A 54313-nucleotide genomic window follows, 5' to 3' on the forward strand; every position below is an offset into this window, starting at 1 on the left:
AGGCAGTTGAGGCAGTTGAGGCAGTATCAGAATTCATTAAAAGAAAAGCCGGGACAAGCCCGGCTTTTTCTTTATCACTCAGCAGCTGCTTCAGCAGCGGCCGGGCGGTCTACCAGCTCAATATAAGCCATAGGGGCGTTGTCGCCTGCACGGAAACCGCATTTCAGAATGCGAGTATAACCGCCGGCGCGCTCCAGGTAGCGCGGGCCCAGTTCATTGAACAGCTTAGCCACGATCGCGTTATCGCGAGTGCGGGCAAATGCCAGACGACGATTAGCAACGCTATCAGTCTTGGCAAGGGTGATCAGCGGTTCAACTACACGACGCAGCTCTTTTGCCTTAGGCAGAGTCGTCTTGATGATCTCATGACGAACCAGGGAGCTGGCCATGTTGCGGAACATAGCCTGACGATGGCTGCTGTTCCGGTTCAGTTGACGACCACTCAAACGATGGCGCATGACCTTATCCTTCTAACTAAATCTGTGAAACCCGTAATCTGGATTACTCGTCAGCGATGCTGGCGGGCGGCCAGTTCTCAAGGCGCATGCCAAGAGACAGACCACGGGAGGCCAACACGTCCTTGATCTCAGTCAGGGACTTCTTACCGAGGTTAGGAGTCTTAAGCAACTCAACTTCGGTACGCTGTACCAGATCACCAATATAGTGGATAGCTTCTGCCTTCAGACAGTTCGCAGAACGAACTGTCAGCTCCAAATCATCGACAGGACGTAGCAGAATCGGATCAAACTCGGGTTTCTCTTCTTTCTTCTCGGGCACGCTGACATCGCGCAGATCCACGAAGGCTTCCAGTTGCTCGGCCAAGATAGTGGCAGAACGACGGATGGCTTCTTCAGGATCCAGGGTACCATTGGTCTCCATGTCGATGACCAGCTTGTCCAAGTCGGTACGCTGTTCCACACGCGCTGCCTCAACATTGTAGGCAATACGAACGATGGGGCTGAACGCGGAGTCCAGCAACAGGCGACCAATAGGACGCTCTTCGTCATCGTTGTGAACACGAGCAGAAGCAGGCACATAACCACGACCGCGCTGAACTTTCAGGCGCATGCTGATTTCAGCATTGGCACCAGTCAGATGGCAGATTACGTGCTCCGGGTTTACGATCTCGACTTCATCACCGTGAGTGATATCACCAGCGGTAACGGGGCCTGTTCCAGACTTGGTCAGGGACAGAGTTACCTCGTCCTTGCCTTCCAGCTTCACAGCGATACCTTTCAGGTTGAGCAGGATTTCAAGAATGTCTTCCTGTACACCTTCTTTGCTGCTGTACTCATGCAGTACCCCGTCAATTTCGACTTCAGTAACTGCACAACCGGGCATAGATGACAGCAAAATACGACGCAGGGCGTTGCCCAGCGTGTGACCAAAGCCACGCTCGAGTGGCTCAAGAGTCACTTTCGCATGAGTCGGGCTAACTTGCTCGATGTCAACTAGCCGCGGTTTAAGAAAATCTGTTACAGAACCCAGCATTGTGTCCTCTCTTTAGAAGCTAGCTTTACTTGGAGTAAAGCTCGACGATCAGCTGTTCGTTAATGTCGGCAGACAGGTCGGAACGCTCTGGCAGACGCTTGAAAGCACCTTCCATTTTAGCGGCGTCAACCTCTACCCAAGTCGGCTTCTCACGCTGACCAGCAACTTCCAGGGAAGCTTTGATTCGCGCTTGCTTCTTAGCCTTCTCACGAACGCAGATCACGTCCTCAGGGGAAACCTGGAAAGAAGGAATGTTCACAACGCGACCGTTTACCATGATGGCCTTGTGGCTCACCAGCTGACGAGATTCAGCACGGGTAGCGCCGAAGCCCATACGGTAAACAACGTTGTCCAAACGACCTTCCAGCAGCTGCAACAGGTTTTCACCGGTGTTACCCTTTTGACGGGCAGCGTCGCGGTAGTAGTTGCGGAACTGTTTTTCCAATACGCCGTAGATACGACGAACTTTTTGTTTCTCGCGCAGCTGAACACCGTAGTCGGACAGACGCGCTTTACGCGCACCGTGCTGACCAGGGGCGGTGTCAATCTTGCACTTAGAATCAATCGCACGAACACCTGACTTCAGGAAGAGGTCGGTGCCCTCACGACGGCTAAGCTTAAGCTTAGGACCGATATATCTTGCCATCTTCTTTCTCCAACAATCCTAGACCAAGTAGCTACAGCGTTATACGCGGCGCTTCTTGGGAGGACGACAACCGTTGTGCGGGATCGGAGTCACATCAGTAATGTTAGTGATGCGGAAACCAGCCGCGTTCAGGGCGCGGATGGAAGACTCACGACCGGGACCCGGACCTTTGACCATGACTTCCAGGTTCTTGACGCCATATTCTTTGGCCATCTCACCAGCGCGCTCGGCAGCTACCTGAGCAGCGAACGGGGTGGACTTACGAGAACCACGGAAACCGGAACCACCAGAAGTAGCCCAAGACAGAGCATTGCCCTGACGGTCAGTAATGGTCACGATTGTGTTGTTGAAAGATGCATGAACGTGCGCAATACCGTCGCTCACTTGCTTTTTAACGCGCTTGCGAGCACGAGTCGGAGTTTTAGCCATTTTCTACCTTCCCGTTACTTCTTGATAGCCTTGCGCGGACCCTTACGGGTACGAGCGTTGGTCTTGGTACGTTGACCACGAACAGGCAGGCTACGACGGTGACGCAAACCACGGTAGCAACCCAGATCCATCAATCGCTTGATGTTCATGGAAATCTGACGACGCAGGTCACCTTCAACGGTGAATTTACCTACTTGTTCACGCAGACTCTCGATCTGAGCTTCGTCCAGGTCTTTAATTTTCACATTCTCAGCGATACCGGCTGCGGCACAGATGGCCTTGGAGCGGGTACGACCGACGCCATAAATAGCAGTCAAAGCGATGACTGCATGCTTATGGTCAGGAATGTTAATGCCAGCGATACGGGCCACTATTCACTCCTACATATAGTAGATTACGACCACCACAAAGCCCGTGAGCGGATACGTGGCGGTCAACCAATACACAACAAAAGTTGGCTGGCTATATTAGCCAGCACAACTATTTGTTGCAAGTACTAACCGTAAAAAATTAGCCTTGGCGCTGTTTATGCTTTGGCTCGCTGCAAATCACACGCACCACACCGTGACGCTTGATGATTTTGCAGTTACGGCAGATTGCCTTAACGGAAGCACGAACTTTCATTGCTTAACTCCGTAACTACGCCGACCTTTAGCGGCCGTAGCCCTTCAGGTTGGCCTTCCTCAGGACGTCGCCATATTGATGAGACATCATATGGGTTTGTACCTGAGCCATGAAGTCCATGATAACTACCACGATAATCAGCAGCGAGGTGCCACCGAAGTAGAACTGTACGTTCCAGGCAGTCATCAAGAACTGGGGTACCAGACAGATAAAGGTTATATAGAGCGCACCTGCCAATGTCAGGCGAGTCATAACCTTATCGATGTAACGTGCTGTCTGCTCGCCCGGGCGAATCCCCGGGATAAAGGCTCCACTCTTCTTCAGATTATCTGCTGTCTCGCGGGGGTTGAACACCAGCGCGGTATAGAAGAAGCAGAAGAAGATAATGGCTGCTGCATACAGCATCTCGTAAAGCGGTTGACCCGGCTGCAGGACCATAGAGACCTGTTGCAGGATATCAGCTACTTTACCCTCACCCTGACCAAACCAAGAGGTAATGGTCCCTGGGAAGAGGATGATACTGGATGCGAAAATCGCAGGAATCACACCAGCCATATTAACTTTCAACGGCAGATGTGTGCTTTGCGCGGCAAATACCTGGCGGCCTTGTTGACGCTTGGCATAGTTAACGACGATACGACGCTGACCACGCTCCACGAACACCACAAAGTAAGTCACTGCGAAAACAATCAAGCCCAGCAACAACAACAGCAGGATGTGCAATTCCCCTTGACGTGCCTGTTCGGCCGTAGCGCCAATGGCATGCGGCAGACCAGCAACGATACCTGTGAAAATAATCAACGAGATACCATTACCAATCCCACGCTCGGTAATCTGCTCACCCAACCACATCAAAAACATGGTACCGGTGACCAGACTCACAACCGCTGTGAAATAGAAGCCCAAACCCGGATTAGTCACGAGTCCATGCATCATATTCGGCAGACCGGTTGCAATACCAATGGCCTGGAAAGTTCCCAAAACCAGCGTGCCCCAACGGGTATATTGGCTAATCTTGCGACGGCCGGATTCACCTTCTTTCTTGAGTTCAGCAAGAGCGGGGTGAACCACTGTCAGCAGCTGGATAATGATCGATGCCGAAATGTACGGCATGATCCCCAACGCAAGAATAGAAGCACGCGAGAGTGCACCACCACTGAACATGTTGAACATCTCAATGATGGTGCCCTTCTGTTGCTGGAACAACTCGGCCAGTACGGCGGCGTCAATACCAGGAATCGGCACATAAGAGCCTGCACGGAAAACGATAATCGCCCCGAGAACGAAGAGCAGACGGCTCTTCAGTTCACTCAGACCACCCTGTGCTTTAACATCCAATCCTGGTTTCTTAGCCATTGTACTGATTATTCCTCGATTTTACCGCCAGCGGCCTCGATGGCTGCGCGTGCACCTTTGGTGACGGACAGACCACGAACGGTCACAGCACGGTCAATGTTGCCTGACAGAACAACTTTAGCGAACACGATGTTCTTAGTAACAACACCGGCTTGCTTCAGAGTGCTCAGGTCGACCACATCACCTTCTACCAGGGCGATTTCGTTCAGACGCACTTCGGCAGAAACCAAAGATTTGCGAGAGAAGAAACCGAACTTCGGCAGACGGATTTTCAAAGGCATCTGGCCACCTTCGAAACCGTTGCGAACTTTGCCGCCACCGGAACGAGAGGTTTGGCCTTTAACACCACGACCACCAGTCTTGCCCAGGCCGGAGCCGATACCACGACCACGACGTTGTTTTTCAGGCTTGGAACCAGCGGCCGGAGACAGAGTGTTCAGACGCATGCTTAGCCCTCCACCTTAACCATGTAATAAACCTGGTTGATCATGCCGCGTACGCAAGGAGTATCTTCCAGCTCAACGGTGTGACCAATGCGACGCAGACCCAGACCACGCAGAGTCGCCTTGTGCTTTGGCAGACGGCCGATAGAGCTGCGAGTTTGAGTTACTTTTACAGTGTTAGCCATGTCGCATTACCCCAGAATTTCTTCAACGCGCAGACCACGCTTGGCAGCGATCTGTTCCGGTGATTGACCGTGAACCAGAGCGTCTACAGTTGCGCGAACAACGTTGATTGGGTTGGTGGAACCGTAGGTCTTGGCCAGCACGTTGTGGATACCGGCAACTTCCAGAACAGCACGCATAGCGCCGCCTGCAATGATACCAGTACCTTGGGAGGCCGGCTTCATGAACACGGTGGAGCCAGAGTGAACACCACGCACCGGGTGGTGCAGAGTGCCGTTGTTCAGCTCAACCTTGTTCAGGTTACGCTTAGCCTGTTCCATTGCTTTTTGAATAGCAGCCGGAACTTCACGGGCTTTACCGTAACCGTAACCTACACGGCCGTTACCATCACCCACCACGGTCAACGCGGTGAAGGACATGATACGACCACCTTTAACAGTTTTCGAAACACGGTTTACTGCAATGAGCTTTTCTTGCAGTTCGCCGGCTTGAGATTCGACTTTAGCCATCTTCGACTCCTAGCTTAGAACTGAAGACCAGCGTCACGTGCGGCAGCTGCCAGGGCAGCGATGCGACCGTGATACTTGAAACCGGAACGATCGAAAGATACGTTCTGAACGCCTTTGGCAATAGCACGCTCAGCGATAGCCTTACCTACAGCGGTAGCAGCATCTGCGTTACCGGTGTATTTCAGAGCTTCACTGATGGCTTTCTCTACTGTGGAAGCAGAGGCCAGAACTTCGGAACCGTTGGCTGCAATAACCTGCGCATAGATATGACGCGGGGTACGGTGAACAACCAGACGGGTAGCTCCCAGTTCCTGCATCTTTTTCCGAGCACGAGTAGCACGACGGAGACGAGCTGCTTTCTTGTCCATAGTGTTACCTTACTTCTTCTTAGCTTCTTTAGTACGCACTTGCTCGTTGGCATAGCGTACACCCTTGCCCTTGTAGGGCTCCGGAGCGCGGTAAGCACGGATATCGGCGGCGACTTGGCCAACCAGCTGCTTGTCGACGCCACGCAGAACGATTTCTGTAGCAGTCGGGCACTCAGCGGTCACACCAGCCGGCAGCGCATGCTCTACCGGGTGAGAGAAGCCCAGAGCCAGCGCAACAGCATTGCCCTTGATGGAGGCTTTATAACCTACACCAACCAGCTGCAGCTTGCGCTCGAAGCCTTGGGTAACACCGATTACCATGTTGTTGACCAATGCACGGGCAGTACCGGCCTGAGCGTCAGCACCAGCGATGCTGCCGCGCGGGGCGAACTTCAGTACATTGTCTTCTTTGGTCACTTCTACACCGGCGTGAATAGAGCGAACCAGAGAACCTTTACCACCTTTGATGGTCAGTTCCTGGCCGTTCAGAGTCACCTCTACGCCAGCAGGAATAGTGACGGGTGCCTTAGCAACACGAGACATTTCCTACCTCCTATTAAGCGACGTAGCAGATGATCTCACCGCCCATGCTTGCTTTGCGAGCAGCACGGTCAGTCATCACACCTTTAGACGTGGACACGATAGCAACACCGAGACCGCCCATAACTTTCGGCAGATCAGTAGTGCGCTTGTAAATACGCAGGCCTGGACGGCTTACGCGTTGGATCAGTTCTACAACTGGCTTGCCCTGGAAATATTTCAGTTCAATTTCCAGTTCCGGCTTCACGTCACCAGCTACGGAGTAGCCAGCGATGTAACCTTCTTCTTTCAGCACTTTGGCGATAGCCACTTTCAGCTTGGAAGAAGGCATGGAAACCGCAACTTTGCTCGCCGCCTGACCGTTACGGATGCGGGTCAGCATATCCGCGATCGGATCTTGCATGCTCATAAGTCTAACTCCCGAGATTCGTTACCAAGAAGCCTTCTTCAGGCCCGGAATTTCGCCCTTCATGGCATGCTCACGCACCTTGATGCGAGACAGGCCAAACTTGCGCAGGAAACCGTGCGGACGACCAGTAATATTGCAACGGTTACGCTGGCGGGACGGACTGGAATCACGGGGCAGCTGTTGCAGTTGCAGTACAGCATCCCAACGCGCTTCTTCAGAAGCGTTCATGTCAACGATGATAGCTTTCAGCTCGGCACGCTTGGTCGCGTACTTGGCTACCAGCTTGGCACGCTTTGCTTCGCGCGCTTTCATGGATGTTTTAGCCATAACCCTAACCTTACTTGCGGAATGGGAAGTTAAAGGCAGCCAGCAGAGCACGGCCTTCTTCATCGGTATTCGCGGAAGTGGTGATGGTGATATCCAGACCACGGACGCGATCGACTTTGTCATAGTCGATTTCCGGGAAGATGATCTGCTCACGCACGCCCATGGAGTAGTTACCACGACCATCGAACGCTTTAGCGTTCAGGCCACGGAAGTCACGGATACGCGGTACGGAGATGCAGATCAGCCGTTCCAGGAACTCCCACATACGCTCGCCACGCAGGGTTACTTTACAACCTATCGGGTAGCCTTCACGAATCTTGAAGCCCGCAACAGATTTGCGAGCTTTGGTGATCAGCGGCTTCTGACCGGAAATGGCAGCCATATCGGCAGCAGCATTTTCCAGCAATTTCTTGTCAGAGATCGCTTCACCAACACCCATGTTCAGGGTGATTTTCTCGATCCGAGGGACTTGCATGATAGTCTTGTAACCGAACTGCTTGGACAGTTCATTTACTACATCGGATTTGTAGTAATCATGCAGTTTCGCCATCGTTAAACTCCAATTACTTCACAAGTTCGCCGGTGGATTTGAAGAAACGGACTTTTTTGCCGTCTTCAATCCGGAAACCAACGCGGTCAGCTTTGCCAGTGGCAGAGTTGAACAGCGCTACGTTTGATACATCGATGGGGGCTTCTTTGGTGACGATACCGCCAGCCTGACCCAGTGCGGGTACCGGCTTCTGGTGTTTCTTCACCTGGTTGATGCCTTCCACGATTACCTTACCTTTTGCAATCAGGACTTGAGTGACTTTGCCACGCTTGCCCTTGTCTTTGCCGGTAAGAACAATCACTTCGTCTTCGCGACGGATTTTAGCTGCCATCGTTCGACTCCTTACAGTACTTCGGGTGCCAGGGACACAATCTTCATGAACTTCTCATTACGCAGTTCACGGGTCACCGGGCCAAAAATACGAGTACCGATTGGCTGTTGGTTGTTGTTAAGCAACACAGCCGCATTGTTGTCGAAACGGATGACAGAGCCGTCCGGACGACGAACGCCTTTACGGGTGCGTACGACCACCGCGTTATACACATCACCTTTCTTCACTTTACCGCGAGGAATGGCTTCCTTGATGGAAACCTTGATGATGTCGCCGATGCCGGCGTAACGGCGGTGCGAGCCACCCAGAACCTTAATACACATTACACTGCGAGCGCCGGAGTTGTCGGCAACACCCAGCATACTTTGCATCTGGATCATCTTAGTGCTCCGCTTTGTTTACTTCTTATCCCTAATGGGATCTGGCTGCCTTCAAAAGGCGCGAAACTATAACACAGGATTTTCAGAAAAGGTAGCCTAAAAAACAAACGGCCCCTGAAAGGGGCCGCTTGGACTACAAAGTACCGATTAGGCCTTTTCTACAACGGCAACCAGGGTCCAGGACTTGGTCTTGGACAGCGGGCGGCATTCGCGGATTTCCACGAGGTCGCCAGCTTTGCACTCGTTGTTTTCGTCATGCACGTGCAGCTTGGTAGTGCGCTTGATGATCTTACCGTAGATCGGGTGCTTTACCTTGCGCTCGATAGCAACAGTGATGGACTTGTCCATCTTGTCGCTGATTACACGACCTTGCAGAGTACGGATCTTGTCAGTCATTACGCACCTGCCTTCTCAGTCAGTACAGTCTTGATACGTGCGACGTCACGACGCACTTGTTTCAGAGTGTGAGTCTGAGCCAGCTGGCCGGTGGACGCTTGCATGCGCATGTTGAATTGCTCACGCAGCAGGCCCAGCAGCTCCTGGTTCAGTTCTTCGACGCTCTTTTGACGCAGATCTTGGGCTTTCATCACATCACCGTCTTAATTACGAAAGTGGTCTGAACAGACAGCTTAGCTGCGGCCAGGGCAAACGCTTCACGCGCCAGAGCCTCAGGTACACCGTCCATCTCGTACAGAACCTTGCCAGGCTGGATCGGGCAAACCCAGTATTCCACGTTACCCTTACCTTTACCCATACGAACTTCGAGGGGCTTTTCGGTGATGGGCTTGTCCGGGAACACACGGATCCAGATCTTACCTTGACGCTTAACGTGACGGGTCATGGCACGACGGGCTGCTTCGATTTGACGAGCAGTCAGTTGACCACGGGATGTCGCCTTCAGGCCAAAGGTACCGAAGGATACTTCGTTACCAGAGGTGGCCAGACCGCGGTTACGACCCTTGTGGGTCTTGCGGAATTTAGTACGCTTAGGTTGCAACATTTACCGAATCTCCTTACTTAGCAGCGCGGCGCTTGTTGTCACGCTTGGGCTTTGCAGGAGCTTGCTCTTGAGCAGCGGCAGCGTTAACAGCAGCCAGACCGCCCAGAACTTCGCCCTTGAAGATCCAAACTTTAACGCCGATCACACCGTAAGTGGTGTGGGCTTCAGAAGTTGCGTAGTCGATGTCGGCACGCAGGGTGTGCAACGGCACACGACCTTCACGGTACCATTCGGTACGCGCGATTTCAGCGCCGCCCAGACGACCGGAAACTTCCACTTTGATGCCCTTGGCACCCAGGCGCATTGCGTTCTGTACGGCGCGCTTCATAGCACGACGGAACATTACACGACGCTCCAGCTGGGAAGTGATGCTGTCGGCAACGAGTTTGCCATCCAGCTCCGGCTTGCGGACTTCGGAAATGTTGATCTGAGCAGGCACGCCAGCAATAGTGGCTACAGCTTTGCGCAGCTTCTCAACGTCTTCGCCTTTCTTACCGATGACAACACCCGGACGAGCGGTGTGAATGGTCACACGGATGCTCTTGGCCGGACGCTCAATGGTGATCTTGGACAAGGACGCGTTTTTCAGTTCCTTGGTCAGGAACTGGCGTACTTGAAAATCGCTGTACAGGTTGTCAGCGAAGTCTTTGGTGTTCGCGAACCAGGTAGAATTCCAAGGCTTGGTAATACCCAGGCGAATGCCATTAGGATGTACTTTCTGACCCATTGCTTATCTCCCAGCCTTAGCGTCGGATACCACTACAGTGATGTGAGCGGTACGCTTGAGGATACGATCCGCACGACCTTTGGCACGCGGACGGATGCGCTTCATGGAGGGACCTTCGTCGACCATGATAGTAGCAACACGCAGCGCGTCGATATCGGCGCCTTCGTTGTGCTCAGCGTTTGCAATGGCAGATTCCAGCACTTTCTTAACCAGCACTGCAGCCTTTTTCGGGCTGAAGGTCAGGATATTCAGAGCCTTGTCTACGGACAGACCACGTACTTGATCGGCTACCAGACGAGCTTTCTGGGCAGAAGTACGGGCATAACGGTGTTTAGCGATAGCTTCCATCATTTATCCCTTAGCGCTTCTTAGCCTTCTTATCAGCAGCATGGCCGCGATAAGTACGAGTCGGTGCGAATTCACCCAGTTTGTGACCGATCATTTCTTCGGTAACGAAAACCGGAACGTGCTGACGACCATTATGGACAGCGATGGTCAAACCGATCATGTTCGGGATGATCATTGAACGACGGGACCAGGTTTTAACCGGCTTTTTATCCCCGCTTTCCACCGCTTTCTCTACCTTCTTCAGCAAGTGCAGGTCAATAAATGGACCCTTCTTGAGAGAACGTGGCATGGTGATTCCTCTATGTTAACAATTACTTGTTACGACGACGTACGATGTACTTGTCGGTACGCTTGTTCTTACGGGTCTTGAAGCCTTTAGCCTTCTGGCCCCATGGGGACACAGGCTGCATGCCCTTGTTACGACCCTCACCACCACCGTGCGGGTGGTCAACCGGGTTCATCGCCATACCGCGAACGGTCGGACGAATACCACGCCAGCGGTTTGCACCGGCTTTACCCAGTTGACGCAACATGTGCTCGGAGTTACCGACTTCACCGATGGTAGCGCGGCACTCGGCCAGAACTTTACGTACTTCGCCGGAACGCAGACGCAGAGTTACATAGTTACCTTCACGAGCCAGGATCTGGATGAAAGTACCAGCGGAACGAGCCAGCTGGGCACCTTTACCAGGCTTCATCTCTACAGCGTGAACGGTAGAACCAACCGGGATGTTGCGCATCGGCAGGGCGTTACCTACCTTGATGGCTGCATCAGCACCAGAAGCGATCGCGTCACCAGCTTTCAGGCCTTTCGGAGCCAGGATGTAACGACGCTCACCGTCTGCATACAACACCAGAGCGATGTTAGCGGTACGGTTCGGATCGTATTCCAGGCGCTCTACTTTAGCCGGGATACCGTCTTTGTCGCGCTTGAAGTCGACGATACGGTAGTGCTGCTTGTGACCACCACCGATATGACGGGTAGTGATACGGCCGTTGTTGTTACGACCACCGGACTTGCTTTTGCTGTCCAGCAGAGCGGCGAAGGGCTTGCCCTTGTACAGCTCTTGATTGACGATCTTGACGACGTGGCGGCGGCCCGGAGAAGTAGGCTTGCACTTAACGATTGCCATTTTTGAGAACTCCTCTTACTCGGCTGCGCCCATGAAGTCGATGTCCTGACCAGCTTTCAGGGTCACATAAGCCTTTTTCCAATCGGAACGACGGCCTACGCGTGCACCTGCGCGCTTGGTCTTACCCTTCATGTTCAGGGTACGGACGGTCTCAACTTCGACCTCGAACAGTTTCGCAACTGCAGCTTTGACTTCCGCCTTGGTAGCATCAACAGCAACTTTGAACACGATAGTGTTCTGCTTTTCTGCAACCATGGTGCTCTTTTCAGAGATGTGCGGAGCCTTCAGAACTTTCAGCAGACGCTCTTCACGGATCATGCCAGCATCTCCTCGATTTGCTTAACTGCATCAGCAGTCATCAGAACCTTGTCGAAAGCGATCAGGCTGACCGGGTCGATACCGGCAACGTCACGCACGTCAACTTTGTACAGGTTGCGAGCAGCCAGGAACAGGTTCTCATCGACTTCAGCAGTCACGATCAGAACGTCAGTCAGTTCCATTTCTTTCAGCTTGGCGATCAGTTCTTTGGTCTTCGGAGCTTCGATGCCGAACTTCTCAACAACGATCAGGCGCTCTTGACGTACCAGCTCGGACAGAATGCTACGGATAGCGCCGCGGTACATCTTCTTGTTTACTTTCTGGCTGTGATCTTGCGGCTTAGCAGCAAAAGTCACACCACCGGAACGCCAGATGGGCGAACGGATGGAGCCAGCACGGGCACGACCAGTACCCTTCTGACGCCACGGCTTTTTGCCGCCACCAGACACTTCAGAGCGAGTCAGCTGCGCACGAGTACCCTGACGGGCACCAGCGGCATATGCAACGACGACCTGGTGAACCAGAGCTTCGTTGAATTCGCGCCCGAAGGTAGTCTCGGAAACTTCAAGAGCGCTCTTGGCGTCTTTCATTACCAATTCCATTACTATCTCCTCAGACGTTACGCTTTGACGGCAGGTTTGACGATCACGTTGCCGTTGGTTGCACCCGGTACTGCACCTTTGATGAGCAGCAGGTTGCGTTCAGCGTCAACACGAACCAGTTCCAGGTTCTGAGTCGTTACACGCTCAGCACCCATGTGACCAGCCATCTTTTTGCCCTTGAATACACGACCCGGAGTCTGGTTCTGACCGATAGAACCCGGAACGCGGTGAGACAAGGAGTTACCGTGGGTCATATCCTGGGTGCGGAAGTTGTGGCGCTTAACAGTACCAGCAAAGCCCTTACCTTTGGATGTGCCGGTAACGTCTACCAGCTTAACGTCAGCGAGAAGATCTACTTTCAGCTCGCTACCAACAGTGAAAGTTTCACCGTTGTTCAGGCGGAATTCCCACAGACCGCGACCGGCTTCTACACCAGCTTTGGCGAAGTGGCCAGCTTCCGGCTTGGTCACACGGCTGGCTTTCTTGGCGCCAGTGGTAACCTGAATAGCGTTGTAGCCGTCGGTTTCTACAGATTTGACCTGAGTTACACGGTTAGCTTCAACTTCGATAACAGTCACCGGGATAGAAACGCCATCTTCAGTGAAGATGCGAGTCATACCCACTTTGCGACCTACAAGACCGATTGTCATTGTTATCAACCTCTTTCCGTAATTAACCCAGGCTGATCTGGACGTCTACACCAGCTGCCAGATCCAGACGCATCAGGGCGTCTACGGTCTTGTCAGTCGGCTCAACGATGTCTACCAGACGCTTGTGAGTGCGGATCTCGTACTGATCACGCGCATCTTTGTTGACGTGCGGGGAGATCAGGACGGTGAAGCGCTCTTTGCGAGTCGGCAGCGGAATAGGACCGCGAACCTGCGCGCCAGTGCGCTTAGCAGTTTCAACGATTTCCGCAGTGGATTGATCAATCAGGCGATGATCAAAAGCCTTCAGGCGGATACGGATTCTTTGGTTCTGCATTGACAGAGCTCCAATAGATAAAAGAACATAAATCAACACCGCCCGACCGAGATTTCTCCCGCCAGAGGTGTGATTTTTCACGTTTCCCCCCATATCGGGAGGACTGTATGGCTGGCTCCTGTAAACAGGAAACTCAGCAGCAGACATATCGTCTGGCTTACCTCTTGGGTAAGCGGAGGGGATTATACGGATTTTTCAAATTTGCGCAAGGGAGAGCGAACAGATTATGCGCAGTTTTATGTGACAGATGGATCTCGTCTGCGGCAACACACTCTGCTGCCAATACCCAGGTAACGACAATGTTACAAGCAGACTGGTAGACTGTGTGCTTGCCTCTGTCAGTGGAACGACATCCCATGCTCAAAGATCAAAAGAAAGCCTATCAGTATGGCCTTTGCGCCGTTGCCCTCTGGTCGACGGTCGCCACAGCCTTCAAGATCTCCCTCGCCTATTTCGAACCTGTGCAACTGTTGCTTGTGGCCGCCTTCACCTCGACTCTCACGCTGACAGCCGTCGTCGCCAAACAGGGCAAACTGCCGCTGCTGGGGAGCTACATCAAGGCCCGCCCTATCTACTACCTGACTCTGGGCGTACTGAATCCCTTTCTCTATTACCTGTTGCTGTTCAAAGCCTATGATCTGCTGCCTGCCCAGCAGGCACAGACCCTCAACTACACTTGGGCCATTACCCTCAGTCTGCTGGCCGTCCCCTTCCTCGGCCAGAAGCTGCGTCGGCGTGATTGCGTCGCTATCGTGCTGGGGTATTTTGGCGCGCTGGTGATCGCCACCAGAGGGGATGTATTCGGCCTCCAGTTCGACAGCCCCCTCGGCGTGACGCTGGCGCTGGTCTCGACCCTCATCTGGGCCAGCTACTGGATCCTCAACACCCGCAATCAGGGCGATCCCATTGTCAGCCTGTTGCTCGGCTTTATGATCAGCCTGCCTTTTATCGTCGTGGCGACCTGGTTGCTCTCCGATTTTGCCATGACCGCCTGGCAGGGATGGGCTGGTGCCATCTATGTGGGACTGTTCGAAATGGGCTTCGGTTTCGTGCTCTGGCTGATGGCGCTGCGCCATGCCACCAACACGGCCCCCATCAGCAACCTCATCTTCATCTCTCCGTTTGCCTCGCTGGTGCTGCTCAATCTGCTGATCGGCGAAGCCATCCATCCGGCCACCCCCATCGGGTTGGCGCTCATCGTTGCCGCCCTGCTGATCCAGCAGCTCAAGTACGGCAAACGCTATCGAGCATCAGTCGAAACCAAGAGCTGACAATGCAGAAGGGCGTATCCACGGATACGCCCTTCTCTCAATCCATCCACTCCTGTGGCTGATGTTTCGGCAGCCGCATCTCGACCAGCAGGCCGCCGAGATCCGAACTTCCCAACCGGATAGTGCCATGGTGCTGGGCGACTATCTTGGCCACGATAGCCAACCCCAAGCCACTACCACCGACGGTCCGCGCCACATTACCCTGAGTAAACGGCTTGAGCACTCGGGAGTAGTCCTGCTCCGGAATCCCGGGGCCATCATCGGAGAGGCGCAGGCGCACCCAGTGCCCATCGTCCTTGAGCTCGGCATGCAAGCGGCTCGCCCCGTAACGCTGCGAGTTGCTTGAGAGGTTGTTCAACACTCGCCGGATACTGACCGGATTGCAGGCCACCCGCACCGCCTCTTGCGGCAGCGCCAGATCGACCTCCAGCCCCTGCTCCGAGTAGATCAGCAAGGTATCGTGCACCAGCTGGGTCAGGTCGATCGGCTCCAGATCCTGACCTTCATCCGGGCGGATGTAATCGATGAACTGATCGATGATGGCATTGGACTCATCGATGTCGGCGTTGATGCTCTCCTTGAGGTACTCGTCACCGGAGGACATCATCTCGGTGGCCAGCCGGATGCGGGTCAGCGGGGTACGCAGATCGTGGGAGACCCCCGCCATCATCAGGTTACGCTCTTCGATCAGGCTCTTGATGGAGTGGGACATATGGTTGAAGGTGCGGGTCAGCCGCCGCACCTCCCTTGAGCCCAGCTCCCCCAGCGCCTCGGGGAAATGGCCCCTGGAAACAGCAACGGCACCAGCCTCGAGATCCTCGAGCGGGCGCACCAGCTGCCGGGCAAAGCGCCAGGCCGCAAACAGAGTGATCACCAGCAGCACGCTCAGATAGATGATGAGGGGTTCGATATCGTCATCTTCAATCTCGGTCAGCGGGATCCGCACCCAGATTTTGCTGGCCTGCGGCGGCTGGATCCAGATGATGTAATGATCCTGGATCTCGACCCGCACCTTGGCCGGGCCACCCAGTTCGCGGCTGATGTTCTCCTCCAGATAGGGGTACGGCTTGGCATCGTTGAAGCCATGCTGCACCGCCTCGCTCTGGGTATAGATGTCGGTACCGGTCGTCACATAGACCAGCGCCTCGGCATCTTCACTCAGCGCCAGTTGTTCTGTGTTGACCGGAAAGATCAGCTTGACCTGATTGGCCAGCAAGTGACTGATCTGCTTGACGGTTGGCGCCAGCAGATAGTTGTAGAAGGTGACGTAGGAGACTGCTTGATAGACCACCAGAACGGCAGCCAGAAACCAGAGCATGCGCGAGAACATGCTGCCGACCTTTTTCATGCACCGTCACCATCTGGCACGAACACATACCCCAGACCCCAAACGGTCTGCAGGTAGCGGGGCTGGGCCGGATCCTGTTCCAGCAGGCGGCGCAGGCGAGAGACCTGCACGTCGATGCTGCGCTCGGTGGCGGTGTATTCACGGCCACGGGCCAGATTCATCAGCTTGTCGCGGGAGAGCGGCTCGCGCGGATGGCTGACCAGCACCTTGAGCACCGCAAATTCACCGCTGGTGAGCGCCATCGGCTCGCCATCCCGACTCAGCTCGCGGGTCGCGAGATTGAGTTGAAAAGCTCCGAAGTTGACCACCTTCTCTGCAGCCGAGGGAGCCCCCGGCAACTCGACGGTATGACGGCGCAGCACGGCACGGATCCGCGCCAACAGTTCGCGGGGGTTGAACGGCTTGGGCAGATAGTCATCGGCCCCCATCTCGAGCCCGACGATGCGATCGACTTCATCCCCCTTGGCAGTGAGCATCAGCACCGGGATCTGATTGCCCGCTTCCCGCAGACGGCGGCAGATGGAGAGTCCATCTTCCCCCGGCAACATCAGGTCGAGCACCATCAGACTGAAGTTTTCACGAGTCAGCAAGCGATCGGCCTGCTCGCCATTGGCCACGCCGCGTACTACGAATCCCTGCTCGGTGAGATAGCGTTCCAACAGGGAACGTAATTTCAGGTCATCGTCCACAACCAGGACCTTGTATTGCTGCTGACTCATTGCTTTGCCTCTTCATTCTTTAGCTGCCCCCAATACTAGGGGGGGATATAGCGGGAGCAAAGCACAAATATGTTACCGGTTATTACCCGTCCCGAGAGCGTGACGGCCATCAAGCCACTGCGCTGGCCAGCTACTCCCTGAATGGCGCCAGCCGAGCCATCACGATTTCCCTCGACAGCAAGAGGACAAAAGCTAATATTCCCGAGCAGTTAGCGATGAATACCCCTCTTTGACAGGTCCGCATCACCATGAAGACAAAGCTGATCACCCGCGAAGGCTACAACAAGCTGAAAGAAGAGCTCGATTTCCTCTGGCGCCAGGAGCGCCCCGAGGTCACCAAGAAGGTGGCATGGGCCGCCAGTCTGGGGGATCGCAGCGAAAATGCCGACTACCAGTACAACAAGAAGCGGCTGCGGGAGATCGATCGGCGGGTGCGTTACCTGCGCAAGTGCCTCGAAGAGCTGGGGATCGTCGACTATGCCCCCGCGCAGGAGGGCAAGGTCTTCTTCGGCGCCTGGGTCGAGGTGGAAAACGATGAGGGCGAGACCAAGCGCTTTCGCATCGTCGGCTATGACGAGATCTTCGAGCGCAAGGATTACATCTCCATCGACTCCCCCATGGCCCGCGCCCTGCTCAAGAAAGAGGTCGGTGATGAGGCCATCGTCCGTACGCCAGTTGGTGACGTCTGCTGGTATATCAACGAGATCAGCTACCCCAAATAGCCGGACTGCTGGCGCGCTGCTTGCCACAGCCACATCCTGAGTCACAGGTGCAACGGCAAGATAGGCGCCCTCCCCTGCGGCTTTATCAGTCTGACGGGTGCAGACCCCGGCGCAGGGTGGCATCCCGCAACACGACCCCATATAGTGCTCACACTTGGCGCCTGATGGCGCGGACTCGACCACAGAGGCCCTCAACAACATCATGATGCAAACCATAGAGAGACAGATTGCCGGTGAGCTCCATGCTCGCCCCGAGCAGGTGCAGGCCGCAGTGCGCCTGCTGGATGAAGGCTCGACCGTGCCCTTTATCGCCCGTTACCGTAAAGAGGTGACCGGCGGTCTGGACGACAGCCAACTACGTACCCTGGAGAGCCGCCTCGGCTATCTGCGTGAACTGGAAGATCGCCGTCAGGTGATCATTCGCTCCATCGAAGAGCAGGGCAAACTGACCCCCGAGCTGATGCGCGAATTGAATGGCGCCGACAGCAAGACCCGGCTGGAAGATCTCTACCTCCCCTACAAGCCCAAGCGCCGCACCAAGGGGCAGATGGCGATCGAAGCCGGGTTGGAGCCGCTTGCCAACCTGCTGCTCAGCGACCCGATGCAGGATCCCGAGCAAGCTGCAGCCACCTTCCTCAATCCCGAACAGGGCATTGCCGACAGCAAGGCAGCCCTCGACGGCGCCCGCTATATCCTGATGGAGCGCTTCGCCGAGCAGGCCGACCTGCTGGAGAAGCTGCGCGACTACCTGTGGCAAAATGCCACCCTGCGCGCCCGCGTGGTGGCAGGCAAGGAGCAGGAAGGGGCCAAGTTCAAGGATTACTTCGAACACGACGAACCACTGCACAAGGCCCCCTCCCACCGGGTGCTGGCCATGCTGCGCGGCCGCAATGAAGGGATCCTCAATCTGGCGCTGGTCACCGGTGACGATGAGAGTGCCAGCCCCTGCGAAGGGATCATTGCCCACCACCTCAAGCTCAATCTGCAGAACCGCCCGGCCGACAAATGGCTGCAAGGGGTGGTGAGCTGGACCTGGAAGATCAAGTTGTCGCTTCAGATGGAGACCGAGCTGATCGGCCGTATCCGCGAGTCGGCAGAGGAGGAGGCGATCAAGGTGTTCGCCATGAACCTCAAGGATCTGCTGATGGCGGCCCCGGCCGGCATGCGCTGCACCATGGGGCTGGATCCGGGCATCCGCACCGGGGTCAAGGTTGCCGTGGTGGATGCCACCGGCAAGCTGGTCGATCACGCCACCATCTATCCGTTCGAACCGAAACGCCAGATTGATCAGAGCCTCAAGACCCTGAGCGAGCTGTGCCAGAAACACAAGGTCGAGCTCATCAGCATCGGCAACGGCACCGCCTCGCGAGAGACCGACCGGCTGGTCAGCGACCTGTTCGAGCGCTACCCCGCCGCTAAGGCGCAGAAGATAGTGGTGAGCGAAGCAGGGGCTTCGGTCTACTCCGCCTCCGAACTCGCCTCCCAGGAGTTCCCGGATCTCGACGTCTCGATCCGTGGCGCCGTCTCCATCGCCCGCCGCCTGCAAGACCCGTTGGCCGAACTGGTCAAAATCGATCCCAAGAGTATCGGGGTCGGCCAGTATCAGCATGACGTCGGCCAGAGCCAGCTGGCCCGCCGGCTGGATGCCGTGGTCGAGGATTGCGTGAACGCGGTCGGGGTCGATGTGAACACAGCCTCGGTCGCCCTGCTCAACCGGGTTTCCGGCCTCTCCCAGACGCTGGCCCAGAACATCGTCGCCTATCGGGATGAGCACGGCGCCTTCAAGAGCCGTCAGCAATTGCTGAAAGTGAGCCGACTCGGCCCCAAAGCCTTCGAACAGTGTGCTGGCTTCCTGCGCATTCGCGGCGGCAGCAATCCCCTCGACAGCTCGGCGGTACATCCGGAATCCTATCCGGTGGTGGAGCGGATCCTCGCCAAGCTGGAGCAGACCGTGGAGAGCCTGCTCGGCAACAGCAGCCTGCTGCGCAGCCTGAAACCGGCCGATTACACCGATGAGCAATTCGGCGTACCTACCATCACCGACATCATCGGCGAACTGGACAAGCCGGGCCGCGACCCGCGCCCCGAGTTCAAAACCGCGACCTTCAAGGAAGGGGTGGAGCAGATCAGCGACCTGGTGCCCGAGATGGTGCTGGAGGGGGTGGTCACCAACGTCACCAACTTCGGCGCCTTCGTCGATATCGGTGTTCATCAGGACGGGCTGGTGCATATTTCCTCCCTGACCGACCGTTTCGTCAAGGATCCCCGTGAGGTGGTCAAGGCGGGCGACATTGTGCGGGTCAAGGTGCTGGAAGTGGACGCCCCACGCAAGCGGATTAGCCTGACCATGCGCCTCGACGAGAAAGCGGGGCAAGCTTCCCGCAAGCCGACTGAAGCGCGCAACAGTAGCGCTGGCAACGCCAAACCAAGAAATGAGCCGCGCCAAAGCGCCCCAATGGGTGGTGCCATGGGCAACGCCTTCGCGGCAGCGCTTTCCAAAGCGAAAAAGTAACGAAACCGTCCGGAACGCCTCTGAATGCAAAAAGCCCCGCAAGGGGCTTTTTTACACGCGAAGCTCAGGATCACTGCGTCAGGGCAGCAAGATACTCTCGGGCTCTCCATGCTGGGCCAGCACCTCCCGCAGTCGGTTGAATGCCTTGCAGGCCTCTTGTGGATACTTTCCGTAAGAGACGACGCCGGTGTGACTCCAGCCAGCCGCCATCATCACTTTCTTCTTGAAACTGGTTCCTTCAGTTCCTCCTCCTCCGAGCTGCATCAGAAACTGCTCCATCTGCAGGTGGGGGGGCGGTACACGGGAGAAGGTGGTGAAATCTTCCGCTTTGACTTCATCGAAATGCATGACAGCTCCTGTGAAATTGGAATGGGCCTGATCTTCAGGTTAGTTGCAAAACAGGCAAAGCAGCTGAAAGTTTGGCGAGAGTGATTCAGATATGCAGACTGAGGGACTGGGTAGAGGCCGGGCTGACAGCCTGTCGATAGTGGCCCGCGATGACGCTGTTGCGCTTGTCCATATAGGCGCTCAACACACCGTCCGATTTCGCGCTCTGCTCGGCCATCAGCTCTTTGCGCGCCTTGGCTTCACTCGCGGCAGCGCTGCGCGCGACGGCCAGATCCTGCGCGGAAGGCTCGGCAGGCGCCAGCGCTGCAGAGCGGATCTGCTGCATCTTGGCGATGGTAGCCGCAGGGTCACCGGGTACGACACTGGTATCGATCTGGACTTCGCCACCCGTCGCATAACGCTTGCCATCCGGCCCTTGCGTAAACTGATAGGTGGGCGAGCTGGCGTACTCTCCACCCGCAGACTGGTGAGCCTGCTCGTGAGTGCGCACCTCCTTGTCACGCTCGACAAGATCCTGAACCTGCTGCTCTTGCCGCTGTTGCTGCTCCTGCTGTTTGGGATCTTGCTGCTTGCGCTGCCCATCCTCACCGGTGGCCTCGACAAAGCGATTGTCTGGCAGTGTCGTCGGGGCTAATTGCCCGGTTTCACGGCTGTTCTGGGAGGTCTGATTGCTGGAGGCCTGACCGGCTTTGGATTTCTCTTTTTGGGAGCCGACTTCGGATTCGGCAACGGAGGCTTGGCCCGCTCGGGCCTGCGGGATCAGTTCTGCCCGGCGATTATCCGTCCTCGCCGCTTCCACTTGGGGTTGCAGCTGTGTCGGGATAAGGGGGGGCAGACTGACATTGATGTTCATCTCACACCCGGATGTCGATCAGGGTTCCCATCATATCGCTGGCGGTCTGCACTACCTTGGCTGAAGCGCCAGCCTGCTGCTCGGCTACCTTGAGATTGACAAGCTCATCGGTCACTTGCACCTGATCCCCGCTGGGGGTGTTGAGGCGGGCGATCTGATTGGATGCCTTGTCGGCAATCTGCTCGGCTCGCTGAAATCCCTGTACCCCGCTGTTGAAAGCAGAATCAATTCGCATGGTGTTACTCCTCTGGTCACAGCTTAATTATCCGCCAGACCAGAGGATTAATGAAGCTTGCAGGCTGTTTTTTAGCCAACAAAATCTCGAACGATTTCAATGAATTCGTCAGGGTGGGAGATAAAAGGTGCGTGTGAGGCCTTATTGAGAGTCACGCTGCGGCTGGCAGGGTAGAGATCATCCAGCAGGGGAATGGCCGCCTTGGGCACCAATGAATCCAGTCGGCCATAGATCCGCAACCAGGGCAGATCCAGCTCCCGCAGCGGTTCGCGCAGGTCAATCTCGGCCAACAGCGTCAGCCCGGCCTCGAGTGCGGCAAACTGGGGCGCCGGGCGCTCGGCCAGCCAGTGGCGCAACTGACGGATATCGTCCCGGGCGTGTTCACTGCCCATGGCCTGGATCGCCAGAAAGCGCTCTATGGTCTGGCGAAAATCCCCCGCCAGCATCTGGTTGAAGCCGGTCAGCACCTTGGGGGCAATTCCGGGCCACTCGTCCCGCGCCATAAAGCAGGGAGAGCTGGCTACCGTGATCAGGGAGTGCAACCGAGCGGGATGAGTCAGTGCCAACTGGCTTGCCACCAGACCGCCGAGCGACCAGCCAAGCAGATGACACTTCTGCGGCAAGATGGCAGCCACCTGCTCGGCAAGCCAGGTCAGGCTGTAATCCACCTCGTCTGCCAGCGGGCTGTTGCCAAAACCGGGCAAATCTACCAGATGAACCCGATAGTGGGGTGCCAACTGTTGGGCAATGCCATGCCAGACCGCACCGTTCATCCCCCAACCGTGCAACAGCACCAGATCGGGCCCCTGGCCAAACTGCTCTACCGATATGCTCATCTAGACTCAAGATCCCTGTTCATGCTCTTGGGGTCAGCATGTTAAAGCGACTGCTCGCTAAAGCAAGCCCGCTGCTCGGCAACCACGGCGACTGGCAAGGGAGTTGCCTGCTCTGCCATCAGCCTTGCGACAACGCTCCCCTGCTCTGCAGCTGGTGTCGGCAGGCGCTGCACCAGTCACAGCCAAGATGCCGCCTCTGCGCCGCACCGCTGGCTGACTATATAGAAGAGAGCATACCGGTCTGTGGTCGCTGCCAGCGCAGACCTCCCCCCTGGGAGCGGTTGCAGGTGATTGGCGACTACCAAACCCCCTACCCCATGCTGATCCCCCGGCTCAAATATTCCGGCCAGATCCTGCTGGCGCCGCTACTGGCACGCCTCTTGGCCGACCATCTGGATGACAACGAGCCGCCGGAGGCGATCATTCCGGTTCCCCTGCACTGGTGGCGGCAGTGGCGGCGTGGGTTCAATCAGGCGGAGGAGATCGCGCAAGCCCTTGGCGAGTTCACCGACATTCCCTGCGACAACACCCTGTTGCAGCGCATCAAGGCGACCCCGCAACAAACAACCCTGAGCGCCGGGCAGCGGCGGCGCAATCTGCGCGGGGCATTCCGGATCCGTCCCCACCACTATCGCCATGTCGCCCTGCTCGATGACGTCGTGACCACAGGCGCCACCGCCGGTCAGCTCAGCCGTCTGCTCCATGAGAGCGGCATCACAAAGGTGGAAGTGTGGGCAATCTGTCGAACCCTGCGGCACAGCAAGTAGCCATCGGCATGCTACCCAAGCATTAATAACCGCGTTATCATGAATACCCTAGTCGTACACTCAGGTTTATGAGGATAGTGATGATCAGCATTTCCGACGCCGCCCAGGCCCATTTCCGTAAACTGCTGGAAAAACAGCCTGATGGCACCAATATCCGGGTGTTTGTGGTCAATCCGGGAACCCAGAATGCCGAGTGTGGCGTATCGTATTGCCCGCCCGATGCCGTGGACCCGGAAGATCAACACCTGCCCTTCAGCGGCTTCGACTGCATGGTCGATCCCCTGAGCGCCCCCTTCCTGGTGGATGCCACCATCGACTTCGTGACCGATCAGATGGGCTCCCAGCTCACCCTGAAAGCACCGAACGCCAAGATGCGTAAAGTGGCCGATGACGCGCCGCTGATCGAGCGCATCGAGTACGTGTTGATGTCCGAAGTGAACCCCATGCTGGCCGGTCACGGTGGCAAGGTCACCCTGGTCGAGCTGACTGAAGACAAACTGGCCATCCTGCAGTTTGGCGGTGGTTGCAACGGTTGTTCCATGGTCGATTACACCCTGAAAGAGGGGATCGAGAAGCAGCTGCTGGAGAAGTTCCCGGGTGAGCTCAACGGTGTGAAAGATGCCACCGAGCACCAGCGCGGCGACCACTCTTACTACTGATTTGCAGCCCTTACAGCAAAGAAAAGGCCCCGCCATCTGGCGGGGCCTTTTGCATGGGCAATCGGCAGATTACTCGTCCTTCTTGTCTCGCGACAGCAGGGCGATGGCCGCTTCTTTCGGGTTCTTACCCTCGTAGAGCACCTTGAAGATCTGCTCGCAGATGGGCATCTCGACGCCGCAGCGGGCCGCCAGCAGATGCACCTCTTTGGTGTTGCGATACCCCTCCACCACCTGACCGATCTCGGTCATGGCGGTGTTCACATCCTTGCCAGCCCCGAGGGCCAGCCCGAAGCGACGGTTGCGCGACTGGTTGTCGGTACAGGTGAGCACCAGATCCCCGAGCCCCGCCATCCCCATAAAGGTTTTGGCATCGGCACCCAGCGCCGCACCCAGACGCTGCATCTCCACCAGACCCCGGGTGATGAGCGCGGTTCTGGCATTGGCGCCAAACCCGAGCCCGTCGGAGAGACCGGCACCGATGGCGATGACGTTCTTCACCGCCCCACCCAGCTGCAGACCGACGAAGTCCGGATTGGTATAGACCCGGAAGGAGCGGCCACAGTGCAGCAAGTGGGAGAGATCGTCGGCGAACTCGTCGTGGGTCGAAGCGACCGAGATGGCGGTCGGCAGACCAGCAGCCAGCTCCTTGGCGAAGGTGGGGCCGGAGATGACCGCCAGCGGTATCTCGTCACCCAGCACTTCGCGGGCCACATCCTGCAGCAGACGGCCACTGTCCGGCTCCAGACCCTTGGTGGCCCAGGCGATACGGGTATCGGGGCGCAGGAAGGGTTTGATCCGGGTCAGCACATCGCCAAATACATGGCTTGGCACGACCAGCAGCAGCACGGGGGCAGCTTGTACCGCACGTTGCAGATCCGCAGTCAGCTGCAGATCGGCAGGAAAAGGGACATCAGGCAAAAATGCCTTGTTGCAGCGGTCTTGTTCCAGCTCGGCGACATGAGCAGGGTCGTGACCCCACAGCAGGGTCGGATGACCGTTGCGCGCCAGAGAAATGGCAAGGGCGGAGCCATAAGACCCCGCCCCCAAGACCGAGATAGCGATCTGGTCAGCCATTATCAGGCTTCCGCAGTCGCCTGCTGGGCCTGTGCTTGCGCCATGTGCTGGGCAAACAGGGCATCGAAGTTGACCGGTGCCAGGTTCAGCTGCGGGAAGGAACCCTTGCTCACCATGTTGGCCACGGCTTCGCGGGCATACGGGAACAGGATGTTCGGGCAGAAGGCAGCCAGGCAGTGAGCCAGTTGCGGCTCCGGCAGGTTACCGATGGTGAAGATACCAGCTTGCTGTACTTCGCACAGGAAGGCGGTTTCGGTTTCCAGTTTGCAAGTTACGGTCAGGGTCAGGACAACCTCGTAGACGTTCTCAGCCAGGATGTTGGTCTTGGTATCCATATCCAGCTTGACGTCCGGCTGCCACTCTTTCTGGAAGATGTGCGGGGTGTTCGGCGCTTCGAAAGAGACATCCTTGGTGTAAACACGCTGGATGTGGAATTCCGGTTGTACTTCCTGGTTGTTGATCTCGTCAGCCATTTCGTTTGATTCCTTGTTATATGGATAAGTGGGCTCAGGCCCTGCTTAAATCAGCGTTTCTTGGTTACCGGCAGATTTTCTGCACGCCATTGGGCCATGCCACCGCCGAGCACATAAACCTGCTTGAAGCCAGCTTTGCTCAGCTGACGGCCCGCGCCGCCCGCAGTCATTCCCGACTCGCACACCACTATGATGGGGGCATCTTTATGCTTTTCAACCGGGCCCAGATTATTGCTCTCGATCTGGGTCAGCGGCAGGTGCTGGGCACCGGCCAGATGGCCCTTGGCGTACTCTTCCTGACTGCGAATATCCACCACGGTGGCATTCTCGCGGTTGATCAGCAGGGTCGCGGTGTGGTTGTTGACGGTTTTTACCGGTGACAAACGGGCACGCACAGTGGTGTAAACCAGGGTGCCAGCCAGACCCAACCAGGCTGCGGTCAGCAGCGGGTTACGGGCCGCAAAATCCAAATACTCTTGCATCTTCTACTATCCAGGGACCAAGACAAGGGCCCGAGTATACATGGGGGTATTGATAAGATCAGCCATCTTGGCGGCAAAGCGCGAGCAGGCTCCCATCATCATTGGGCAGCGAGCATGGCAGGAAAGGCGTGGCTTGCGGGGCCGCGGGAGCGCCCCTTGGCTATCAGGTGACTATTTCGGCAGATGTAGTAATATTACGCTAGTTTCATTTCCCGCATTTTTTCCAATCCGAGAGGACATAGTCTTATGTCAACAGCTAAGAAACCTTTGGTTCTGGTCATCATGGACGGTTGGGGCTACAGCACCAAGCAAGAGCACAACGCCGTCGCTGCCGCCAAGACTCCCAACCTCGATCGTCTGGCCCGTGACTACACCAGCACCCTGATCTCCGGCTCCGGTCTGGACGTCGGTCTGCCGGATGGCCAGATGGGCAACTCCGAAGTGGGCCACGTCAACATAGGTGCCGGTCGCATCGTCTATCAGGAGCTGACCCGCATCTCCAAAGACATCCAGGATGGCGAATTCTTCCAGAACGTCGAGCTGGCCAAGGCTGTTGACGCTGCCGTGACCAACGGCAAAGCAGTTCACATCATGGGCCTGATGTCCCCGGGTGGCGTACACAGCCACGAAGAGCACATCATGGGCATGATCGAAATGGCAGCCAAGCGTGGCGCCGAGAAGATCTACCTGCACGCCTTCCTGGATGGCCGCGACGTTCCGCCGCGCTCCGCCCAGTCCTCCATCGAGCTGTTCGACGCCCTGTTCGCCAAGCTGGGCAAGGGTCGTTTCGCCTCCATGATCGGCCGTTACTTCGCCATGGACCGTGACAACCGCTGGGATCGCGTGCAGCAAGCCTATGACCTGATGACCCAGGGCAAGGGCGAGTTCACCGCCGAGAGCGCCACCGAAGCACTGGCTGCCGCTTATGCCCGCGATGAGAACGACGAGTTCGTCAAAGCTACCCGCATCGGCGAAGCTGCCCCGATGGAAGATGGCGATGCGCTGATTTTCATGAACTTCCGTGCCGACCGTGCCCGTGAAATCACCCGCGCCTTCGTTGACACCGACTTCACCGGCTTCGCCCGTGCAGTCGAGCCAAAGCTGAACTTCGTGATGCTGACCGAATACGCGGCCGACATCAAAACTGCCTGTGCCTACCCGCCGACCGCTCTGGTCAACACTCTGGGTGAGTGGCTGGCCAAGCAGGGCAAGACCCAGCTGCGCATCTCCGAAACCGAGAAGTATGCTCACGTCACCTTCTTCTTCAACGGTGGCGAAGAGTCCTGCTTCACCGGCGAAGATCGCGAGATCGTGGCCAGCCCGAAAGTGGCGACCTATGACCTGCAGCCGGAAATGAGCTCCGAAGAGCTGACTGACAAGCTGGTTGCGGCCATCAAGAGCGGCAAGTACGACGTCATCATCTGTAACTACCCGAATGGCGACATGGTTGGTCACACCGGTGTGTTCGATGCCGCCGTCAAAGCGTGTGAAGCCGTTGACCACTGCATCGGTCGCGTGACCGACGCCCTGGCCGAAGTGGGTGGCGAGTGCCTGATCACTGCCGACCACGGTAACGCCGAGAAGATGCTGGACGAAGAGACTGGTCAGGCCCACACCGCCCACACCAATCTGCCGGTTCCGCTCATCTATTTCGGTCGCAAAGCCGAGGTAGTTGAAGGTGGCAAACTGTCCGATCTGGCCCCCACCATGCTGACCCTGATGGGTCTGCCGGTGCCGCCGGAAATGACTGGCAAGCCCCTGATGATTCTGAAATAATCCTTCCCCATGCGGGGATGCGAAGTTATTTCACAGAAAACCAGTCGCGTCGGCCTGTTGGCCGGCGCGCTGTTTTTTTGCCTGTCATTTGGCGCCAGCACATCGGCTTTGGCCGCCAATCAGCAGCTGGGGACCATGCAGTCCCAGATCAAAGAGCAACAGAAGACCATCAAGCTCAGCAAGCAGGAGCTTGCCAAGCTCAATACCCAGCTCAAGGCTGACGAGCAGGCCATCTCGGCCGCCGCCGCCAAACTCAACCAGACCAGGCAGCAGTTGAAGCAGAACCAGCAGACGCTGGCGACCCTGCAAAAAGACAAGCTGGCGCTGGAAGTTCAAGCCAAACATCAGAAGCAGTTGCTGGCCAAGCAGGCGGAAAGCGCCTTTCAGGCGGGCAACCACGACTACCTCAAACTGCTGCTCAATCAGCAGGATCCGGCCAAACTGAGCCGCTCCCTCGACTACTACGACTACCTCAACAAGGCCCGCATCGAGGCCATCAACGCCCTGCGCGCCACCCGTGACAAGCTGGCGAAAAACCAGCAGGCCACCAAAGAGACCGAGACCAGACTGCAGACCCTGCTTGCCGAACAGCAGGAGCATCACCAGACCCTGCTGGCCAGCCAGCAGAGCCGGACCAAGGTGCGCAACCAGTTGCAGCAATCGGTACAGGATGACGAGCAGAAGCTCACCAAGCTGGTCAAGGCGGAGAAAGCGCTGAAAGCCCGGCTGGAAGAGCTGCGTCGCAAGCGTGAAGAGCAGGAGCGCCGTGAACGGGCCGAGCGGGAGCGGTTGGCCAAGCTGAAAGCGGAGCAGGAGCGTCAGCGCAAGCTGGCCGAACAGCGCCGCGCCGAGCAACAACGACTCGCCGCCCAGCAGAATAAAACCGTCAAACCGGCAGAACCGGTCGAAGAGGTGGCCAGCAGCAAACCGGAGCGTGGCTCGGGCATCAGCAGTGCCGGTCATTACAGCGGTCTCAAGACCAATGGCAGCCTGCGCTGGCCGGTACAGGGGCCGATCCTCATCTCCTACGGTTCGCCGCGCACCGCCCAGCTCAAGTGGAAAGGCACCCTGATCGGCGCCAGCGAAGGGACCCAGGTCAAGGCGGTCGCACCGGGGCAAGTGGTCTATGCCGACTGGCTCGACGGCTTCGGCATGCTGCTGGTGATCGACCACGGCAAGGGCTATATGAGCCTCTACGGTCACAATCAGTCGCTGCTGCGTCAGGTTGGCCAGAATGTGGAACAGGGTGAACCGGTAGCACTGGTCGGTGACAGTGGCGGTCAGGACAGACCTGGCCTCTACTTCGAAATCCGCTATCAGGGCGAGGCGATCAACCCGACCAAATGGCTGGCCAAGGGTTGAGTTAACCCAGCCGACAAGCGCGTCACACACTCACTAGCAAAAGCCTGCATCACGCAGGCTTTTGTCATTTCAGAAGCATCGCCCCTCAATGTCGCGCCCATTTGATGAAAAATTACCTAATTTTTCGCTCGGCTCAGGGGAAGACAACCAGACCGATCTGCTCCAGCAAGGTCTGCTGCTGATCCTCGTTAATCTGCACCCCCTGCAGGTCGACCCGACGCAGATCCAGCCCCGGCAGATCGCACTGGCGCAGATCGCAGCCCTGCAGCTTGAAGCTAGTCCAGTCGATCTGACCAAACTCGGAGCCGCTGAGATCGGATCCCGCCAGCGAGGCACCGAACAGGTTGGCCCCCTGCCAACGGTTTCCGGTCAGCTCGCACTTCTCCAGCAGACAGCCCTCGAAGCTGGCGTAGCTGAAGTTGTTGCCGGTCAGATGGGCCTCGCAGAAGTAGCTTTTGGCGGTGATCTGGTTGGCGAAGCTGGCGTGGCCGAAGTTGATGCCGACCGCCTGACAGTCACGCATCTCCAACCCCAGACACTGGCTGCGGCTGCAATCGGCCATGGTGAGATCGCAGCGTAGAAAGCTGGCCTCGCGCAGATCACAACCCTGCAACAGGCAGCCCCGTTCACTCTCCCGATCGTAGAAGCTGCAGTCGATGAAGCGACTATCGCTCAAATCCAGCCAGGAGAAGTCGCAGCCGATAAAGCGGCACTCCGAGAACTGCTCCCCCTCCACATCCTGTTGCTCGAACCGGACATCCACGAACTGCTTGCCTCTGATCATCGGAAAACTCCTGCAAAAACGGCTTCATATGCTGACTTTATCCGCCAAAAACGGTAATGTTACATGTAACATCCACGCTGGACACCCCTAATGAGCCCCACCCGCAAGCGCCGCCCCACCCTGCAAGATATCGCCGACCAGACCGGCGTGACCAAGATGACTGTCAGCCGCTATCTGCGCGACCCGCAGACCGTAGCGGAGGGGACCCGCGAGCGGATCGCGGCTGTGGTGGAAGAGCTGGGTTATATCCCCAACCGGGCGCCGGATATTCTCTCCAACGCGACCAGCAAGGCGATCGGCATCCTGATCCCCTCCCTCTCCAACCAGGTTTTCTCGGCGGTGATCCACGGCATCGAGTCGGTGACCCGACCGGCTGGCTACCAGACCCTGCTGGCCCACTACGGCTACAGCCCGGAGCGGGAGGAGGAGCAGGTCGCGTCCCTGCTCTCCTACCATGTGGATGGGCTGATCCTCTCCGACAGCCAGCACACCGAACGCACCCGCAAGATGATCGCCACCGCCGGCATTCCGGTGGTGGAGACCATGGATCTGCCGCAAACCCCCATCGACATGGTGGTCGGCATGGATCATAGAGCCGCGGCTCGGGCCATGGTAACAGAGATGCTGCACCGGGGCCGACGCAAGGTGGTCTATCTGGGAGCGCGGCTCGACGTGCGTACCCAGCTGCGGATGGAGGGTTACTATCAGGCGATGACCGACTTCGGCCTCACCGGCCAGCATCTGCTGACCGAACAATCCTCCAGCTTCACTCTGGGGGGCGAGCTGCTGGATCAGGCGCTGGTGCGCTATCCCGACCTCGACGGCCTGTTCTGCACCAACGATGACCTGGCGGTGGGCGCCCTGCTGCAGTGTCAGGCCAAGTGGATCCCGGTGCCCCAGCAGATCGCCATCGCCGGTTGCAACGCCCTCGACATCGGCCACGCCATGACCCCCAAGCTGGCCAGTATCGCCACCCCGCGGGAAGCGATCGGTCGGGAGGCGGCCACCATGCTGCTGGCGCGTCTCAGCGGCCAATCCCAACCCGACACCCGCAAGGATATCGGCTTCTCCCTCTATGTCGGGGAGAGTCTGGGGTAATCCCTTCCCTCACACACTGAAGCCACGCTGATAGCAAACAGGCCACCCGAGGGTGGCCTGTTTGGTTTTCTGCACAACTGATGCTTAGCGTTTTACCAGCTCAACCGCTTCGCGGGAGAGGCGGGTCACCTCTTCCCAGTTGCCGCTCTTGACCGCATCGGCCGGCAGCATCCAGGAGCCGCCGACAGTGGCAACGCATTTGAGCGCCAGATAGTCGGCCACGTTTTTCGGGCCGATACCGCCGGTCGGGCAGAACTTCACCTGGGGCAGCGGCGCGGCAATGGCGGAGAGCGCCTTGGTGCCGCCGTTCGCTTCGGCCGGGAAGAACTTCAGGTGGTCGTAGCCCGCTTCCAGCGCCTGCATCACTTCAGACGGAGTTGCCACACCCGGGATCAGCGGTGCAGTGCTCTTGGCCGCGTGAGCAAGCAGTGCCGGGGTCATCCCCGGGGAGATGACGAAGCGGGCACCGGCAGCAACGGCTGCGTCAAACTGCTCGCAGTTGAGCACGGTACCGGCACCGACCATGGCATCCGGCATCGCCTTGGCAATGAGGGCGATGGCATCGAGCGCCACCGGGGTGCGCAGGGTGATTTCGAAGACAGAGATGCCGCCGTCGAGCAGCGCCTTGGCCATCGGCAGGGCCTGATCCAGCTCGTTGATAACCATCACGGGTACCAGCGGGGAGGCGGCAAACACCTCGGCCGGGGTCACTTTCCAGTTCTGCATAGCTCTTCCTTAGTCAAAGATGGTAGCGCCACACTCGGCGCTCGATACCGCGCGACGCATCACGCTGAACAGTTCACGGCCCCACCCCTCTTGTTCCAGAGTGAGGTCAATCTCGGCCTGGGTACGGCCACTCAAATCGGTCAGACAGTCGAGGCTGCCGTTTACCGCGTCAACCCGCAGCAGGTCGCCGTCAGCAAGCAGGCCGATGGCCCCGCCGTGCAGCGCTTCCGGAGTGACGTGGATGGCGGCCGGGATCTTGCCGGAGGCACCGGAGAGACGGCCATCGGTGACCAGCGCCACCTTGTAACCCGCCTTCTGCAGGTTGCCGAGCACCGGCATCAGCTTGTGCAGCTCCGGCATGCCGTTGGCGGCCGGGCCATTGTGGCGCACCACGATCACGGCGTCCTGATTGAGATCGCCCGCCTTGTAGGCCGCTTCCACCGCATGCTGGGAGGAGAAGACCCGCGCTGGCGCTTCAATCACCCGATACTCGGGAGCCACGGCAGAGACCTTGACCACGGCGCGGCCCAGATTGCCCGCCAGCAGCTTGGTGCCGCCGGTGGCCTGGAATACGCTGCCGGAAGGCGACAGCACGCTCGCATCGCCGCTTTCGCCCACCGGCTGCCATACCAGCTGGCCATCGACCAGTGTCGGACGGCTGAGGTAATCCTGCATCTCGCCAAAGACCGGAGTGGCGTCCATGTGGATCAGCCCCTCTTGCGCCAGACGGCGCATCAGGCCGGGCACGCCGCCCGCCTGTTCGAAGGCGTTGACGTCAGCCGGGCCGTTCGGGTACATGCGAACCAGCAGCGGCACCACGTCGGAGAGATCGCTGATGTCATCCCAGGTCAGCACCAGACCGGCGGCGCGGGCCAGCGCCACCATGTGGATGCTGTGGTTGGTGCTGCCGCCGGAGGCGAGCAGGGCCACCAGACCGTTGACCAGCGAGCGCTCGTCCAGCACCTCGCTCAGCGGGCGATAGGCCGGGGAACCCGGGATCATGGCGCTGATGCGGCGGGCCGCTTCGGCGGTCAGGGCACGGCGCAGCTCGCTGTGTGGGTGGACAAAGGCAGAGCCCGGCAGCATCAGGCCCATGGCCTCGAACACCAGCTGGTTGGTGTTGGCGGTGCCGTAGAAGGTACAGGTGCCTGCCGCGTGGTAGGCGCCGCACTCCATCTCCAGCAGGGCATCACGGCCCACTTCACCGGCAGCGTACTTCTGACGCACCTTCACCTTCTCGTCATTGCTGATGCCGCTCGCCATCGGGCCAGCAGGAACAAATGCAGTCGGCAGGTGAGCGTGGGAGAGGGCCCCCATGATCTGACCCGGAGCGATCTTGTCGCAGATACCGAGCAGCAGGGTCGCATCAAAGGTGTTGTGAGAGAGCGACAGCGCGGTCGCCTGGGCGATCAGGTCGCGGGAGAAGAGGGACATGTCCATCCCCGGCTGACCCTGGGTCACGCCATCGCACATGGCGGGCACGCCGCCAGCGACCTGGGCACTGTGGCCCAGCTCGGCCAGTACCGCCTTGATCTGATCCGGATAGCCCTGATAGGGCTGATGGGCGCTCAGCATGTCGTTGTAGGCGGTGACGATGCCGACGTTGGCGCGGGTCATGTCGAGGATGCGACCCTTCTCGTCACTGCTGCAGGCGGCCACGGCGTGGGCCAGGTTGCCACAGGCCAGCGCGGCGCGGGTCTTGCCCTGCTCTGCCTGACGCTGGATACGGGCCAGAAATGCCTGACGACGGGCGACACTGCGCTCACGGATGCGGGCGGTGACGTCGGAAATTACCTGATGAATCATTGGGCTTGCTCCAATGCTGTGACGGCGCGGTCAACCACCTGTTCGAAGGTGCCGTCGATATCAATGTGGAATACACCGGCTTCGCCATCCGGGCGCTCCAGGGTATCGAACTGACTTTGTACCATGCTTTCACGCATGAAGTGGCCCTTGCGGGCACGCATCCGCTCGAGGATCAGCGGCTGGCTGCCATCGAGGAAGATGAAGCTGACCGACTCGTTGCCTTCGCGGATCTGGTCGCGGTACTTCTTTTTGAGGGCGGAACAGACAATGATGCCGGTCTCGTTCTTCTGCTCGAGACTGTAGGCGGCGTCGCGGATCCGCTCCAGCCAGGGGGCACGATCCTCATCGTTGAGGGGGTTGCCGCCAGCCATCTTCTGGATGTTGGCCTTGGGGTGCAGGTCATCACCATCGATGAACTTGGCGCCCAGCGCTTCGGCCACTTTCAGACCCACGCTGGATTTGCCGCTACCACACACACCCATCACGATAATGCACTTACCCGCCATAATTTGACCTCTGTCCCACTTTTCAAAAAACCAGCTGTTGATGGGTTCTAATCTAACACGTTACCGGTAACATGTTACCGGTAACGATTGAAAATGTGAAGTCTGCCACAGACTGAGCAAACCCATAGTCACCTGGGCATATGATGTTGAGCCCTTGCCATAAATCTAAATAAATCATAAAGATATGGTTTGCCGACGGATCGGCAAGGTGTCACGACTGAACTTGGAAAAAGGAACGCATAACAATGTCTGACCTCTCCCTGATCATGACAGCCGCCGGCTCGATTGTGCTGCTGCTCTTCCTGGTGATGAAGGCCCGGCTCCACGCCGTGGTAGCCCTGATCCTGGTCTCCATGGTGGCGGGTCTCGCCGCTGGCATGAACCCGGCCGACATCGCCAACACCATCCAGAAAGGGATGGGTGGCACCCTCGGTTTCGTCGCCGTGGTGGTGGCGCTGGGCGCCATGTTCGGCAAGGTGATGGAAGTGACCGGTGCCCTCGACCGAGTAGCCCACACTCTACTCGGCAAGTTCGGCGTCAAGCGCGCCAACTGGGCCATGGCCCTGACCGGCTTTGTCTGCGCCCTGCCGCTCTTCTTTGACGTGGCCGTGGTGCTGCTGATCGGCGTCGCCTTCGCCATCGTCCGTCGTGGCGGTGGCAGCGTGGTTAAGATTGGTATCGCCCTGCTGGCCGGTATCGCGACTTGCCAGGCCTTCCTTATTCCGGCGCCGGGCCCGATCCTGGTGGCATCCCAGCTGGGTGCCGACTTCGGCTACATGATCCTGTTCGGCCTGATCGCCGCCGTACCGGCGCTGATCCTGGCTGGCCCGCTGTTCGGTGACTTCATCAGCAAGATCGTCGATGTACCGCTGCCTGCCGATGCCCAGAACAGCGTCCACGATGACAGCAAATCCCTGCCCTCCTTCGGGCTGGCCATGGGCCTCATCGGTCTGCCGCTGCTGCTGATCGGCCTCAAGACCATCGTCGGTCGTTTCGTCGAGGCGGGCTCCACCCTGCACAACTGGCTGGAGTTCATCGGTCACCCCTTCACCGCCATCATGGTCGCCTGTCTGGCCGCCTTCTATCTGCTGGGTATTCGCCGCGGCATGTCCCGTGACGAGGTGATGAGCGTCTGCAACAGCGCCATCCAGCCGGCCGGTGTCATCATTCTGGTGACCGGTGCCGGTGGCGTGTTCAAGCAGGTGCTGGTTGATTCCGGCGTGGGTGCCGCCCTTGGCAACATGCTGGCCGACTCCGGTCTGCCCATCGTCGCGCTGGCCTTCATTCTGGCCGCTGCGGTACGGGTGATTCAGGGCTCTGCCACCGTCGCCATGCTGACCGCCTGCGGTCTGGTGCTGCCGATGCTGGAGCCGCTCGGCCTGAACGGTGCCCAGCTGGCGGCCGTCACCATCGCCATCGGCGGCGGTGCCATCGTGCTCTCCCACGTCAACGACTCCGGTTTCTGGCTGGCCAACCGCTACCTCGGCCTGACCGAGAAGCAGACTCTGCAGACCTGGACTGTGATGGAGACCATCATCGGCACCACCGGCGGCGTGATGGCGATGATCATCTACAGCTTCCTCTGACAAGGGCGAAATGCTGACAAAAAGGCCTCACTCGTGAGGCCTTTTTCATCTTTCTGATGATTCTTTCTTTGGCTGAGAGGGCGAGATTGCTAGAATCGCCTATTCATCGCTCCGAGTGGAACGCTTAACCCCGTGATTTCAGGTTTATCTATGCATTCATCGGCCCATTATCGACAACTGCTGGCGCGCCTGCCCCAGATCGCCGTCGCAGCGGATCAGTTTGAAGTGCTCTACAGCGCCCAGGATTTCAAACGCCGCATTCTTGCGCTTATCGCCAGTGCCACCCGGCGCATCTATCTGGTCGCGCTCTATCTGCAGGATGACGAAGCGGGCCGGGAGATCCTCTCCGCCCTCTACGCCGCCAAGCAGCGCAATCCGGCCCTCGACATCAAGCTGTTCGTCGACTTCCACCGTGCCCAGCGCGGCCTGATCGGCAAAGGCAAGCAGGGCGGCAACCACCTGATGTATCAGGCCATGGCTGCCGAACACGAGCACCAGATCGAAATCTACGGCGTGCCGGTCAAAGGGCGCGAGCTGCTCGGCGTGCTCCACCTCAAGGGCTTCATCTTCGATGATGTGGTGCTCTACTCCGGCGCCAGCCTCAACGACATCTACCTGCACCAGCAGGATCGCTACCGCTTCGACCGCTATCACCAGATCACCAGCCCGGAGCTGGCCCGCAGCATGGTCAACTACGTGGATGATCTGTTCGTGAAGAGCGACGCGGTGCAGCGACTGGATCACAGCGATATCCCCAGCGCCAAACAGCTGAAGGGGCCGATCCGCCGCTTCAAGCAGAACCTGCGCCAGAGCCAGTACCGCTTCAGCACCATGCCAGTCAATACTCAGGAGGTGGCCGTCACCCCCATGGTGGGTCTGGGCAAGCGCAACAATCAGCTCAACCTGATGATCCGCAATCTGGTGCGCGCCACCGAGCGGGAGATCTTCATCTGCACCCCTTACTTCAACCCCCCCAAGGAGTTGAGCAAGGATATCGAGGATCTGCTGCAGCGCGGTTGCAAGGTGACCATCGTAGTGGGCGACAAGACCGCCAACGACTTCTTCATTCCACCGGAAGAGAAGTTCTCCACCATCGGTGGCCTGCCCTATCTCTACGAGACCAACCTGCGCAAGTTTGCCGAACGCAACCAGCGCCACATTGACGACGGTCGCCTCAACCTGATGCTCTGGTGTTGCGAGCGCAACTCCTACCATCTCAAGGGGATCTTCGTGGATGACGAGTGGGCCCTGCTCACCGGCAACAACCTCAACCCCCGCGCCTGGGCGCTGGATCTGGAGAACGGCCTGCTGGTACACGATCGTCGCCACCTGCTGCGTCCCCAGTTCAACGCGGAGCGGGAGAACATCCTGACCAACACCAAGCGGATCAGTCACTTCGATCAGGTGGAGCAGATCCAGGACTACCCGGAACAGGTGCGCAAGCTGCTGGGACGGATCCACCGAGTCAAGGCCCATCTGCTGCTTAAACGCATCATCTGACCTTGGGCGCCATGCGCCCGCACCTTGCCTGTTGGCAGCCGCACAAAGGCCTCCCGTTTTCGGCAGGCCTTTGTTATATCCGCCGTTTCCCCCGCCTTGGCGGCCCAGCCAGCAGCAACTCGGCTTGCATCGGCCCCTCAACAACCCCTATCATCTGGACATATTTACAGTGTTTTCGGGCATCTAATTGATGAAATTGGATAAAATTCCTCTCGATAGCCTCAAGGGTGTCGGCAGCAAGATGCTGGAGAAGCTCGAGCGGCTGGGGCTGGCCACGGTACAGGATCTGCTGTTCCACCTTCCCCTGCGCTACGAGGACCGCACCCAGGTGTGGCCCATCGGCGATCTGCCGCCCGGCCTGCACGGTGCAGTCGAGGGCGAAATCCAGGACACTCAGCTGGTGATGGGGCGCCGTCGCATGCTGGTCTGCCGTATCAGCGATGGCACCGGCACCCTCACCCTGCGCTTCTTCAACTTCACCGCCGCCCAGAAGAACAGTCTAGCAACGGGCCGCCTGATCCGCTGCTTCGGCGAGGTGCGCCCCGGCAAATACGGGCTGGAGATGGCCCACCCCGAGTACAAGCTGCTCGGCGAGGAGCAAGCCGGCCAGACCGAAGAGGCGCTCACCCCCGTCTACCCGACTACCGAGGGACTGCGCCAGCTCACCCTGCGCAATCTCACCGATCAGGCGCTGGCCCAGCTCGACCTCTATGGCGTCGAGGAGCTGCTGCCCGCCGGCCTCTATCCCCACCAGATTGAACTGGCCGCAGCCCTGAAACTGCTGCACCGTCCGCCCCCCTCGGTGGCGCTGCCGCTGCTCGAAAGCGGTCAACATCCGGCCCAGCAGCGGCTGGTACTGGAGGAGCTGCTGGCTCACAACCTCTCGGTCTTGAAGGTGCGTGCTCAGGCACAAACCCAGCTGGCCCGCGCCCTCAAACCGGCTCCCGCGCTGGTCGAACAGCTGCTCGGCGCCCTGCCGTTCAAGCCCACCGGTGCCCAGAGCCGGGTGGTGGCCGAGATAAGCAAGGATCTGCAACAGAGCCACCCCATGATGCGGCTGGTGCAGGGTGACGTGGGCTCCGGCAAGACCCTGGTCGCAGCGCTGGCCGCCCTGCAAGCCATCGGCAACGGCTGTCAGGTGGGTTTGATGGCGCCGACCGAACTGCTGGCGGAACAGCACGCCATCAACTTCGCCAAGTGGCTGGAGCCGCTCGGCATCGGAGTCGGCTGGCTGGCGGGCAAGCAGAAAGGCAAGGCGCGGGAGGAGGCGCTGGCCGCCATCGCCGATGGCAGCGTCAAGATGGTGGTGGGCACCCACGCCATCTTTCAGGAGCAGGTGGTGTTCCAGCGTCTGGCGCTGGTCATCATCGATGAACAGCACAGATTCGGGGTGCATCAGCGGCTCGCCCTGCGCGAGAAAGGGGAGCGGGAGGGGGTGCATCCCCATCAGCTGATCATGACCGCTACCCCGATCCCCCGCACCCTGGCGATGACCGCCTATGCCGACCTCGACACCTCGGTCATCGACGAGCTGCCGCCGGGCCGAACCCCCATCACCACGGTAGCGCTGCCCGACAGTCGTCGCGGCGATGTGATCGAACGAGTCAAGCTCGCCTGCACCGAGGGCAAGCAGGCCTACTGGGTCTGCACCCTGATCGAGGAGTCGGAGGTGCTGGAGTGTCAGGCCGCCGAGGATACCGCCGCCGAGCTGCAGAACCTGCTGCCCGGCCTGCATATCGGGCTGGTACATGGCCGGATGCGCCCGGTCGAGAAACAGCGGGTGATGGAGGAGTTCAAGGCAGGCATACTGCAACTGCTGGTCGCCACCACCGTCATCGAGGTGGGGGTAGATGTGCCCAACGCCAGCCTGATGATCATCGAGAACCCGGAACGGCTCGGGCTGGCGCAGCTGCACCAGTTGCGCGGCCGGGTCGGACGCGGAGCGGTAGCCTCGCACTGCGTGCTGCTCTATCATGCCCCCTTGTCCAAAACGGCCCAGAGCCGGCTCGGGGTGCTGCGTGAGACCAACGATGGCTTCCTCATCGCCCAGCGCGATCTGGAACTGCGCGGCCCGGGGGAACTGCTCGGCACCCGCCAGACCGGTCTGGCCGATCTCAAGATCGCCGATCTGGTGCGGGATCAGCCGCTTATTCCGCAGGTACAGAAGATGGCACGCTTCCTTATGGATAGGCATCCGAGTCATGTCGAACCCTTGATACGGCGCTGGCTTGGCTTGCGGGATCACTATTCCAATGCCTGACCTGCGGAATCACGCTGCCAACGCCTGATCACTCAACCAATACAGGAGGAAAGCACTTATGAATTCCTGGCTACGCGGCCTGCTCTACACCTTTGCCTTCCTGCTGCTCTTTGTCTGGGTTGCCCTCGGCTTGTTCGACGCCGAGCGCGCCAAAGGCCCCATCGCCAGCTGGATCAGCCAGCAGACCGGCGTACCGGTCACCATAGGGCGACTGGTATTCAACCCGCTCCACCCCTACACCCTGCTGGCGGAGCAAGTGCGCTACGGCGATGCGGTCTCCCTCGACAAGATCTATCTGGAGATCGAGAGCATCGACTGGCTGAGCCGCGATGTGCGGATCGCCCATCTCGACCTCATTCGCCCCGCCATCAAGCTGCCGCTGCCCAACCAGCTGCCCGGCCTGCCGGTGCACTCCCTCTCCATTGGTGACAGCACCATAGACCGGCTGAGCCTTGAGAGCGACGGGCTGACCCTGCGCGGCCTCAACGCCACCCTGAGCGACTGGGATCTGATCGATCCGAAACGCCAGCCACAGGCCAACCTGACCCTCAACATCGGCCAACTGGAGACACCACAGTTCACCTTCGCCCGTCTCAGCCTGAAAGGGCGGCTGGAGGGAGAGGTGCTGCGCAGCGACAAGCTGGTGACCAACCTGTTTGACGGCCTGCTGGAGAGCGGCATGGTGCTCGACTGGCCGGCACGAACCCTCGAACTGCACGATCTCAAGGCGCGCGGCATGCGGGTCGAGCTGGGGGATCTGGCACAGCACCAATTCCCGCTGCGGCAGGTATCGCTGGATCGCGGCCAGTTCGACCAGGTGAGCATCAACTCCATCGAGCAGGAGCTCTCCTTCAACAACTTCAGTGGCCAGCTCACCGCCTTCAACTGGCAGGCTGGCAGCCAGCCAAGCGGCTATCTGGCGGGCACGCTGGGCGACATGGGGCGCGGCCTGTTCCAGCTGGAGGGGATCAAGGGCAAGCTCGCCTTCTCGCCCCAGCAGCTCGACGGCGAACTGCAGGGCAAAGCCTATGAAGGGGAGTTCAATGTCGAGCTCTCCCTCGATACCCAGCAGCAGAAACTGACCCTGAAAGACCTGGCGCTGAGCGGCATGGATATCAGCCTGCCGCAGGGTTGGTGGCAGGATTGGCAGGGCTGGCGCCCGCAGCAGGTGGATATCCGCAAGCTGGCGTTCGACAAGCTCAAGGTGCTCTCCTTCGACGATTCCATCCCTCTGTCGCTGACCGGCTGGCAGCTCTACCTGAGCGATCTCGCCCTGCGTGGCAATCAGCCCGGCCCGCTGCTTGGCCGTGCCCGTATCGAGAGCAAGTGGTTCGAGCTGGTGTGGGATGGCCTCAGCGCCCGCAACGGCGAGCTGGATGGCGAGCTGACCCCCAGCTCCTGGCAACTGGGCAAGCTCACCAGCTCGCTGCCGGATGAGGGCAGCCTCAGCATGAGCGGCCAATGGGCACGCGAGCCGGGCCAGAGCAGCACCCTGCAGTTGAAGGCGACCAAGCTGGATCTGCAACAGTGGGGCAAGATATTCCACGCCCCTCTCTCCTTCGCTGGCAAAACGCACGTGAGCGCCGACCTGCAAGCCGAACACGGCAAGACGGCGGGCGAGTGGCGCCAGACCCTGCAGGGCAGCTTTGCTCTCGATGCCGACGAGCCGTTCTGGGACAAGGTGAAGATAGACCCGCTGCTGGATGAGTGGTTCAAGGGGGCAACCCCGCCCACCCTGACGCCGGATCAGCTGTGGCAAGGGATGCAGGAGGGTGACACCCCCTTCTACCGCATCAAGCTGCAGGGCAAGATCGACAAGGGACAACTGCAGATTGAACAGGCTGGCGCCTCCACCATCACCCATCTGCTGGCGCTGCAAGGGGGGATCGATCTGGTCAACGAACAGTGGCAGCTCGATCTGGGGATCCTCAACGGCAACCGCTGCGCCGAGCTGCTCGGCCAGTGGCGCGGGCCGCTGACGGCCCCCACGCTGGTCTGGAGCTTCCCGCAGAAGCAAGATGCCTGCGGCTGGGAGGTGGGGGTACGCTATCCGCCACAAGGCAACAGCGCCCCGCTCTGGCGACCGGCTCCCGCGCCGAAAGCCCAAGCCGGGCAGACAACCGATAGCCCGCAAGGGTAAAAACAGACAAGGCCTCATGATGAGGCCTTGTTGTTTGATGGGGAAACGACGCTGTTACTGGCCCGGACGGCGGGGTGGCTGCACCACGTAGTGGCCGCAGAACTCCGCTGCCAGTTTGCTGCCGCTGAACAGCTGGATCTTGAGGCTGAAGGACACCGGCTCACCCCGCTTGAGCGGCTGCAGCACGGCGGGCATCCCTTCGCGGGCCACCCGTGCCTCCGGCTCCTCATCGACCGGGCCATGATACTTGATGGTGCTCTCGGCCAGCACCGGCTCGCCCACCAGCCCCTCCTCTTTAAGCTGCAGCCAGATCAGCCCCCAGCCCGCCAGCACGCACTGGCTGTAGACACTGCCGGCAAACATGCTGCCATGCACGTTGAGGTTGGCCACCAGATTGGCCTTGAGGTGGAAGGTCTGGCCGTCGTAGTAGCTGATGTGCATCCCCATCTTCTCGCTGATGGGCACCCCGCGCGACCAGCGGGTGGTGAGATCCTGACACCACTCAGGGCGGTACTGGATGGTCTGCAACGGGCTCAGGGATTTGATCATCTGGCGATGGGGAATGCGACCAAAGGAGACGGGGCCGCCCCCCACTTCAAGAAAGCCGCACTTGCGATAGAACTCCACCGCCTCCTGACGGGCGTTCATTACCAGCCGTTTCACCTTCTCGCTGCGGGCCAACTGCTCGAGATCTTCCACCATTTGGGCACCCAGCCCCTGGCCGCGATATTCGGGCCGCAGCGCCATAAAGCGGATCTGTGCCTCGTCGCCGCCGATAAAGAGGCGGCCCACCGCGATGGGGGTACCATCGGGTGCCAGCATCAGCCGGTGAATGGCGACCGTGTCGTATTCGTCCCGCTCGGAACCGACGGGCAGATTGAAGGGCTTACGCAGAAGTTCCCAGCGCAACTGGTAGTAGGCATCCAGCTCGGCGACTGTCTGAGGGGTGACTACCCGGTACATAGTTTCATCCTTGAGTTACACTGGTCGGAAACCATCTTGCCGTGCAAATTCATGGACTTCAATCTGCAAGCGTACCAAGCCGATCACTTGTTGCACCTCAGCGTCAAACCCCAGCGCCGCCTCACGGTACAAGAAAATGACCAGCACCGCTGGCTGGAGATAGATGGCGTGGTGCAATCCGCCATGTCGCTCGCCGACCCCGCTGCCCTCTGTCTGCCCCATCAGCGGGTCATCGCCTGCCTGCTGCCGGAACAGGCCGGGCAGATCCTCGAACTGGGGTTGGGTGGCGGCGATCTCACCCGCCATCTGAGTCAGCGCTGGCCCGATGCCCGCCACGAGTGCGTTGACCTCGACGAAGAGGTACTGACCGTTTATCAGCAGTTTTTCCAGCATCTGGAGAGCGATGAACGCGCCGCTCCGGCACTCCATCAGGCCGATGCCCTCGCCTTTCTGGAGCAGAGCGAGCAGCAGTACGACCTCATCCTGCTCGATCTCTTCAGTCAGGATGGCAACCCGTTGCTGCTGTTTCAGGAGCGGCTCTACCGGGCGCTGGCTCCCCGCCTCTGCGGCACCCTGGTGATCAACCTGCTGCCGCGCACCGCGCTGGAGCTAACCCACGCCCTGAAACTGATAGAACAGTGGATTGGCCCAGCCACCCCCTACCCAGTCGCTGGGCTCATCAACGTGATCGTCCACGTCATACCGCGGGATCAGGCATCCTCAGACCTGTAGCCAGAAGGTAACCGGGCCGTCGTTGACCAGCGCCACCTTCATGTCGGCGGCAAAACGCCCGGTTGCGGTCGGGATGCCGCTGGCAGCAGCCTTCGCCACGAAGTAGTCATAGAGGCGTTCGGCCTCGCTCGGGTGGGCGCCGCAGGAGAAGCTCGGGCGCATCCCACTCTTGGTGTCGGCCGCCAGGGTAAACTGGGAGACCACCAGCAGGCTGCCACCGATCTGGCTGACATTGAGGTTCATCTTGCCGTTCTCGTCACTGAAGACCCGATATCCGCTCACCTTGTGCAGCAGCTTGTCAGCCTTGGCCTCATCATCCCCCTGCTCCACCCCAAGCAGTACCAGCAGTCCCTGACCGATGGCGCCGGTCACCTCCCCCTCGACGGTCACGCTGGCCTCGCTGACCCGCTGAATCAGTGCAATCACATCCCTCTCCTCTCAAAACAGAACGACCGCCCCGGCTCGATTGCAGGGGCGGTCGTCGATGCTACCAATAAACCGGTGGGCAAGGCGATGGCTTAGCCCAGCTCTTCGCTCACCGGTTTTTCATATTCACCAAGGCAGGCCGTGGTTTCAGCCCCCAGTAGCACCACCAGCCAGCTGAGATAGACCCAGACAAACAGGATCGGGATGGTGGCCAGCGCGCCGTAGATGGCCTGATAGGAGGGGAAGTTGGTGATGTAGATGGCAAAGCCGCGCTTGGCCAGCTCGAACAGGGTGGCCGCCACCAGCGCGCCGATGAAGGCGTGGATCAGCCGCACCTTGCAATTGGGCACCACGGTATAGACCAGCAGGAAGGTGAGCACCGAGAAGAGGAACGGCAAGCCGCGCAGCAGCAGATAGCCGATGCCGAACAGGCTCTCGGCGCCAAACAACCGCAGCGAGAAGATGTAGGAGGAGATGGCGATGCTGGCCCCGATAAGCACGGGCCCCAGGGTGAGGATCATCCAGTACATGGCAAACGCCTGCGCCAGCGGGCGGCCCTGGGTCGAACGCCAAATGTAGTTGAGGTTCTTGTCGATGGCGGAGATCAGCATCAGCGCCACCACCACCAGCGCCCCGATCCCCACCGCCGTGGTGTTGGTGGCATTGGCGACGAAGCCGTCGATGTACTCCTTGAGCACCTCTCCCGCCGTCGGTACAAAGTTGTGGTAGACGAACTGCTCCATCGCCTGCTTGAGGCTCTGGAACACCGGGAAGGCGGACATCATGCCAAAGACCACGGCGATCATCGGCACCAGCGAAAGCAGGGTGACATAGGCCAGATAGCCGGCGGTAACCGTCAATCTGTCCTGCTGGAAGCGGCCCCAGACAAACTGGGCAAAGTGGCGACCATCATGGCGCAAGAAGGAGAGGGCGTGGGCCAAACGGCCGCTGACAGGCTGCTGCATCTTGATTCTCGTTAGCGTCATAGTGGCAATATTGTGTCAGAGGAGAGCGCTGTTTGACCACCTTTGCACCCGATTTGCCTCCATCTGCCCCAACCTGTCACCCGACTGGCGTCTCTGGCTGTCGCCAGAAGCAGAAATAAAAACGGCCCCATCGTGGGGCCGTTTGCAATGCCGGATTACAGCATGTAGTCCGCGGGCAGCTCGATGCGGGCGACGCCGGAGGCCACCGCTGCCAGCGCCACGGCGCGGGCAACCCGCGGCAGCAGACGGGCATCCATCGGCTTGGGAATGACGTAATCCTTGCCGAAGGCGAGCTCGCTGACCCCGGCGGCGGTCATCACCTCGGCCGGCACCGGCTCCTTGGCCAGCGCGCGGATCGCCTCGACCGCAGCAATCTTCATGGCATCGTTGATGCGGCTGGCACGGGCGTCGAGGGCACCGCGGAAGATGAAGGGGAAGCAGAGCACGTTGTTGATCTGGTTCGGGTAGTCGGAACGGCCGGTGCCCATGATGAGGTCGCTGCGCACTCCGTGGGCCAGCGCCGGCTTGATCTCCGGGTCCGGGTTGGAGCAGGCGAAGATCACCGGGTTGGGCGCCATCAGGGCGACCGCTTCGGCGGGCAACACATCTGGGCCGGAAACACCGACAAACACATCCGCCCCTTCGATGACATCCATCAGGGTGCGCAGCGGGGTCTCGTTGGCGAAGCGCTGCTTGTACTTGTTGAGATCGCTGCGGCCGGTGTGGATAACACCCTGACGATCCAGCATGAAGATGTTGTGCGCTCTGGCGCCACACTTGATCAGCAGATCCATGCAGGCGGTGGCGGCAGCCCCCGCCCCCATGCAGACGATGCAGCTGTCACTGATCTGCTTGCCCTGCACTTCCAGCGCGTTGAGCAGACCGGCGGCGGTGACGATGGCGGTACCATGCTGATCATCGTGGAACACCGGTATGTCGCAGCGCGCGATCAGCGCCTCTTCAATCTCGAAACACTCCGGCGCCTTGATATCTTCCAGATTGATGCCACCGAAGGTATCGGCGATAGCCGCTACCGTGTCGATGAACTGCTGGCTGGTCTCGTGCTTCACCTCGATGTCGATGGCGTCGATACCGGCAAAGCGCTTGAACAGCAGGGCCTTGCCCTCCATCACCGGCTTGGAGGCCAGCGGCCCCAGATTACCCAGCCCCAGAATGGCGGTGCCGTTGGAGATGACGGCCACCAGGTTGCCCTTGCCGGTATAGCGGTAGGCATCGGCCGGGTTGGCGGCGATCTCGCGCACCGGCTCGGCAACACCCGGGCTGTAGGCCAGCGCCAGATCACGGGCGGTTTCGGCAGGCTTGGTCAGGGCGATGGCAATTTTGCCCGGTACGGGCTGGGCGTGGTAATCGAGTGCTTCTTGACGCAGATCGGACATGGGGGACCCCGATGTGGTTGGTGCAAATGAGGTGCCGACAGGGGGCACGCAGAAGGGCGGGAATCATAAAAGAAAGCGGTGGGCATGCCCAGCAGATCATGCTGCCATAAACCAGATCAGACCAGTTATTTCAGCACCTTACCCCACCCTCACCTACCACTTTAGTTATAGATCCTGCTGCGTGGGGTAAAAATGGCGCAAAAAGGGCGGCAAGTTGGCCTTGCCGCCCTTTCTGTCAGAACTGTAGACCTGACTCAGTTGCCCAGATAGACCGGCAACAGATTTGCCATCGACAGGAAGTGGAACAGCGCGGTCGCCAATCCGAACAGGATCAGCAGCCAGGCCATCAGCTTGCCGCCAGGGGTGACGAAGTGGGGGGTCACTTCGCCCCGCTCGGCCCGCGCCCGGGTGCGCAGCACCAGCAATGCCGGGATGATGCAGGTCCAGATGGTGGCGGCGGCACCGGCATAGCCGATGGCCAGCAGGAAGCCGAACGGGAAGAGCAGGGAAAGTACCAGCGGCGGCAGGAAGGTGACCGCCCAGGTCTTGCTGCGACCGGCGCGGCTGTTGTCGAACTTGAATAGATCAGCCAGATAGTCGAACACCCCGAGCCCCACCCCGATAAAGGAGGAGAGAATGGCCGCCATGGAGAAGCCGTTGATGGCGCTGGCCACCTTCTCCGATTCGATCACCCCTGAAAGCGCGGAGAGCAGCACACTCACGTCCCCCCCCTTGGCAATCACGGGAGCAAAATCCTGACGGGGAAGGTTGCCGAAGATCCCCAGCAGCCAGAGCACGTAGAGCGCCAGCGCGATCAGGGTTCCCCCCAGAATGGCCCATCTGGCCTGCTGCTCGTTCTGGTAGTAGGCACGCAGGGAGGCCACCGAGTGGTGATAGCCGAACGAGGTGAGCGCCACCGGCAGCATCGCCATGGCATAAGGGGCGTAGCGACTCTCGCTGCCCGCCAGATCGAGCAGGGTCGGCAGCTTGATACTGCCGAGCAGACCGGCCACACCGAGGGCGAAACTAAGGATCATGAAGGCGATCAGCACCACAGAGATGCGGTCAACGGCGCGGGTCGAGTGCCACACCACCGCAGAGAAGAGCGCCACAAACAGCACGGATGCGAGCTTGCTGTCGATCCCCAGTATCCCCTGCAGGATGGCACCGGAGGAGGTGATATAGGCGTAGAGCAGAATGCCGCCAACAAAGTAGACCGAGAGGTTGTTGAGGAGATTGAGCTTCTCCCCCAGCAGCTCGCGAGTCACGGTATTGAAGGAGACCCGCATATCGTGGTGCTGGAAGGATTCCAGCAGCATCGAGCCGGAGAGGGTCATCATCACCATGGTGACGGTCAGCGCCAGCACCGACCATAGGGTCCACGCCCCCGCCCCCGAACTCGGCAGACCGAGCATGCCGGCTCCCACGCAGACGCTGGCAATGATGCAGGCGCCCCCCAAAATTGACGGTTTTTTCTTCATAATCCCTTCTTTTTCTGACTGATTATCTATCCGCGGTAAACAAGACCGCGGCATGATGCCAGCCTTTGCCATGAGACGCCTACCACTATCTGCCATAACCGGGCATGGCCGCCGCATAAAAAGTGCCCCGAACGGGGCTCTCTATCAGCGGGAATGATGTGAAGAGGGTTAATCCATCACCGGGATACCTGCCCTCGCCTCGGCCTGACGGGCGATGGCCTCGGTCATCCCCTGAAAGATAAAGAGGTGGAACGGCAGCATGGCGAGCCAGTAGGCCAGCCCCCAGGCGCCCTGCGGGTGCCAGTGAGCGGTGACCCGGATGCGGGTCAACCCGGACTCCTCCGGCAGGATGTTGAACTCCAGCCGCCCGACGCCCGGGGCCTTCATGTTGAACAAGAGATCGAGCCTGCGCCCCTCATCCACCCCGAGGATCTGCCAGGAGTCGAGCATGTCCCCCTTCACGAAGCGATCCGGATTGGTGCGGCCACGGGTGCGGGCCGGGCCGCCGATCAGGTGATCCATCCATTCGCGCACCACCCACAGCTGGTTCATGTAGAAGTAGCGCTGCTCCCCCCCCAGCTGCTGCAACACCTGCCACACCACCTCGGGAGAGGCGAGGCAGATAGCCTCGCCGCTGGCGGTGCGATCGTAAAAACCATATTCGGGATGGCGCCAGCGCAGGCCGAGGGGGGTCTCCTGCCCCTGCTGTTCGGCACCCAGCTTCTGCTCCAGCGCCAGACTCTCCGCCAGCGCCTCGTCGAAGCTGAGCAGAGTCTGGGGCAGCAGGGCACGCAGTGGGCCGTCGTCGGCCGGGATATCGTGCTTGAGACCTCCCACCAGCGCCTTGGCCACCGGCTGCGGCACCGAGGTGACAAACTGCAGCCACCAGGCGGAGAGGCGCGGACTCAGAAACGGGATGGGAATGATGGGGCAGCGCTTGCCGATATGGGCGGCGAACTTCTGCAACTGCTGCTGATAGCTGAGCAGCTCGGGGCCGACCGCATTGAAAATGCGGCCATCCACCTCGTCGGCTTCCACCAGCCCGCCCAGATAGTGCAACAGGTTGGACAGCGCAATCGGCGGCGTGCGCGAGCGCACCCATTTGGGCGTCACCATCATCGGCAGGTTGAACACCAGATCCCGCATCACCTCGAACGCCGCTGACCCTGGCCCGATGATGATGCCGGCACGCAGCTCCACCGTCGGTACGCCGGAGTCACGAAACAGCTCGCCACAGTGGCGGCGGGAGTTGAGATGACGGCTGTTGCACTGCTCGGGCTGGATTGCCCCGAGATAGATGATGCGGCGCACCCCGGCGGCGCGGGCCGCCGCAGCGAAGTTCTTTACCCCCTGCTGCTCCAACCGGTGAAAATCTGCCCCCGCCCCCATGGCATGCACCAGATAGAAGACTGTGTCTACGTTCGCCAGCGCAGGCAGCAGTGTGATCGGCTTGAGGCTGTCGGCGAGGCGAAACTCCACCCCCTCAGGCAAGCGGCAAGGACGGCGCGCCCCGGCAATCACCCTGTAGCCCAGCGTTTGCAGGTGGGGCACCAGATAGGAACCGATATAACCTGCCGCTCCCATCACCAGACAATTTCTCATCCTCTCTTCCTCTTCACATGTTGCGCCCTGCGCTTGGGCAAACGGACCAGCACCCGCATGCCCATCATCCTGCCACGCCACCACCTTGCAACCTAGTACTAACCACCTCCCTGATTAGTCCGATTTGGTGTTAAGCCCTGCTCATTCGCTGGTCGATAACAGACCAGATGTATAGCGCCGAGGGCGAACGTATGCGCATCGATCACTACGACCTCCAGGGGGAGGTGCAATACCGGCAACAACAGGTCCAGAGCCGCAAGGTGCGCAACCTCGGGCCAGTGCCACCCGCCGTCAATCCACCGGAGGGCAACAACACGGCAGCGGCCGGCGAACGCAGCAGCACCCTGACCCTCACCAGCGCCCTGACGCTGCAAACCGCAAGGCAATCCGCCGCCAGCCAGCAAGCGACAACACCTCCCGCCCCGCCCGCAGCGGACGTCGGCAAAGAGCAGGATGGTATTCCCGACGATGGACTGGATAACCGCCAGCGGCTGATCAAGCTGATGATCGAGGCAATGCTGGGCCACGAAATCGAGCTGCCCAAGCCGATCAAGCCCACCGAAGAGGGGGGCGAAGGGGTGACCCAAGGAGACGCCGCGGCTCAAGCCGCCGAGCCGGATCAACTGGTGGAAGTAACCGACAGCCTGCTGCAACAGGAGCAGCTCAACGTGGTGGCATCGGCCAGCGTAGCGACTCGGGATAGTCAGACTATTCAGCTCGATCTCGGCTTTGTGCTCGACTGGCGCGAGCTGGAGGTGAGCCAGCGGCGCACCACCCTCAATGCCCTCAAAGATCCGCTGGTGCTCAGTCTGGATGGCAAGATTGCCGATCTGACCGAGGCACGGGTCACTTTCGATATTGATCAGGATGGCAAAGAGGATAGCCTGCCGGGCTTGAGTGAAGGCAGCGGCTTTGTGGCGCTGGATCGCAATGGCAACGGCACCATAGACGATGGGAGCGAGCTGTTTGGTGCTCGCTCCGGCAACGGTTTTGGCGAGCTGGCAACCCTGGATGAGGATGGCAACGGGGTGCTGGATGAGGGGGATAGCCAGTTTTCAGCCCTGCAGTTCTGGCATCCGGAGCACGCACCTATCGCACTGGTCGAACTGGGGATCGGCGCCATCCTGCTGCGCCCCCTCGACACCCCCTTCAACCATCTGGGGGAGAGCGGCAATCAGGGGGTGCTGCGCCAATCCGGCCTCTATCTCACCGAACAGGGTAAAGGAGGCTGGGTGCAGCAGATCGATCTGCGGGTCTGAGCCTTGAAATGCAATCACCCATCGGTCGCTGACGATAACTGCCAGCGACCGGCTCCGGTGCCACCATCAACTCAGCTCGGTGGGGTCGATATCCAGACTCCAGCGCACCTTTTTGGTTTCCGGCCAGCCTTCCAGCTCCTTCACCGCCCAATCCAGCAGTTGGGCCAGCGGTGCCCGGTTCGGCCCCTGCACCAGCAACTGCATGCGGAACTTGCCCGCCTTGCGCTCCATAAAGCCGCTGATGGGCCCCAGCACCTGAACGTGGGGATAGCGGGCGCTGCGCAGAGTATCGGCGAGGCGAGAGAGGAACAGTTGCACCTCGTCACGGCCGTTGGCCTCGGCCCGAAACAGCCCCTGATAGCTGAACGGCGGCAGCCCCAGCAGGCGGCGCTCTTTCAGCGCCGTATCGGCGAAGTGGCCGTAGCCATTCTGGGTCAGATCCTGCAGCAGGGCGTGCTCGGGATGGTGGCTCTGCAGCACTACCAGCCCGGGTTTGCTGGCGCGACCGGCGCGGCCCGCCACCTGGGTGTAGAGCTGGGCCAGTTTCTCGGCGGCGCGAAAATCGGCGCTGAACAGGGCGCCATCCACATCCAGCAGACCCACCAAGGTCACATCCGGGAAGTGGTGGCCCTTGGCCAGCATCTGGGTGCCGATCAGGATCTTGTACTTGCCCGCCTTGATGTCGCCGAGATGGGTCTCCAGCTCCCCCTTGCGGCGGGTGTTGTCCCGATCGATGCGTACTACCGGATATTGCGGGAAAACCGTGGTGAGCAGCTGTTCCAGCTGCTCGGTGCCGACTCCCGATCCGATCAGTTCGTTGCTGCCACACTCGGGGCAGTGGTGGGGCAACGGGCGCACGCTGTCACAGTGGTGGCAGTGCAGCCGTCGCCCGGCCTGATGCCAGGTGTACCAGGCATCACAGCGCTCACAGGCGGCGCTCCAGCCGCACTGGTGGCAGATCAGAGCCGGGGCATAGCCACGGCGGTTGAGAAACAGCATCACCTGATTGCCCGCCGCCAGATGCTCTGCCATCAGCTGCTCCAGCTGGGGAGAGAGCCCGGCCTGCAGCCGCACGTTCTTGATATCCAGGATCACCTGACGGGCGGTCTGGGCATTGCCGGCACGGCGAGTCAGGGTGAGATGGTGATACTTGCCGGTGCGGGCGTTGTGCAATGTCTCCAGCGACGGGGTAGCCGAGCCAAGCAAAATGGGAATACCGGCACGATGGGCCCGCATCACCGCCAGATCCCGCGCGTGGTAGCGAAAACCGTCCTGCTGCTTGAAGGAGCCGTCGTGCTCCTCGTCGATGATAATGATGCCGAGGTTGTGAAACGGGGTGAACACCGCAGAGCGAGTGCCGATCAGGATGGCGGCGGCGCCGTCTCGACAGGCGAGCCAGGCATCGAGCCGCTCCCTGTCGTTCATGGCGGAGTTCATCGCCACCACAGGCACGTTGAAGCGGCGACGGAAGCGGTTGATGGTCTGTGGGGTGAGGCCGATCTCCGGCACCATCACCAGCGCCTGCTTGCCCGCCTTGAGCAACGGCTCGAGGATGCTCAGGTAGACCTCGGTCTTGCCGGAACCTGTGATGCCATCCAGCAGGAAGGCACCGAACTTGTCGCTCTGGCTGGTAACGGCGGAGACGGCCAGTGCCTGTTCGCCGTTGAGGCGCAGCCCCTCCCCCGGCTCGAAACGGGTAGCCCACTCGCCGTCATGGCTTGGCTCCAGCGAGCGCTTCTCCAGCAGCCCCTTCTTCTCCAGCGCGGTGAGAGCGGCGCTCTGGATCTCCTCCTGCTTGAGGGCGGAGGGGGTCTGCGACCCTTTGCGCAGCAGGGCGAGCGCTTGCTGCTGCTTGGCCGCCCGCTTGAGCTCGTTAAGGTCGATGGCCATGCCTGCCTCGGTGGCAAACCAGAACTCCAGTTCACGATAAGCGGCAGGCTCCCCCTTGCGCACCAGCACTGGCAGGGCGTGAGGCAGCACTTCCCCCAGCGGATGCTGGTAGTAGCTGGCGCTCCAGTTCATCAGCGCCAGAATATCCGGCCCCAGCACCGGAGCCGTGTCCAATACCCGTTTGATGGGCTTGAGCTTGTTGCGGGGCACCTGGCTGTCAGCCGGATGATCCACCACCAGCCCGACCAGGGTCTGGGGACCGAAAGGGATCTCGACCCGGCAACCGGGGGCAGGTAACGGCAGGGGAGAGAGATAGTCGAAGTGACGGCGTAACGGTACCGGGACAGCGACACGAACCAGATCCAGCGTTTGGGAAGAATTCACCAGGGGTTGCCTATTTTTTCTGCGAAGCCACTTGCCTGATCTCAGGCATTTCCTATATTATTCGCAGCCTTTGAAACTGTGTTCAACAATCGTGTGGTGTCCGACAAGAGATCGGATGGCGACACGGCCTATTAATTGAGGTTGTCCATGAAAGCTGGTATCCATCCTGACTACGTAGCCATCACCGCCAAGTGCTCTTGCGGTAACGTCATCAACACTTTCTCTACCATCGGTAAAGATCTGAACTTGGACGTGTGCTCCGAGTGCCACCCGTTCTACACCGGCAAGCAGAAAGAAGTTTCTAGCGGCGGCCGCGTAGACAAGTTCAACAAGCGTTTCGGTGCGATGACCACCAAGAAGTAATTTTACTTCTGAAGAATTCTGAAAAAGGCGCCCAATGGGCGCCTTTTTTACGATCCCTGTTTTTCATCCTTCATGTTCCCGCAGCCAGACGCACTCTCCCCTACTGGCCAAACCCTTTGGAACGACGCAAATAGACATACCCCTCACCCGGGCTACCCCAGCGCGGACTCCCTGCGTTGTCATAGGCGCGATCCAGCAGTCTGACGCTGTCGGGGCGAATCCAGATATGCTGCACCAGCGTCGTGGCACCACCAAAATCGGTAGAGCAGTGGCCCACCCGGGTGTGGCCGGCATATTCGCCGGAGGGAGTGCGTGTCAGCCAGATCTCGCAACCGTGGCGCAAGGAGAGCTGCTGCGGGGTCAGACTGTCGAGCAGGGCAGGATCATGCCAGGCACCGGCAAAATCGGTAGCCCGGGGCATGGTCAGTTCTGCCATCAGGATCCGCCCGTCAGGGGCGGGTGAGAAGCGATAGATGCGCTGGCGAAAAGGACGGACGGAGCGCAGACTCAGGTACTGCTCGGCATAGACCCAGCGATAGCCCTGATAGCCGGGCCAGATCTCCATCAGGCGCAGCTCGGCACTGGTAAAGCGGCTGTCGTAACTGGCCTGCTCCCGGCTCGTAAAGGCCCCGTTGAACCAGCTGAGTAGCGGCTCCATACCGGGCTTGAGTGGGGTAGCCTGAGGCGCCGATCCTGCCAACACCAGACAGGAACAGAGCAGCCCGAATACGGCCACCAGCAACTTTGCCATCGAATCCTTCCGAATCATCATAGTGGCGGCGATTATATGAGCGAATTTCCCCAATAACAGCCATTACGATCAAATCATTGCCACTCTGGTGCAAAAACCTCACAAGGATGCCAGTCCGCTCACTAAACCCGATATTTTGCCACCGCCTTGTTGAGCAGCTGGGCCTGCTCGTTGAGGCCCTCGCTGGATCTCGCATTTTCCTCCGCCATGATGCTCGACTCCTGGGCGATGTCGCGGATGTTGTTGACGTTGCGGTTCACCTCGTTGGCCACCAGACTCTGCTGTTCGATGGCTGCGGCAATCTGGGTGCTCATGTCCATGATGTTGGTAACATCCTGAGTGATCTGCCCCAGCAACTCCCCTGCAGTACTGGCCTGATCCGAGCTGCGGTTGCCCTGCTCGCGGCAGGTTGCCATCACCTCGACGATGCTGCCGGTCTGTTTCTGCAGCGAGCTGATGATGCCGGCAATCTCCTGGGTCGATTTCTGGGTACGGATGGCCAGATTACGCACCTCATCGGCCACCACCGCAAAGCCGC

65 protein-coding genes (1 of these 65 running past the window's edge) are annotated in these 54313 nt (G+C 59.4%); 15 read left to right on the forward strand and 50 right to left on the reverse strand.

Going from position 1 to position 54313, the window contains the following annotated elements:
* Window positions 1-74 precede the first annotated feature (74 nt).
* The 28 genes from rplQ to rpsJ form a co-directional block, all read right to left on the reverse strand.
* Window positions 75-458, reverse strand: coding sequence for a 50S ribosomal protein L17 (gene rplQ / locus ACTG2S_RS00345; RefSeq protein ID WP_005307999.1), 384 nt, complete (start codon window positions 456-458; stop codon window positions 75-77).
* Between the two features lie 43 nt (window positions 459-501).
* Window positions 502-1491 carry a DNA-directed RNA polymerase subunit alpha gene (locus tag ACTG2S_RS00350; protein WP_005307997.1) on the reverse strand — a complete coding sequence of 330 codons (990 nt, stop codon included), beginning with the start codon at window positions 1489-1491 and terminating at the stop codon, window positions 502-504.
* A gap of 25 nt (window positions 1492-1516) precedes the next feature.
* On the reverse strand, window positions 1517-2137 hold the full coding sequence (gene rpsD, locus ACTG2S_RS00355) for a 30S ribosomal protein S4 (protein WP_005340600.1): 621 nt from the start codon (window positions 2135-2137) through the stop codon (window positions 1517-1519).
* Window positions 2138-2176: 39 nt separating this feature from the next.
* Window positions 2177-2566 carry a 30S ribosomal protein S11 gene (gene rpsK, locus ACTG2S_RS00360; RefSeq protein WP_005307993.1) on the reverse strand — a complete coding sequence of 130 codons (390 nt, stop codon included), beginning with the start codon at window positions 2564-2566 and terminating at the stop codon, window positions 2177-2179.
* A gap of 14 nt (window positions 2567-2580) precedes the next feature.
* A complete protein-coding gene (gene rpsM / locus ACTG2S_RS00365) occupies window positions 2581-2937 on the reverse strand; it encodes a 30S ribosomal protein S13 (RefSeq protein WP_005307991.1) in 357 nt (118 codons plus the stop codon).
* A 139-nt stretch (window positions 2938-3076) separates the two neighbouring features.
* On the reverse strand, window positions 3077-3190 hold the full coding sequence (rpmJ, locus tag ACTG2S_RS00370; protein ID WP_005319705.1) for a 50S ribosomal protein L36: 114 nt from the start codon (window positions 3188-3190) through the stop codon (window positions 3077-3079).
* Window positions 3191-3217: 27 nt separating this feature from the next.
* Window positions 3218-4546 carry a preprotein translocase subunit SecY gene (gene secY / locus ACTG2S_RS00375; protein WP_005340602.1) on the reverse strand — a complete coding sequence of 443 codons (1329 nt, stop codon included), beginning with the start codon at window positions 4544-4546 and terminating at the stop codon, window positions 3218-3220.
* 8 nt (window positions 4547-4554) lie between these two features.
* Complete coding sequence (rplO, locus tag ACTG2S_RS00380; RefSeq protein ID WP_005340604.1) at window positions 4555-4992, reverse strand: 50S ribosomal protein L15; 438 nt, start codon at window positions 4990-4992, stop codon at window positions 4555-4557.
* A 2-nt stretch (window positions 4993-4994) separates the two neighbouring features.
* Window positions 4995-5174, reverse strand: a complete 180-nt coding sequence (gene rpmD, locus ACTG2S_RS00385) for a 50S ribosomal protein L30 (protein ID WP_005307985.1) — start codon at window positions 5172-5174, stop codon at window positions 4995-4997.
* 6 nt (window positions 5175-5180) lie between these two features.
* The gene (gene rpsE / locus ACTG2S_RS00390; protein WP_005340605.1) at window positions 5181-5681 is read right to left on the reverse strand and encodes a 30S ribosomal protein S5; all 501 of its coding nucleotides are present in this window, start codon (window positions 5679-5681) and stop codon (window positions 5181-5183) included.
* Between the two features lie 14 nt (window positions 5682-5695).
* A complete protein-coding gene (gene rplR, locus ACTG2S_RS00395) occupies window positions 5696-6049 on the reverse strand; it encodes a 50S ribosomal protein L18 (RefSeq protein ID WP_005340606.1) in 354 nt (117 codons plus the stop codon).
* A gap of 9 nt (window positions 6050-6058) precedes the next feature.
* Window positions 6059-6592 (reverse strand): 50S ribosomal protein L6, encoded by a 534-nt coding sequence (gene rplF, locus ACTG2S_RS00400; protein WP_005340607.1) that lies wholly within the window; start codon window positions 6590-6592, stop codon window positions 6059-6061.
* Window positions 6593-6605: 13 nt separating this feature from the next.
* Window positions 6606-6998, reverse strand: a complete 393-nt coding sequence (gene rpsH / locus ACTG2S_RS00405; RefSeq protein WP_005307980.1) for a 30S ribosomal protein S8 — start codon at window positions 6996-6998, stop codon at window positions 6606-6608.
* A 21-nt stretch (window positions 6999-7019) separates the two neighbouring features.
* On the reverse strand, window positions 7020-7325 hold the full coding sequence (rpsN, locus tag ACTG2S_RS00410) for a 30S ribosomal protein S14 (RefSeq protein WP_005340609.1): 306 nt from the start codon (window positions 7323-7325) through the stop codon (window positions 7020-7022).
* Window positions 7326-7335: 10 nt separating this feature from the next.
* Entirely contained in the window at window positions 7336-7875 is a 540-nt protein-coding gene (rplE, locus tag ACTG2S_RS00415; RefSeq protein ID WP_005331162.1) for a 50S ribosomal protein L5, read from the reverse strand.
* Between the two features lie 13 nt (window positions 7876-7888).
* Window positions 7889-8206 (reverse strand): 50S ribosomal protein L24, encoded by a 318-nt coding sequence (gene rplX, locus ACTG2S_RS00420; protein ID WP_005307977.1) that lies wholly within the window; start codon window positions 8204-8206, stop codon window positions 7889-7891.
* An 11-nt stretch (window positions 8207-8217) separates the two neighbouring features.
* Window positions 8218-8586, reverse strand: coding sequence for a 50S ribosomal protein L14 (gene rplN, locus ACTG2S_RS00425; protein ID WP_005307975.1), 369 nt, complete (start codon window positions 8584-8586; stop codon window positions 8218-8220).
* Window positions 8587-8733: 147 nt separating this feature from the next.
* Window positions 8734-8982 carry a 30S ribosomal protein S17 gene (rpsQ, locus tag ACTG2S_RS00430; RefSeq protein ID WP_005307966.1) on the reverse strand — a complete coding sequence of 83 codons (249 nt, stop codon included), beginning with the start codon at window positions 8980-8982 and terminating at the stop codon, window positions 8734-8736.
* Window positions 8982-9173, reverse strand: coding sequence for a 50S ribosomal protein L29 (gene rpmC, locus ACTG2S_RS00435; protein ID WP_005307965.1), 192 nt, complete (start codon window positions 9171-9173; stop codon window positions 8982-8984). The genes rpsQ and rpmC overlap by 1 nt, the downstream gene beginning before the upstream one ends.
* Window positions 9173-9586, reverse strand: coding sequence for a 50S ribosomal protein L16 (rplP, locus tag ACTG2S_RS00440; RefSeq protein WP_005340612.1), 414 nt, complete (start codon window positions 9584-9586; stop codon window positions 9173-9175). Before rplP ends, rpmC begins: the two co-directional genes overlap by 1 nt.
* A gap of 13 nt (window positions 9587-9599) precedes the next feature.
* Window positions 9600-10313, reverse strand: a complete 714-nt coding sequence (gene rpsC / locus ACTG2S_RS00445) for a 30S ribosomal protein S3 (protein WP_005307962.1) — start codon at window positions 10311-10313, stop codon at window positions 9600-9602.
* A gap of 3 nt (window positions 10314-10316) precedes the next feature.
* The gene (rplV, locus tag ACTG2S_RS00450; RefSeq protein WP_005319741.1) at window positions 10317-10661 is read right to left on the reverse strand and encodes a 50S ribosomal protein L22; all 345 of its coding nucleotides are present in this window, start codon (window positions 10659-10661) and stop codon (window positions 10317-10319) included.
* A gap of 10 nt (window positions 10662-10671) precedes the next feature.
* Complete coding sequence (gene rpsS / locus ACTG2S_RS00455; RefSeq protein ID WP_005307960.1) at window positions 10672-10950, reverse strand: 30S ribosomal protein S19; 279 nt, start codon at window positions 10948-10950, stop codon at window positions 10672-10674.
* Between the two features lie 22 nt (window positions 10951-10972).
* Window positions 10973-11794 carry a 50S ribosomal protein L2 gene (gene rplB / locus ACTG2S_RS00460; RefSeq protein ID WP_005340614.1) on the reverse strand — a complete coding sequence of 274 codons (822 nt, stop codon included), beginning with the start codon at window positions 11792-11794 and terminating at the stop codon, window positions 10973-10975.
* Window positions 11795-11809: 15 nt separating this feature from the next.
* On the reverse strand, window positions 11810-12112 hold the full coding sequence (gene rplW / locus ACTG2S_RS00465) for a 50S ribosomal protein L23 (RefSeq protein ID WP_005307955.1): 303 nt from the start codon (window positions 12110-12112) through the stop codon (window positions 11810-11812).
* A complete protein-coding gene (gene rplD, locus ACTG2S_RS00470; RefSeq protein WP_005340616.1) occupies window positions 12109-12714 on the reverse strand; it encodes a 50S ribosomal protein L4 in 606 nt (201 codons plus the stop codon). Before rplD ends, rplW begins: the two co-directional genes overlap by 4 nt.
* Before the next feature lie 17 nt (window positions 12715-12731).
* Window positions 12732-13364: a 50S ribosomal protein L3 gene (gene rplC / locus ACTG2S_RS00475; protein ID WP_005340620.1), complete on the reverse strand. Its 633-nt coding sequence runs from the start codon at window positions 13362-13364 to the stop codon at window positions 12732-12734.
* A gap of 22 nt (window positions 13365-13386) precedes the next feature.
* Window positions 13387-13698, reverse strand: a complete 312-nt coding sequence (rpsJ, locus tag ACTG2S_RS00480; protein WP_005307944.1) for a 30S ribosomal protein S10 — start codon at window positions 13696-13698, stop codon at window positions 13387-13389.
* A gap of 356 nt (window positions 13699-14054) precedes the next feature.
* Between rpsJ and ACTG2S_RS00485 the strand changes: the two genes are divergently transcribed.
* Window positions 14055-14969 (forward strand): DMT family transporter, encoded by a 915-nt coding sequence (locus tag ACTG2S_RS00485; RefSeq protein ID WP_124928236.1) that lies wholly within the window; start codon window positions 14055-14057, stop codon window positions 14967-14969.
* 37 nt (window positions 14970-15006) lie between these two features.
* On the opposite strand, the gene envZ is transcribed toward ACTG2S_RS00485, so the two are convergent.
* Window positions 15007-16317, reverse strand: coding sequence for a two-component system sensor histidine kinase EnvZ (envZ, locus tag ACTG2S_RS00490; protein ID WP_139440675.1), 1311 nt, complete (start codon window positions 16315-16317; stop codon window positions 15007-15009).
* Entirely contained in the window at window positions 16314-17036 is a 723-nt protein-coding gene (gene ompR / locus ACTG2S_RS00495) for an osmolarity response regulator transcription factor OmpR (RefSeq protein WP_005340625.1), read from the reverse strand. Before ompR ends, envZ begins: the two co-directional genes overlap by 4 nt.
* Window positions 17037-17284: 248 nt before the next feature.
* On the opposite strand from ompR, the gene greB reads away from it, so the two are divergent.
* A complete protein-coding gene (greB, locus tag ACTG2S_RS00500) occupies window positions 17285-17758 on the forward strand; it encodes a transcription elongation factor GreB (RefSeq protein WP_042081654.1) in 474 nt (157 codons plus the stop codon).
* A gap of 202 nt (window positions 17759-17960) precedes the next feature.
* A complete protein-coding gene (locus ACTG2S_RS00505; protein ID WP_439981839.1) occupies window positions 17961-20270 on the forward strand; it encodes a Tex family protein in 2310 nt (769 codons plus the stop codon).
* A gap of 78 nt (window positions 20271-20348) precedes the next feature.
* Here ACTG2S_RS00505 and ACTG2S_RS00510 read toward each other — a convergent pair whose 3' ends face one another.
* The 4 genes from ACTG2S_RS00510 to bioH form a co-directional block, all read right to left on the reverse strand.
* Window positions 20349-20618, reverse strand: coding sequence for a hypothetical protein (locus ACTG2S_RS00510; RefSeq protein WP_439981840.1), 270 nt, complete (start codon window positions 20616-20618; stop codon window positions 20349-20351).
* A gap of 85 nt (window positions 20619-20703) precedes the next feature.
* On the reverse strand, window positions 20704-21471 hold the full coding sequence (locus ACTG2S_RS00515) for a putative metalloprotease CJM1_0395 family protein (protein WP_274160928.1): 768 nt from the start codon (window positions 21469-21471) through the stop codon (window positions 20704-20706).
* A gap of 1 nt (window position 21472) precedes the next feature.
* Window positions 21473-21706, reverse strand: coding sequence for a flagellar basal body rod C-terminal domain-containing protein (locus ACTG2S_RS00520; protein ID WP_005340632.1), 234 nt, complete (start codon window positions 21704-21706; stop codon window positions 21473-21475).
* 71 nt (window positions 21707-21777) lie between these two features.
* Window positions 21778-22542: a pimeloyl-ACP methyl ester esterase BioH gene (gene bioH, locus ACTG2S_RS00525; protein ID WP_274160927.1), complete on the reverse strand. Its 765-nt coding sequence runs from the start codon at window positions 22540-22542 to the stop codon at window positions 21778-21780.
* 38 nt (window positions 22543-22580) lie between these two features.
* Here bioH and ACTG2S_RS00530 point away from each other — a divergent pair, with 38 nt between their 5' ends.
* Entirely contained in the window at window positions 22581-23309 is a 729-nt protein-coding gene (locus ACTG2S_RS00530) for a ComF family protein (RefSeq protein ID WP_274160926.1), read from the forward strand.
* Window positions 23310-23389: 80 nt separating this feature from the next.
* Window positions 23390-23968, forward strand: coding sequence for a Fe-S biogenesis protein NfuA (nfuA, locus tag ACTG2S_RS00535; protein WP_005340636.1), 579 nt, complete (start codon window positions 23390-23392; stop codon window positions 23966-23968).
* 69 nt (window positions 23969-24037) lie between these two features.
* Here nfuA and gpsA read toward each other — a convergent pair whose 3' ends face one another.
* From gpsA to ACTG2S_RS00550, 3 genes are read right to left on the reverse strand one after another with little or no spacing between them, the layout of a single operon-like run.
* Complete coding sequence (gene gpsA, locus ACTG2S_RS00540) at window positions 24038-25042, reverse strand: NAD(P)H-dependent glycerol-3-phosphate dehydrogenase (protein WP_005356865.1); 1005 nt, start codon at window positions 25040-25042, stop codon at window positions 24038-24040.
* 2 nt (window positions 25043-25044) lie between these two features.
* Entirely contained in the window at window positions 25045-25515 is a 471-nt protein-coding gene (gene secB, locus ACTG2S_RS00545) for a protein-export chaperone SecB (protein ID WP_005340639.1), read from the reverse strand.
* A gap of 50 nt (window positions 25516-25565) precedes the next feature.
* Window positions 25566-25997, reverse strand: a complete 432-nt coding sequence (locus tag ACTG2S_RS00550) for a rhodanese-like domain-containing protein (RefSeq protein WP_279498841.1) — start codon at window positions 25995-25997, stop codon at window positions 25566-25568.
* Between the two features lie 246 nt (window positions 25998-26243).
* On the opposite strand from ACTG2S_RS00550, the gene gpmM reads away from it, so the two are divergent.
* Both gpmM and envC read left to right on the forward strand, forming a co-directional pair.
* On the forward strand, window positions 26244-27773 hold the full coding sequence (gpmM, locus tag ACTG2S_RS00555) for a 2,3-bisphosphoglycerate-independent phosphoglycerate mutase (protein ID WP_005356867.1): 1530 nt from the start codon (window positions 26244-26246) through the stop codon (window positions 27771-27773).
* A gap of 9 nt (window positions 27774-27782) precedes the next feature.
* Window positions 27783-29135, forward strand: coding sequence for a murein hydrolase activator EnvC (envC, locus tag ACTG2S_RS00560; RefSeq protein WP_274160924.1), 1353 nt, complete (start codon window positions 27783-27785; stop codon window positions 29133-29135).
* Between the two features lie 133 nt (window positions 29136-29268).
* Here the strand turns inward: envC and ACTG2S_RS00565 are convergent, their stop codons facing one another.
* Window positions 29269-29919, reverse strand: coding sequence for a Qnr family pentapeptide repeat protein (locus tag ACTG2S_RS00565; protein WP_274160923.1), 651 nt, complete (start codon window positions 29917-29919; stop codon window positions 29269-29271).
* 90 nt (window positions 29920-30009) lie between these two features.
* Here ACTG2S_RS00565 and ACTG2S_RS00570 point away from each other — a divergent pair, with 90 nt between their 5' ends.
* Complete coding sequence (locus ACTG2S_RS00570) at window positions 30010-31017, forward strand: substrate-binding domain-containing protein (RefSeq protein WP_106844209.1); 1008 nt, start codon at window positions 30010-30012, stop codon at window positions 31015-31017.
* An 84-nt stretch (window positions 31018-31101) separates the two neighbouring features.
* Here the strand turns inward: ACTG2S_RS00570 and ACTG2S_RS00575 are convergent, their stop codons facing one another.
* From ACTG2S_RS00575 to ACTG2S_RS00585, 3 genes are read right to left on the reverse strand one after another with little or no spacing between them, the layout of a single operon-like run.
* Window positions 31102-31743, reverse strand: coding sequence for a bifunctional 4-hydroxy-2-oxoglutarate aldolase/2-dehydro-3-deoxy-phosphogluconate aldolase (locus ACTG2S_RS00575; RefSeq protein ID WP_005342660.1), 642 nt, complete (start codon window positions 31741-31743; stop codon window positions 31102-31104).
* A gap of 9 nt (window positions 31744-31752) precedes the next feature.
* Window positions 31753-33549 (reverse strand): phosphogluconate dehydratase, encoded by a 1797-nt coding sequence (edd, locus tag ACTG2S_RS00580; RefSeq protein ID WP_274160922.1) that lies wholly within the window; start codon window positions 33547-33549, stop codon window positions 31753-31755.
* The gene (locus tag ACTG2S_RS00585) at window positions 33546-34055 is read right to left on the reverse strand and encodes a gluconokinase (RefSeq protein WP_005340649.1); all 510 of its coding nucleotides are present in this window, start codon (window positions 34053-34055) and stop codon (window positions 33546-33548) included. The genes edd and ACTG2S_RS00585 overlap by 4 nt, the downstream gene beginning before the upstream one ends.
* Window positions 34056-34300: 245 nt before the next feature.
* Between ACTG2S_RS00585 and gntU the strand changes: the two genes are divergently transcribed.
* The 4 genes from gntU to ACTG2S_RS00605 all read left to right on the forward strand — a co-directional run bounded on the left by gntU (window position 34301) and on the right by ACTG2S_RS00605 (window position 41541).
* Complete coding sequence (gntU, locus tag ACTG2S_RS00590; RefSeq protein ID WP_005355418.1) at window positions 34301-35641, forward strand: gluconate transporter; 1341 nt, start codon at window positions 34301-34303, stop codon at window positions 35639-35641.
* Between the two features lie 150 nt (window positions 35642-35791).
* Window positions 35792-37141: a CDP-diacylglycerol--serine O-phosphatidyltransferase gene (gene pssA / locus ACTG2S_RS00595; protein WP_005342654.1), complete on the forward strand. Its 1350-nt coding sequence runs from the start codon at window positions 35792-35794 to the stop codon at window positions 37139-37141.
* A gap of 190 nt (window positions 37142-37331) precedes the next feature.
* The gene (recG, locus tag ACTG2S_RS00600; RefSeq protein ID WP_164461656.1) at window positions 37332-39401 is read left to right on the forward strand and encodes an ATP-dependent DNA helicase RecG; all 2070 of its coding nucleotides are present in this window, start codon (window positions 37332-37334) and stop codon (window positions 39399-39401) included.
* Between the two features lie 58 nt (window positions 39402-39459).
* Complete coding sequence (locus ACTG2S_RS00605; protein WP_439981842.1) at window positions 39460-41541, forward strand: membrane assembly protein AsmA; 2082 nt, start codon at window positions 39460-39462, stop codon at window positions 41539-41541.
* 54 nt (window positions 41542-41595) lie between these two features.
* On the opposite strand, the gene ACTG2S_RS00610 is transcribed toward ACTG2S_RS00605, so the two are convergent.
* Window positions 41596-42504, reverse strand: coding sequence for a bifunctional GNAT family N-acetyltransferase/hotdog fold thioesterase (locus ACTG2S_RS00610; protein WP_120416368.1), 909 nt, complete (start codon window positions 42502-42504; stop codon window positions 41596-41598).
* A 51-nt stretch (window positions 42505-42555) separates the two neighbouring features.
* Between ACTG2S_RS00610 and ACTG2S_RS00615 the strand changes: the two genes are divergently transcribed.
* Window positions 42556-43236, forward strand: a complete 681-nt coding sequence (locus tag ACTG2S_RS00615) for a spermidine synthase (RefSeq protein ID WP_416015034.1) — start codon at window positions 42556-42558, stop codon at window positions 43234-43236.
* Here ACTG2S_RS00615 and dtd read toward each other — a convergent pair.
* The 5 genes from dtd to ACTG2S_RS00640 all read right to left on the reverse strand — a co-directional run bounded on the left by dtd (window position 43225) and on the right by ACTG2S_RS00640 (window position 49128).
* Window positions 43225-43662: a D-aminoacyl-tRNA deacylase gene (gene dtd / locus ACTG2S_RS00620; protein WP_033138812.1), complete on the reverse strand. Its 438-nt coding sequence runs from the start codon at window positions 43660-43662 to the stop codon at window positions 43225-43227. The genes ACTG2S_RS00615 and dtd overlap by 12 nt on opposite strands.
* Window positions 43663-43754: 92 nt before the next feature.
* Window positions 43755-44627: a virulence factor BrkB family protein gene (locus ACTG2S_RS00625; RefSeq protein WP_416015015.1), complete on the reverse strand. Its 873-nt coding sequence runs from the start codon at window positions 44625-44627 to the stop codon at window positions 43755-43757.
* Window positions 44628-44803: 176 nt separating this feature from the next.
* Complete coding sequence (locus tag ACTG2S_RS00630) at window positions 44804-46045, reverse strand: malic enzyme-like NAD(P)-binding protein (protein WP_151287327.1); 1242 nt, start codon at window positions 46043-46045, stop codon at window positions 44804-44806.
* A gap of 254 nt (window positions 46046-46299) precedes the next feature.
* Entirely contained in the window at window positions 46300-47526 is a 1227-nt protein-coding gene (locus ACTG2S_RS00635) for an aromatic amino acid transporter (RefSeq protein WP_439971424.1), read from the reverse strand.
* 168 nt (window positions 47527-47694) lie between these two features.
* The gene (locus tag ACTG2S_RS00640) at window positions 47695-49128 is read right to left on the reverse strand and encodes a DUF2867 domain-containing protein (RefSeq protein ID WP_439981844.1); all 1434 of its coding nucleotides are present in this window, start codon (window positions 49126-49128) and stop codon (window positions 47695-47697) included.
* Between the two features lie 167 nt (window positions 49129-49295).
* Here ACTG2S_RS00640 and ACTG2S_RS00645 point away from each other — a divergent pair, with 167 nt between their 5' ends.
* The gene (locus tag ACTG2S_RS00645; RefSeq protein ID WP_439981846.1) at window positions 49296-50387 is read left to right on the forward strand and encodes a hypothetical protein; all 1092 of its coding nucleotides are present in this window, start codon (window positions 49296-49298) and stop codon (window positions 50385-50387) included.
* A gap of 66 nt (window positions 50388-50453) precedes the next feature.
* Here ACTG2S_RS00645 and priA read toward each other — a convergent pair whose 3' ends face one another.
* Window positions 50454-52661, reverse strand: a complete 2208-nt coding sequence (gene priA / locus ACTG2S_RS00650; RefSeq protein WP_368172007.1) for a primosomal protein N' — start codon at window positions 52659-52661, stop codon at window positions 50454-50456.
* Window positions 52662-52808: 147 nt separating this feature from the next.
* Here priA and rpmE point away from each other — a divergent pair, with 147 nt between their 5' ends.
* Window positions 52809-53024, forward strand: coding sequence for a 50S ribosomal protein L31 (gene rpmE, locus ACTG2S_RS00655; protein ID WP_005340673.1), 216 nt, complete (start codon window positions 52809-52811; stop codon window positions 53022-53024).
* 100 nt (window positions 53025-53124) lie between these two features.
* Here the strand turns inward: rpmE and ACTG2S_RS00660 are convergent, their stop codons facing one another.
* A complete protein-coding gene (locus tag ACTG2S_RS00660; RefSeq protein ID WP_439981848.1) occupies window positions 53125-53775 on the reverse strand; it encodes a chromophore lyase CpcT/CpeT in 651 nt (216 codons plus the stop codon).
* A 122-nt stretch (window positions 53776-53897) separates the two neighbouring features.
* Window positions 53898-54313, reverse strand: the end of a protein-coding gene (locus tag ACTG2S_RS00665) for a methyl-accepting chemotaxis protein (protein WP_106844219.1). Its footprint extends 1438 nt past the window's final position; only the last 416 of its 1854 coding nucleotides appear in the window; the start codon falls outside the window, past its right edge — the gene reads right to left on this strand; its stop codon occupies window positions 53898-53900.

The sequence above is a fragment of the Aeromonas sp. 82P genome (assembly GCF_051919365.1).
GTDB classification, from domain to species: domain Bacteria; phylum Pseudomonadota; class Gammaproteobacteria; order Enterobacterales; family Aeromonadaceae; genus Aeromonas; species Aeromonas veronii.

Coding starts and splice junctions, on each gene's coding strand:
- rplQ (WP_005307999.1), bottom strand. CDS start 458: ATGCGCCATCGTTTGAGTGGTCGTCAACTGAACCGGAACAGCAGCCAT.
- ACTG2S_RS00350 (WP_005307997.1), bottom strand. CDS start 1,491: ATGCTGGGTTCTGTAACAGATTTTCTTAAACCGCGGCTAGTTGACATC.
- rpsD (WP_005340600.1), bottom strand. CDS start 2,137: ATGGCAAGATATATCGGTCCTAAGCTTAAGCTTAGCCGTCGTGAGGGC.
- rpsK (WP_005307993.1), bottom strand. CDS start 2,566: ATGGCTAAAACTCCGACTCGTGCTCGCAAGCGCGTTAAAAAGCAAGTG.
- rpmJ (WP_005319705.1), bottom strand. CDS start 3,190: ATGAAAGTTCGTGCTTCCGTTAAGGCAATCTGCCGTAACTGCAAAATC.
- secY (WP_005340602.1), bottom strand. CDS start 4,546: ATGGCTAAGAAACCAGGATTGGATGTTAAAGCACAGGGTGGTCTGAGT.
- rplO (WP_005340604.1), bottom strand. CDS start 4,992: ATGCGTCTGAACACTCTGTCTCCGGCCGCTGGTTCCAAGCCTGAAAAA.
- rpmD (WP_005307985.1), bottom strand. CDS start 5,174: ATGGCTAACACTGTAAAAGTAACTCAAACTCGCAGCTCTATCGGCCGT.
- rpsE (WP_005340605.1), bottom strand. CDS start 5,681: ATGGCTAAAGTCGAATCTCAAGCCGGCGAACTGCAAGAAAAGCTCATT.
- rplR (WP_005340606.1), bottom strand. CDS start 6,049: ATGGACAAGAAAGCAGCTCGTCTCCGTCGTGCTACTCGTGCTCGGAAA.
- rplF (WP_005340607.1), bottom strand. CDS start 6,592: ATGTCTCGTGTTGCTAAGGCACCCGTCACTATTCCTGCTGGCGTAGAG.
- rpsH (WP_005307980.1), bottom strand. CDS start 6,998: ATGAGCATGCAAGATCCGATCGCGGATATGCTGACCCGCATCCGTAAC.
- rpsN (WP_005340609.1), bottom strand. CDS start 7,325: ATGGCTAAAACATCCATGAAAGCGCGCGAAGCAAAGCGTGCCAAGCTG.
- rplE (WP_005331162.1), bottom strand. CDS start 7,875: ATGGCGAAACTGCATGATTACTACAAATCCGATGTAGTAAATGAACTG.
- rplX (WP_005307977.1), bottom strand. CDS start 8,206: ATGGCAGCTAAAATCCGTCGCGAAGACGAAGTGATTGTTCTTACCGGC.
- rplN (WP_005307975.1), bottom strand. CDS start 8,586: ATGATCCAGATGCAAAGTATGCTGGGTGTTGCCGACAACTCCGGCGCT.
- rpsQ (WP_005307966.1), bottom strand. CDS start 8,982: ATGACTGACAAGATCCGTACTCTGCAAGGTCGTGTAATCAGCGACAAG.
- rpmC (WP_005307965.1), bottom strand. CDS start 9,173: ATGAAAGCCCAAGATCTGCGTCAAAAGAGCGTCGAAGAACTGAACCAG.
- rplP (WP_005340612.1), bottom strand. CDS start 9,586: ATGTTGCAACCTAAGCGTACTAAATTCCGCAAGACCCACAAGGGTCGT.
- rpsC (WP_005307962.1), bottom strand. CDS start 10,313: ATGGGTCAGAAAGTACATCCTAATGGCATTCGCCTGGGTATTACCAAG.
- rplV (WP_005319741.1), bottom strand. CDS start 10,661: ATGGAAGCTATCGCTAAACACCGTTATGCCCGTACTTCTGCCCAGAAA.
- rpsS (WP_005307960.1), bottom strand. CDS start 10,950: ATGCCACGTTCTCTCAAGAAGGGTCCATTTATTGACCTGCACTTGCTG.
- rplB (WP_005340614.1), bottom strand. CDS start 11,794: ATGGCAATCGTTAAGTGCAAGCCTACTTCTCCGGGCCGCCGCCACGTC.
- rplW (WP_005307955.1), bottom strand. CDS start 12,112: ATGATCCGTGAAGAGCGTCTGCTGAAAGTTCTGAAGGCTCCGCACATC.
- rplD (WP_005340616.1), bottom strand. CDS start 12,714: ATGGAATTGGTAATGAAAGACGCCAAGAGCGCTCTTGAAGTTTCCGAG.
- rplC (WP_005340620.1), bottom strand. CDS start 13,364: ATGACAATCGGTCTTGTAGGTCGCAAAGTGGGTATGACTCGCATCTTC.
- rpsJ (WP_005307944.1), bottom strand. CDS start 13,698: ATGCAGAACCAAAGAATCCGTATCCGCCTGAAGGCTTTTGATCATCGC.
- ACTG2S_RS00485 (WP_124928236.1), top strand. CDS start 14,055: ATGCTCAAAGATCAAAAGAAAGCCTATCAGTATGGCCTTTGCGCCGTT.
- envZ (WP_139440675.1), bottom strand. CDS start 16,317: ATGAAAAAGGTCGGCAGCATGTTCTCGCGCATGCTCTGGTTTCTGGCT.
- ompR (WP_005340625.1), bottom strand. CDS start 17,036: ATGAGTCAGCAGCAATACAAGGTCCTGGTTGTGGACGATGACCTGAAA.
- greB (WP_042081654.1), top strand. CDS start 17,285: ATGAAGACAAAGCTGATCACCCGCGAAGGCTACAACAAGCTGAAAGAA.
- ACTG2S_RS00505 (WP_439981839.1), top strand. CDS start 17,961: ATGATGCAAACCATAGAGAGACAGATTGCCGGTGAGCTCCATGCTCGC.
- ACTG2S_RS00510 (WP_439981840.1), bottom strand. CDS start 20,618: ATGCATTTCGATGAAGTCAAAGCGGAAGATTTCACCACCTTCTCCCGT.
- ACTG2S_RS00515 (WP_274160928.1), bottom strand. CDS start 21,471: ATGAACATCAATGTCAGTCTGCCCCCCCTTATCCCGACACAGCTGCAA.
- ACTG2S_RS00520 (WP_005340632.1), bottom strand. CDS start 21,706: ATGCGAATTGATTCTGCTTTCAACAGCGGGGTACAGGGATTTCAGCGA.
- bioH (WP_274160927.1), bottom strand. CDS start 22,542: ATGAGCATATCGGTAGAGCAGTTTGGCCAGGGGCCCGATCTGGTGCTG.
- ACTG2S_RS00530 (WP_274160926.1), top strand. CDS start 22,581: ATGTTAAAGCGACTGCTCGCTAAAGCAAGCCCGCTGCTCGGCAACCAC.
- nfuA (WP_005340636.1), top strand. CDS start 23,390: ATGATCAGCATTTCCGACGCCGCCCAGGCCCATTTCCGTAAACTGCTG.
- gpsA (WP_005356865.1), bottom strand. CDS start 25,042: ATGGCTGACCAGATCGCTATCTCGGTCTTGGGGGCGGGGTCTTATGGC.
- secB (WP_005340639.1), bottom strand. CDS start 25,515: ATGGCTGACGAGATCAACAACCAGGAAGTACAACCGGAATTCCACATC.
- ACTG2S_RS00550 (WP_279498841.1), bottom strand. CDS start 25,997: ATGCAAGAGTATTTGGATTTTGCGGCCCGTAACCCGCTGCTGACCGCA.
- gpmM (WP_005356867.1), top strand. CDS start 26,244: ATGTCAACAGCTAAGAAACCTTTGGTTCTGGTCATCATGGACGGTTGG.
- envC (WP_274160924.1), top strand. CDS start 27,783: ATGCGGGGATGCGAAGTTATTTCACAGAAAACCAGTCGCGTCGGCCTG.
- ACTG2S_RS00565 (WP_274160923.1), bottom strand. CDS start 29,919: ATGATCAGAGGCAAGCAGTTCGTGGATGTCCGGTTCGAGCAACAGGAT.
- ACTG2S_RS00570 (WP_106844209.1), top strand. CDS start 30,010: ATGAGCCCCACCCGCAAGCGCCGCCCCACCCTGCAAGATATCGCCGAC.
- ACTG2S_RS00575 (WP_005342660.1), bottom strand. CDS start 31,743: ATGCAGAACTGGAAAGTGACCCCGGCCGAGGTGTTTGCCGCCTCCCCG.
- edd (WP_274160922.1), bottom strand. CDS start 33,549: ATGATTCATCAGGTAATTTCCGACGTCACCGCCCGCATCCGTGAGCGC.
- ACTG2S_RS00585 (WP_005340649.1), bottom strand. CDS start 34,055: ATGGCGGGTAAGTGCATTATCGTGATGGGTGTGTGTGGTAGCGGCAAA.
- gntU (WP_005355418.1), top strand. CDS start 34,301: ATGTCTGACCTCTCCCTGATCATGACAGCCGCCGGCTCGATTGTGCTG.
- pssA (WP_005342654.1), top strand. CDS start 35,792: ATGCATTCATCGGCCCATTATCGACAACTGCTGGCGCGCCTGCCCCAG.
- recG (WP_164461656.1), top strand. CDS start 37,332: ATGAAATTGGATAAAATTCCTCTCGATAGCCTCAAGGGTGTCGGCAGC.
- ACTG2S_RS00605 (WP_439981842.1), top strand. CDS start 39,460: ATGAATTCCTGGCTACGCGGCCTGCTCTACACCTTTGCCTTCCTGCTG.
- ACTG2S_RS00610 (WP_120416368.1), bottom strand. CDS start 42,504: ATGTACCGGGTAGTCACCCCTCAGACAGTCGCCGAGCTGGATGCCTAC.
- ACTG2S_RS00615 (WP_416015034.1), top strand. CDS start 42,556: ATGGACTTCAATCTGCAAGCGTACCAAGCCGATCACTTGTTGCACCTC.
- ACTG2S_RS00625 (WP_416015015.1), bottom strand. CDS start 44,627: ATGCAGCAGCCTGTCAGCGGCCGTTTGGCCCACGCCCTCTCCTTCTTG.
- ACTG2S_RS00630 (WP_151287327.1), bottom strand. CDS start 46,045: ATGTCCGATCTGCGTCAAGAAGCACTCGATTACCACGCCCAGCCCGTA.
- ACTG2S_RS00635 (WP_439971424.1), bottom strand. CDS start 47,526: ATGAAGAAAAAACCGTCAATTTTGGGGGGCGCCTGCATCATTGCCAGC.
- ACTG2S_RS00640 (WP_439981844.1), bottom strand. CDS start 49,128: ATGAGAAATTGTCTGGTGATGGGAGCGGCAGGTTATATCGGTTCCTAT.
- ACTG2S_RS00645 (WP_439981846.1), top strand. CDS start 49,296: ATGTATAGCGCCGAGGGCGAACGTATGCGCATCGATCACTACGACCTC.
- rpmE (WP_005340673.1), top strand. CDS start 52,809: ATGAAAGCTGGTATCCATCCTGACTACGTAGCCATCACCGCCAAGTGC.
- ACTG2S_RS00660 (WP_439981848.1), bottom strand. CDS start 53,775: ATGGCAAAGTTGCTGGTGGCCGTATTCGGGCTGCTCTGTTCCTGTCTG.